Origin of the sequence: Paracoccus ferrooxidans, assembly GCF_029909815.1 — a bacterium.
In the GTDB taxonomy this organism is placed as follows: Bacteria; Pseudomonadota; Alphaproteobacteria; order Rhodobacterales; family Rhodobacteraceae; genus Paracoccus; species Paracoccus versutus.
The window spans coordinates 2,350,955-2,405,641 of record NZ_CP038198.1 but is presented as its reverse complement, the minus strand read 5'-3'; the positions used below and the strand labels follow the sequence as shown (position 1 = coordinate 2,405,641).

Here is a 54,687-nt window from a genome sequence, read left to right as displayed (position 1 = left end):
CCCGCAGCACGGTCGGAAACAGCACGCAGGCGTCCAGGACTGCCTTCATCCGTCCAGCCGGAAGAACAGCGCCTTGAGATAGCCGGTCTCGGCCAATTGCGGCAGCGTGGGATGGTCCGGGCCGGCCTGGCCGGTATGCAGAAGCTGCATCCGCCGCCCGCCGCGGCCGATGCCGCGGGCGCTGGCGTTGCGAAAGGCGTTGAGATCGGCGGCATGGCTGCAGGAACACAGCCCCAGATAGCCGCCCGGCGCGACCAGGGGCGCGGCCAGCTTCGCCACCCGCTCATAGGCGCGCAAGCCCGCCTCCAGCGCCGGTTTCGAGGGCGCGAAGGCCGGCGGGTCGCAGATCACCAGATCGAACTGCGCGCCCTCGGCAGCCAGCGCCTCCATCTGCTCGAAGGCGTCGCCCTGGCGGATGGTCAGCCGCGATTCGGCGCCCATGGCGCGCGCGCCGCCCCGTGCCAGCTCCAGCGCGGCGGCCGAGCCGTCGACGCAGGTGGCATGGGTGGCGCCGGCCGCCAGGGCGGCAAGGCCGAAGCCGCCGACATGCGAGAACACGTCCAGCACCCGCTGGCCCTGGGCCAGCCGCTGCGCAAAGGCATGGTTCGGGCGTTGGTCATAGAACAGGCCGGTCTTCTGCCCCTGCGTCAGGTCGGCCAGGTAGATCGCGCCGTTCATCGGCACCTCGACCGGGCCGTCGACGGCGCCCGACAGGATCTCGGTCCGCTCGTCCAGCCCCTCCAGCGCCCGCGCCCGGCCCTGCCCGTTCAGGATCACCGTCGCGACGCCCGCGACCTCGCGCAGCGCCGCGGCGATCTCCCCGACCATGCGCTCGGCCCAGGCGGCATTGGGCTGGATCACCGCGGCATCGCCGAAACGGTCGATGATGGTGCCGGGCAGCCCGTCGGCCTCGGCATGGACCAACCGGTAAAAGGGCCGGTCGAACAGCCGCGCCCGCAGCGCCAGCGCCCGGTCCAGCCGCGCCGCGATCCAGTCGCGGGTGATCCGCGCCTGCGGGTCGGGGTCCATCACGCGGGCGATGATCCGCGAATCGGGGTTGACCGTGACCAGCCCCAGGGGGCGGCGCTCGGCATCCTCCAGCACGGCGAAGCTGCCCGGCGGGATCGCCCGCGTGCGCCGGTCCGTCACCAGCTCGTCGGCAAAGACCCAGGGAAAGCCGTGGCGGATCGCCTGGGGCTTGGATTTCGGGCGCAGTCGGATGATGGGCAGATCGGCGGTCATGGCGGCCTCGTGCAAAACGGCGCAGGATTGCCACGCCGCGCGGCCGCGGGCAAGAGCCGGCCGGTTGCCTTGTTAACGCTAACGGCTTACATTGGCGCCAAAGGAGATGCCAGCCATGACCCTGCACGCCACCATCGACCGGGTGACCGACCGTATCCGCGAGCGTTCGATCCAAAGCCGCAGCGCCTATCTGGCCAAGATCGCCCGCGCCGCCGAGGAAGGGCCGCGCCGCGCCCACCTGTCCTGCGGCAACCAGGCCCATGCCTATGCCGCCATGCCCGACAAGCAGGACTTCGCCGAAACGCGCAAGCCCAACATCGGCATCGTCACCGCCTATAACGACATGCTTTCGGCCCACCAGCCCTATGAGCGTTATCCCAACCTGATCCGCCAGGCCGCCCATGCCGCGGGTGCCACGGCCCAGGTCGCGGGCGGGGTTCCGGCCATGTGCGACGGGGTGACGCAAGGCCGGCCGGGGATGGAGCTGTCGCTGTTCTCGCGCGATGTGATCGCGCTGGCTTCGGGCGTGGCGCTGACGCATGACACCTTCGACGCGGCGCTTTACCTGGGCGTCTGCGACAAGATCGTGCCGGGGCTGATCATCGCCGCCGCCACCTTCGGCCACATCCCCGCCGTCTTCGTGCCGGCCGGCCCCATGCCCTCGGGCCTGCCCAATGACGAAAAATCCAAGGTCCGCCAGCAATTCGCCACCGGCGAGGTCGGCCGCGAGGCGCTGATGGCGGCCGAGATGGCCAGCTATCACGCGCCGGGCACCTGCACCTTCTACGGCACGGCGAACACCAACCAGATGCTGATGGAGTTCATGGGCCTGCATCTGCCGGGCTCCAGCTTCGTCAATCCGAACACGCCCCTGCGCGATGCGCTGACCAGCGCCGCCGTGCAGCGCGCGGCCTCGATCACCCGGCTGGGCAACGACTACCTGCCTGCGGGCGAGGTGCTGGACGAACGCGCCTTCGTCAACGGCATCGTCGGGCTTATGGCGACCGGCGGCTCGACCAACCTGGTGCTGCACCTGCCGGCGATGGCGCGGGCGGCCGGCGTGATCCTGGACCTCGAGGATTTCCACGACCTGTCCGAGACCGTGCCGCTGATGGCCCGCGTCTATCCCAACGGCCTGGCCGACGTGAACCATTTCCATGCCGCGGGCGGCCTTGGCTTCATGATCGGCCAGCTGCTGGAGGCGGGGCTGCTGCACGAGGACGTGCGCACCATCGCCGGCGGCGGGCTGGGGCAATATGCGCAGGAACCCCGCCTCAAGGACGGCCGGATCGAATGGGTCGGCGGCGCGCGCGAGACGCTGAACGACAAGATCCTGCGCCCGGCCGCCGATCCCTTTGCCGCGACCGGCGGGCTGAAGCAGCTGTCGGGCAACCTGGGCCGCGGCGTCATCAAGGTCTCGGCCGTGGCGCCAGAACGCCATGTCATCGAAGCCCCCGCGCGCGTCTTTGCCGACCAGGAAGAGGTGAAGGCCGCCTTCAAGCGCGGCGAGTTCACCGAGGACGTGGTGGTCGTCGTCCGCTTCCAGGGCCCCCGCGCCAATGGCATGCCCGAGCTGCATTCGCTGACCCCCACCCTTGCCGTGCTGCAAGATCGCGGGCTGCGGGTGGCGCTGGTCACGGATGGCCGCATGTCCGGCGCCTCGGGCAAGGTTCCCGCGGCAATCCACATCTCGCCCGAGGCGGCCGATGGCGGGCCGCTGGCGCGGCTGCGCGACGGCGATCCCGTCCGGCTCGACGCGGTGGCCGGCACGCTGACCTGCCTTGCCCCCGGCTTCGAGGACCGGCCGGCGGCCACGCATGACCCCTCGCATTCGGCCGAAGGGCTGGGGCGCGAGCTTTTCGCCGCCTTCCGCCGCAATGTCGGCCCCGCCACCGAGGGCGCGGCGGTCGTCGTCTGACCGCCCCCCTGCGAGACACCCGCCGCACGGCATCCGTCAATGGTCGCGCCGCGCCGGGGCGCACAGGGCGATGCCGGTCCCCGACCGGCCGCATCGGCCCGGCCGCGACCGCGGCTCGGCCAGGCGGCGCGGCGGCAGGCGAAGGATCTGTGCCATGCCCGCGATCCGCGGCAGGTCCGGGTGCTGCGGCCCCGCCTCGTCCGCCGCTTCGCGCAGGAACAGCACGGTCAGGCAGACCCGGCCCCCCTCGTCGCGAATCGGGCAGATGCGGGCATCGACCCGGAAGCGCCGCCCCGACTTGGCCACCTGCGCCAGGTCGTGCAGCCGCGCCTCGCGCCCGTCCGGCGTCTCGAGCATGCGCCACAGCCGGTCCGGCACCTTGTCCACGGGATCCAGAAGCATCACCACCGGCCGGCCGATCAACTCCTCGCGCCGATAGCCGCACATGCCCAGGTAGCTTTGGTTCACCGCGACGATATGCCCGGCAAGGTCGAGGATCAGCACCGCGCGATGCGAGCCCATCGCCCGCATGGCCCATTCAAGATCGTGGTGAAGCCGCTGGATTTCGGTCATCCGGGAAACCTCCTGCAAGGGATTTCCGGCAGCATTGCGCCAATAGGCTAAGATTCCGTTAGCGCGCGGAAGTTTTCTTCAGCCTTCGGTCGGCGGGCCGAAACGCTCGATCATCCGCTTGCGGATCTGGTCGCGCACGGTGCGGTAAAGCGCCAGCTTGGCCTCGCGCCCCTCGGCCAGGCCGCTGGGGTCCATGATCGGCCAATACTCCACGTCCAGATGCGAAACCCGCGTCAGTTCAAGGGCTTGCCTCTGGCTGGCCGGCGAAAGGGCGATCACTAGGTCAAAGCTGGTCAGGTCGTCGCCCCAGGCCTTCATCTCTTCGAAAGACCGGGCGCGATGGGTCGAAAGCTCGACCCCGATCTCCTTGCAGACGGCGATGGCGAAGCCGTCGATCTCCATGTCGTTCTTGACCCCGGCCGACTGCACATAGGCGGCGCGGCCGTAGAATTTCTTCATCATCCCCTCGGCCATGGGGGAACGGATGGCGTTGTGGTCGCAGCAAAACAGCACCGAATGGGGAATCGGTCCGACCACGAATCACCCCGGAACGAGCGCGCAGATCAGGGTGAACAGGCGCCGCGCCGTGTCTATGTCGACCTCGGCCTTGCCCTCCAGCCGCTCTTGCAGGGTGCGGGCGCCCTCGTTGTGGATGCCGCGCCGGGCCATGTCGATCGCCTCGATCTGCGCCGGCGGCAGACGCTTGACCGCGTCGAAATAGCTGGTGCAGATCTGGAAGTAATCCTTGACCGTCTGCCGGAACGGACCCAGCGACAGGTGGAACTCGGCCACCTTGTCCCCCGCTTCGGTGGCGATGTCGAAGACCAGGCGGCGTTCGCGCACCGCCAGCGCCAGGGCATAGGGGCCTGCGGGAACCTCCTGCCCCTCGCGGCCGGGCAGGATGAAGCTGTTGTCCTCGAGCAGGTCGAAGACCGCGACGCGGCGGTCCTGCTCGATCTCGGGCGTGGGCGGCGGCAGGGCGCTGTCGTCGATGTCGATCCGGCACAGCCGGTTCGTGGACTGGCTCATGACTGCCCCCCGTTCAGAACCGCCAGCCGCGCCGAGACCGAGCGGCCATGCGCCGAAAGCCCCTCGGATTCGGCCAGCCGCACCGCGGCCGGGCCGATCGCCCCCAGCGCCTGGGGCGAGAGCCGGGCGATGGTGCTGCGCTTGAGGAAATCCATCACCGACAGGCCCGACGAGAACCGCGCCGAGCGCGCCGTCGGCAGGACATGGTTGGGACCGCTGACATAATCGCCCACCGCCTCGGGCGTCCAGCCGCCCAGGAAGATCGCCCCGGCATGGCGGGTCTTTTCCGCCAGCGCCTCGGGATCGTCGACGCAAAGCTCCAGATGCTCCGGGGCGAGCCGGTCCGAAAGCGCCGCCGCCTCGTCGAGGTCGCGCGTCACGATCACCGTGCCATAATCGCGCCAGCTGGCGCCCGCCACCTCGGCGCGCGGCAGGGTCGGCAGGATGCGCTCGACCTCGGCCACCACGGCGCGGGCCAGGGATTCGTCGGGGGTGACCAGGATCGACTGGGCATCGGCATCATGCTCGGCCTGGGCCAGCAGGTCCAGCGCCAGCCATTCCGGGTTCTGCGCGCCCTGGGCGATGATCAGCACCTCCGAGGGGCCGGCGATCATGTCGATGCCGACACGGCCGAAGACCTGCCGCTTGGCTGCCGCGACATAGGCATTGCCGGGGCCGGTGATCTTGTCCACCGGCCGGATGGTCCGGGTGCCATAGGCCATGGCGGCGATCGCCTGCGCCCCGCCGATGCGATAGATCTCGTCCACCCCGGCCAGTTCGGCCGCCAGCAGCACCAGCGGGTTCACCACGCCGCCGGGCGTCGGCACGCAGACCACCAGCCGCTCGACCCCCGCCACCCGCGCGGGAATGGCATTCATCAGCACCGACGAGGGATAGCTCGCCTGCCCGCCCGGCACATAGAGCCCCGCGGCCGCGACCGGCGTCCAGCGCCAGCCCAGGGTCGCGCCCTCGGGATCGGTCCAGCTGAGATCGTCGGGCATCTGCCGGGCATGATAGGCGCGGATGCGGCTCGCAGCCATGGCCAGGGCGGCGCGATCCTCGGCCGAGACCTTCGCGGTCTGCGCGGCGATCTCCTCGCGCGAGAAGGCCAGCGTTTCCGGCGTCAGCGCCAGGCGGTCGAAACGCCCGGTCAACTCGACCAGCGCGTCGTCGCCCCGGCTGCGCACATCGGCGATGATCGCCGCCACCGCATCGTTCACATCGGCCGCATCCTCGCGCTTCATCGAAAGAAGCGCGGCGAAGCGTTCGGCGAAATCGGGCTGGGCGGTCGAAAGGTGGATGGGCATGGCTCGAGCCTTCAATGACCCGCCCTTGTTAGCCGCTGCGGGCAAGGGGCTCAAGCGGCTATGGCAGCGCTGAACCTGCCCGTTCAGCGCGGGATGCAAGGCCGGATTCGAGTATTTGTGGAACAGAGAAGCGCTCGTCTTCTTCGTTCCCCAAATACCCATCCGGCCGCGAAACCGGCGTACGCGCACCCTGAAGTGCGCGGCGGATCAAGTGTCGGAATGCTGGGGCGCGCGGCGCGAGGGGGCGACATAGGGCCGCGTCACGTCGCGCAGCTCGACGTTCAGGCATTCCGCGTCGATGGCCAGCGTGCCGTCGCCGGCGAACTCCAGCAGCAGACGGCCGGTGCCATCCTCGCCCGCCTGCCATGTCAGGGCCAGCAGTTCCAGGACCAGATCCTTGTCCTTGCGGTCGATGCCGTCGCTCAGCACCCGCTGCACGTCCGAGATCAGCAGCACCGAGCGCACCCGCTCATAGGGGCGGCCGTCGCGGCGCGCGAGTTCGGCATCCTCCCAGCGAAAGCGGTTCAGGAGCAGCGCCAGCTGGCGGTGGCGGCTGTCATAGGCGATCTCGGTCACCGGCAGGATCGCATCCTGCGTAAGCGTCGAGATCACGGTCAGGTCGTCGGCATCGCCGGCCAGCAGCGCCAGCGGCGCGGGATCGGCATCGGTGAAACGGGCGTCAGCCATCGGCGGGGGTCTCCTTGATGCGTTCGATATCGGCGCCGACGCCGCGCAGCTTGCGCACCACCTTCTCATAGCCGCGATCCAGGTGATAGACGCGGCTGATGATGGTTTCGCCCTCGGCGGCGAGCCCGGCGAGGATCAGGCTGACCGAGGCGCGCAGGTCGGTGGCCATCACCGGGGCACCGCGCAGCTTTTCGACGCCGTGGACGGTGGCGTGGCCGCCGTGAACCTCGATCCGGGCGCCCATGCGCGCCAGTTCCGGCGCATGCATGAAGCGGTTCTCGAAGATCCGCTCCTCCAGGACCGACGTGCCCTCGGCGGTGCAGAGCAGCGCCATCATCTGCGCCTGAAGGTCGGTCGGGAAGCCCGGGAAGGGTTCGGTCACCACGTCGACCGCGCGGATCCGGCCGTTCTTGCGCGCGACCTTCAGCCCGCGCCCGGTTTCGACCACCTCGATGCCGGCCTCGTCCAGCTTTTCGCAGAAGGCGGCGACCAGGTCGATGCGGCCGCCCAGGCATTCGACCTCGCCGCCGCAGATCGCCGGGGCCAGCATGTAGGTGCCCAGCTCGATCCGGTCCGTCACCACCGGATGCGTGGCGCCGCCCAGTGCCTGCACGCCCTCGACGGTGATGGTCGAGGTGCCTTCACCCTCGATCTGCGCGCCCATGCGGCGCAGGCATTCGGCCAGGTCCACGATCTCGGGCTCGCGCGCGGCGTTGTTGAGAACGGTCGTGCCCCGCGCCAGCGTCGCCGCCATCAGCGCGTTCTCGGTCGCCCCGACCGAGACCAGCGGAAAGTCGATCACCGCGCCCCTGAGGCCGCCCGAGGGTGCCTTGGCATGGACATAACCCTCGCGCAGGTCGAGTTCCGCCCCCATCGCCTCGAGCGCGCGCAGGTGCAGGTCCACCGGCCGGGCGCCGATGGCGCAGCCGCCGGGCAGGGACACGACGGCATGGCCGTCGCGCGCCAGCATCGGCCCCAGCACCAGGATCGAGGCGCGCATCTTGCGCACGATGTCGTAATCGGCCCGGTGGCTGGTCAGGTCGTGGCTCGACAGCGCCAGCACCTGCCCGTCCTGGAGGCTGGCGACCTCGGCCCCCAGCGATTGCAGGAGCGCGGTCATGGTGCGGATGTCCGAGAGCCGCGGCGCATTGGTCAGCGTCAGCGGCTGGTCGGTCAGCAGGGTCGCCGGCATCAGCGCCAGGCAGGCGTTCTTGGCGCCGGCGATCGGGATCTCGCCCTTGAGCGGCCCGTTCCCCCTTACAATGATCTGGTCCATCTATTCCTCGTTCGTGGGCGCTTGCCGGCTTGGCGGCATCCCTGGCCCATGCTGCTCGTTCGTCGTTTCCGCCGATGTCCCGGCCCGCGCGCGCCCCTGCGCCTTGCGCCGCGCGAGATTGGCCCGCAGCGCGGCCTTGAGCCGCGCTTCGCGTGTATCGTCCTGGGGATCGCGGGGTGTTCTTGTCATGCCTTTCTGTTAGCGTCCTTGCCGGCTTGCGTCCAGCGGCGGCGCCCTGGCCGCGCGGCGATCGGCAACGATCGGCGAAATACATTTTTCCCGATCTTCCCCCTTGCACGCCCGGCACAGTCGGTCTAAAGCCCCGTCCACGGCGCTGCGGTAGCTCAGTGGTAGAGCACTCCCTTGGTAAGGGAGAGGTCGAGAGTTCAATCCTCTCTCGCAGCACCATTTTATCCTATTGAAATCTAAAAAAGTCCTTGCTTTGCTGGGGTTAGTGCCTCTTTTGGTGCCGGTGTTGGTGCCAGAATGAGGTCTGCGGATGGCTGGGCAGGTGAAGAATTTGAAGATCAAGGGCGGGCGATTCTATGCCCGTGTTTCGGTCCCGACGCATCTTCGCCCCACCCTCGGCAAATCGGAACTGGTCACGGCGCTAGGCGGCGAGCGCCGCGCTGCCATGAGGGCGCTGCCCGCTGCCGTGGCGACCCTACAGCGCCAGATCGCGGCGGCAGAGGCAAAGACGGCGGGCGACCGGCTGGACGACCTGCGCACACCCATCACCACGGCAGATTATGGCAGCGCGGTCTGGAAACGGTATCAGGCAATGCTGGCCGAGGACGAAGCGAAACGGGATCGCCTGCCGAGCGGGGATGCTATCGAGGCAGAGCAAGACAGGCTGATGCAGAGGGCCCAGGCCGGTCAGATCGCGCTTGCTGACCCGCTGGCCGTGCTGGACGCCTCGCTTGACCTGCTGGTGATGAAGGATGCCCAGGTATTCGACCAGAGCGCCCGGCAGGCCAAGCTGGACGCCCTGCGCGCCGACCTGACCGCAAACCAGACGCATCTGGTTGAGCATGAGATAGACGCCTATCTTGATCGCCATAGCCTGACCGCGCCCGAGGGATCGGCGGAACGCGCCACCTTGGCTAGGGCGTGTTGACAAAAGGGATTCACCGGGCGCGGTGATCGTGATTCAAGCTGGTATCTGCAATGGAGACCAGCGTGGCACGAAACCTGATGTCGAACGACGAGTGGGCGTTCTTTGAACGCTTCATCCTGGCTGTCCGTTCTCCGAACGGCCGCAAGCCCACGAACCATCGGCTTGTTCTGGATGGGATTTTCTGGATCGCCCGAACGGGGTCGCCCTGGCGCGACCTGCCGGAAGAGTTCGGCAAATGGTCGTCTGTCTATCGGCAGTTCCGGCGCTGGACGTTGGCGGGGCTGTGGGAACAGATCCTGGAGGCGCTGAACGAGAGCCGGATCGTGCCGGATGCGCTGCAGATGATCGACAGCACCGTGGTTCGCGCTCATCATCAGGCAGCGGGCGCAAAAGGGGGACTCCGCGCCAAGGTTTCGGCCGCTCGCGAGGTGGCTTCACGACCAAGATCCATCTGCGGGTCAATGCGGCAGGCCTGCCCATGAGAACCGAGATCACGGCCGGGCAGACATCGGACTACCTCGGCTTCGATCTGGTCATGGCTGACAACCTGCCCGAGCCAAGCGTTCTGCTCGCAGACCGCGGCTACGACTCCGACAACATCCGCAAGACCATGGAGGTGCGCGACGTGGTGCCGGTCATCCCCATGCGCAAAACCCGGAAGCTACGGGTCGCCGTTGACCGCAGGCTCTACCGCCTGCGCAATCTCGTTGAGCGGTGCTTCAACAAGCTCAAGAATGCCCGTCGCGTCGCCACCCGCTACGACAAGACCGCCGAAAGCTTCCTGGGCTTCATCGACATCACGTCGATCCGCCTCTGGCTCCGCCATTTGTCAACATGACCTAGTTCGATCTGGACTGGATACGACATTCCAGAAACGATTCTTGAGCAACTGGAAGATACCGAACAGCCCCTTGAGGAAATTGAGGAAGCCATAGGCGATCTTGAAAGCATTTTGGCTAGTTTTCGCGTGCTGAAACGCGAATTTCAGATGTTGGCCGATGCGACCATTGATCGAACGCCACCCGAGGAAACCGGCAATGAGGAAGCCGACGCCGAAGCCTATCAGGTGTGGGAAGATAACCCCCGGTTCATTCTGCCCGTGACCGAACAGAAGGAGGCCGCATGATGGGGAACGAAATCAGCGCCCGCGAGAACTTCCACGACAAGCTGACGTGGTGGCACCAGATCAACGACGATGACGAAGGCGCAGAACGCGCCCGCCTCGACCTGATCCAAGCAGGTGGCGGGGTATGGAACGATACCGGCCGAATCCCCGAACCTTTCCGGCATGAGGTGCGGGATGCAATCGGCAACTGGAAGGATGCCGACGAATGGGAAGCGAAAGGCCGCACCTACGCCGTTGCCGTGCGGCAAATCGTGGCGCGGCTGAAAGCGCAGGAGGCCGCCTGATCCACTACGACAACCGAGGCCCCGGCGCACCCGCGACCGGGGCTTTCTCATGGCGTGACGCAACGTCAATTCGGTGCCAGAATTGGTGCCAGAATCGGTGCCGGCACCTCTTATAACTAATTGATTTTATTTTGATAATCGAAAATTCAATCCTCTCTCGCAGCACCATCTCATACCTTCACATCTTGGCCTTCAGACCCTGGGACTTCCTGCATTGCAGCGGCTGGCCGGTGCAGTTGATGCGTGCCGGGGCGCAGTTTGCGGATTAGCCGTGCAAGCCTGCCGACCCTGTCGCAGCTGCCGACGGGCGGCCCGGAAACGCAAGCGGTGCCCACTCGCAGGCCCGTTTCCGAGTTGGTTCCGGGGCAGGAAGCCCCCGGCCCTCTGCCACGGTCTCCTCGACGGAAAAGCGCCGCGATTTCCGGCGTGTCCTGTGGGTTACGCAGCCCCTTGAAGACGGCCGCCTCGCCCTTGCGCGACCTTGTGCGACGAGGTCGCAGGGATGCTGTTCCCGCCCCAGTGCCCTGTCCGTCGCGTCGGCGGCAGGGCGGATGGTCCGGCGAGAAGCTCGGAGGCGTCCGCCCCGCCCTACTGCTTGCGTTCCCAGCGACCGCCGGCCTCGGACCAGTATTCCGCGGCGACATCCTCGGCCTTCAGCGCCCGCCATTGCGTCCGGGCGCGCTCCAGCGCCTCTGCGTCATTGCCGTCGAAGACGATGCAGGCGCGTTCCAGCGCCAGGCATTCGGCACCCGACACCCCGGCCCCGTCCAGCGCGATCAGGCAGCGCGGGTCATTGGCGGCCGCCTGGCCCTCGACGGTCAGCAGCACCGGCTGGCGGGCGTCATGCGGCCCGCCGGCCAGGCCATGCGGCAGGAAGCCCTCGCCCAGCCACAGCCGTTCGTCCAGGGCCACCTGCCGCGCCCGGTCCCTGCCCCGCAGCTCGACCCGCCAGCCCGCCTGCAGGCTCTTGCCGATCAGCATCGGCAAGAGCTGCACCGGGCCCGAGCGGGTCAGGTGATAGAACAGGGCCGAGCCCATCAGCCCCGCCTTTCGAAACGGTTGCGCACCAGCCGGTCCAGCGTCATCACCCCCCAGCCGGATGCGCCCTTGGGCGCAAGCCCGGTCTCGGCGGGCGGCAGCGCCACCCCGGCAATGTCCAGATGCACCCAGGGCAGGCCCTCGCCCACGAAACGCTGCAGGAACTGCGCCGCGGTGATCGAGCCGGCCGCGCGACCGCCGGTGTTCTTGATGTCGGCCAGGCGCGAATCGATCAGCTTGTCATAGGCCGGGCCCAGCGGCAGGCGCCAAGCGCCCTCGCCCTCGGCCTTGGCGGCGTCCAGCACCGCGGTGGCGAAGGCGTCGTCGTTGGAAAACACGCCGGCATTCTCATGCCCCAGCGCGATGATGACGGCGCCGGTCAGCGTCGCCAGATCGACCAGGGCGGCGGGCTTGAAGCGTTGCTGCGCATACCAAAGCACATCGGCCAGCACGAGCCGGCCCTCGGCATCGGTGTTGATCACCTCGATCGTGTCGCCCTTCATCGAGCGGACGATGTCGCCCGGACGCTGGGCGCGCCCGTCGGGCATGTTCTCGACCAGCCCGACCAGGCCCACGACATTGGCCTTGGCCCGGCGCAGCGCCAGCACCCGCATGACGCCGGCGACCACGCCCGCGCCGCCCATGTCCATGGTCATCTCTTCCATGCCGGCGGCGGGCTTGATCGAGATGCCGCCGGTGTCGAAGACCACGCCCTTGCCGACCAGGGCCAGCGGCGCGGCATCGCCGCCGCCGTTCCAGCGCATGACCACGACCTTGGACGGGCTTTCGGAACCCTGCCCCACGGCCAGCAGCGCGCGCATCCCCAGCTTGGCCAGCTCGTCCTCTTCCAGCACCTCGACCTCGAGGCCCAGTTCGCGCATGGCCAGCAGCCGGTCGGCGAAATCGCCGGTGGTCAGGACGTTGGCGGGCTCGTTCACCAGGTCACGGGTGAAGAACACCCCCTCGGCCAGGGCGGCGCCATCGGCCGCGGCGCGGGCCAGCGCCTCGGGGTTCTGGTGCATGAAGATCACCCGGCCGCGCGGCGTGGCGCCCTGGGTCGGCTCGGATGCCGGATCGTCGGTGCCTGCCGCATCGGACAGCCGCGCATCCTGGGGCGCGCCGGTGCGGCTGGTGGTCGCGGCGGGCTCGGCCGGGGCCTCTCCCTCGGCGGCGGCGCCATTGCCGGATTTCTTCGTCTTGTAGGCCGAGAAGTCATAGGCCCGCAGCGCCAGCCCCAGCGCCACCTCGGCCGCGCGCGCATGGTTGCCGGCCAGCATCAGCGTCTCGGCCTTGCCCAGCTTGGCGCCGATGCTGGCGCCCGCCGCCCGCGCCGTCGCCACGTCGGCATCGGCCGGCAACAGCACGAGCTGCAGCGATTCGGCCTTCAACCCGGCGGGAAAGGCCAGTTCCAGCGCCTTGCCGGGCTTGACCGCCTTCCATGCCTCCGAGGCGAAGGCGCGCCCCAGCGCCTCGCGCGTGGCGCGCGGCAGTCCGGCGGGCAACCGCCCCGCCTTGGGCACCAGGATGGCGACGCGGCCGGGCCGCTCGGCCAGCCCCGCGACATCCGTCGCCGTAAAGGAAATTTCGACCGGATGAGTCATGGTCCCGCCCCTCGCGTTGCTCTGTCTTGGCGGAAACTAGTCACGCCCGCGCGGCTTGACCAGAGCCGGGGCTTTCCCAACAGCCGCGCAGCGGCTAATCAGGCGGGGTCCGAGCCCGCGAAAGCCCCCATGCCCCGCATCGACCGCTACATCCTGTCGCAACTGCTGACCCTGTTCGGGTTCTTCGCGCTGGTGCTGGTCTCGGTCTATTGGATCAACCGCGCCGTCTCGCTGTTCGAGCAGCTGATCTCGGACGGGCAGACGGCGCTGGTGGTGCTGGAGTTCACCGCGCTGACCCTGCCGCTGGTGATCTCGGTCGTGCTGCCGATCGCGGCCTTCGCGGCCAGCGCCTATGGCACCAACCGGCTGGCCTCGGAATCCGAGCTGGTGGCGATGCAGGCGACGGGCATGTCGCCCTGGCGGCTGGCGCGGCCGGTGCTGGTCTTTGGCGTGCTGGTCGGGCTGATGGTGGCGCTGCTGGTCCATGCCGTGGTGCCGATGGCGCGCGGACGGCTGGCCGACCGCCAGGCCGAGATCGCGCAGAACGTCACCGCGCAATTCCTGCGCGCCGGCGCCTTCCAGTATCCGGTGCAGGGGGTCACGCTTTACATCCGCGACATCGCGGCGGACGGGCGTCTGGTGGACTTCTTCCTCGAGGACGCCCGCGACCCGGGCAGCCAGACCACCTATACCGCGGCCGAGGCGCTGCTGGTCAGGACCGACGAGGGGCCGCGGCTGGTGATGATGCAGGGCATGGTGCAGGACCTGCGCCACGCCGGCGACCGGCAAAGCCTGTCGGTGACGCGGTTCTCCGAACTGGCCTATGACCTCGGCACGCTGATCGACACGGGCGCCAGCCGCAAGCGCGACCTGCGCGCCTATTCGACGCCGCGGCTGCTGGATCCCGACCCCGAGCTGCTGGCCGCGACCGGCGCCACCCCCGACCGCGCCCTGGCCGAGGCGCATGAGCGGCTGGCCAAGCCCTTCCAGGCGCCGGTGGCGGCGCTGCTGGGCTTTGGCATGCTGCTGCTGGGCGGCTTCAGCCGCTTCGGCGTCTGGCGGCAGGTGATCTGGGCGGTGGTGGCGCTGATCGTGGTGCAGTTCCTCAGCACGGCGGCCGAGAACCAGGTCGCCGGCAATGCCGCGCGCTGGCCGCTGATCTATGTCTCGCCCCTGGTCGGCGCGGCGATCTGCGCCGCGGTGCTGTGGCTTGCCGCCCGGCCGCGGCGGCTGCGCGGCGCCGCCAAGGCGACCGCGGCAAAAGGGGGCGCGGCATGATCCTGTCCACCTATGTCGCGCGGCGCTTCCTGCGCATGCTGGTGATGATCGCGGCGATCTTCGGCGCCATCCTGTTCCTGATCGACGTGGTCGAGCAGATCCGCCGCTTCTCGGACGAGAATATCGGGCTTTCCGGCGCGGCGGGCCTGTCGCTGCTGAACATCACCGCCAGCTTCTATTCCATCCTGCCACTGATCACGGTGCTGGCGGGGAGCGCGCTGTTCCTGGGCCTGTCGCGCAGCTCGGAACTGGTGGCGATCCGCGCCTCGGGGCGTTCGGGCATCCGGGTGCTTTGCGCCCCGGCGATCACGGCGGCACTGGCCGGGATGCTGGCGGTCGCGGTGCTGAACCCGATGGTGGCGGCGACGACCAAGCGCTATGACGACGCGGTCGCGCAGATGCGCAGCGGCGGCGGCCAGACCGTCAGCGTCGGCGACAATGCGGTCTGGCTGCGCCAGGCCCTGCCCGAGCTGGACGCGAACGGGGCCAAGACCGCGGGCCAGGTCGTCATCCGCGCCAGCCGCGCCAGCCCCGATGCCACGACGCTGTATGACGCGACCTTCATGGTGTATTCGCCCGAGACCGGGCCGACCCGCCGTATCGACGCCGCCACCGCGCGGCTGACCCAGGGCGCATGGGAGCTGACCGACACCAAGGAATGGCCGCTGACCCAGCCCAACCCCGAGGCCATGGCCCGCACCGCGCCGCGGCTGGAGCTGCCGACCGACCTGACCGCCGCGCGCATCCGCGACAGCTTCGGCCGGCCCGAGGCGATCCCGGTCTGGCAGTTGCCGACCTTTATCCAGGGGCTGGAGCGGGCGGGCTTTTCCGCCCAGCGCCACAAGGTCTGGTTCCAGATGGAACTGGCCCGGCCGCTGCTGATGGCGGCCATGATCGCCATCGCGGCGGTGTTCACCATGCGCCACATGCGCGGGCGCCGGATGGGGCTTCTGGTGCTGGGCGCCTTCGGCTGCGGCATCGCGCTGTTCTTCCTGCGCAACCTGGCGCAGGTGCTGGGCGACAACGGCGGCATCCCGCCGGCGCTGGCCGGCTGGGCGCCGCCCGTCGTGGCGCTGCTTTTCGCCCTCGGGGCACTCTTGCGGCTGGAGGACGGTTGATGGCGCGCAGGCACAAGGGACGCAAGACTGCGAAAACGGCGCGCGCGGCGCTGCTGGCGGCGCTGCTGCCCGGCATGGCGCTGGGACAAAGCCTGACGCCCGAGGGCCAGACCCTGCCGGTCTATGACCAGCCCGAAGAGGTGCCGCAGGGCCCCGCCGGCCCGGCGCTGGCCCCGACCGAAAGCCCCGATGACAGCGCCCGCTTCGCCGACGGCACCGAGGCGTCGCAGACGCCCCGCGTCGCCGCCCGGCCCGGCGGCCTGCGCATCACCGGCAGCGAGGCCGAGGGCACCGGCAGCCCGGCCACGCTGCTGGCCGACCGGGTCACGCTGGGCGCGGACAACCGGCTGACCGCCTCGGGCGGGGTGGTGATCTGGTATCGCGGCGCGCGGCTGGTTGCCTCGCGCGTGGTCTATGACAACGAAACCGGCTCGGCGGTGATCGAGGGGCCGATCCACCTGACCGAACCGGCCCGCGCCGGCACGCCCCAGGAAACCATCCTGATCGCCGACAGCGCCCAGCTGGACCCGAACATGCAGGACGGCATCCTGCGCGGCGCCCGGCTGGTGCTGGCGCGCGAGATGCAGATGGCCGCGCGCGAGATGCGCCGCAGCGAGAACGGCGCCGTCACCCGGCTGGACAATGTCGTCGCCTCCAGCTGCCAGATCTGCGCCGAGAACCCGATCCCGCTGTGGGAAATCCGCGCCCAGGCCATCACCCATGATGCGCGCACGAACAAGCTGCATTTCGACCGCCCGCAGCTGCGCGCGCTTGGCCTGCCCATCGCCAGCCTGCCCTGGCTGACCGCGCCCGATCCCAGCGTCGAGCGCATGACCGGATTCCTGCGGCCGCAGTTCCGCACCACCTCGGGGCTGGGGTTCGGCATCAAGCTGCCCTATTTCGTCACGCTGGGCGATCATGCGGACATCACGCTGACGCCCTATGTCGCCGTTTCGCGCACCCGCACGCTGGAGCTGCGCTATCGCCAGGCCTTCAGCAACGGCGCGATGGAATGGAACGGCGCCATCTCGCGCGACAGCATCGAGCAGGGTCGCACCCGTGGCTATCTGTTCGGCGGCGCGCGGTTCGAGCTGCCGCGCGGCTACATGCTGGGCTTGCAGATCCAGATGGCCAGCAACCGCGCCTATCTGCTGGATTACGACATCTCCAGCGCCGACCGGCTGTGGAGCGGGCTGACGCTGGACCGCGTGCGCCGCGACCGCATGATGATGGCGCGGATCGGCAATTACGAATCGCTGCGCGAGGACGAGGCCGATGAGTTCACCCCCTCGGTCGTCGCCGATGCGCTGTGGAAGCGGCGCTGGACCCCCGGCCGGATCGGCGGCATCGCCAGCCTGGAATGGTCGCTGCACGCCCACCGCCGCTCGTCCTCGCTGGATCGCGACGGCCGCGACATGGCGCGCGGCTCGGTCGCGCTGGACTGGTATCGCAGCGCGATCCTGCCCGGCGGGCTGGTCGGCACGGTCGAGACCCGGCTGGACGCCGATTTCTACCGCATCAACCAGGACAGCGGTTATGACGACTGGGTGGTGCGGGCCGATCCGGTGCTGGCGGCCGAGCTGCGCTGGCCCTTCGCCCGCCATTCCGGCGGCGTCACCCATATCGTCGAGCCGGTGGCGCAGCTGGTCTGGTCGCCCGAACGCGACGCCGAGGACAAGGTGCCGAACGAGGACAGCCAGCTGATCGAATTCGACGAGGGCAACCTGTTCGCGCTGAACCGCTTTCCGGGCTGGGATGCGCGCGAATCGGGCTGGCGCGCCAACCTGGGCATCGGCTGGACCCGGATCGACCCGGCCGGCTGGTCCATCGGCCTGACCGCCGGGCGCGTCTTTCGCGACGAGGCCGACGCGGCCTTCGAAAGCGGCGCCACCGATCCGGGGTTCTGGGACGGCGGCCCCTTGGGCGGCAAGCGCTCGGACTGGCTGCTGGCGGCGCATTACTCGGGGTCGAACGGGCTTGCCATCGCCAACCGCGCGCTGTTCGACGACGGTTTCTCGATCAGCCGCAACGAGCTGCGGCTGGGCTGGTTCAGGCCGGGACTGCAGGTCTCGGCCGGCTATCTCTGGCTTGATTCGGATGAAGGCGAAAGCCGCGACCAGGATGTGTCGGAACTGACCATGGCCGGGGGCTGGCAGGTCGCGCCCGGCTGGTGGGCCACGACCGAGACGCGGTATGACTTCACCGCCGATCGCGCGCAAAAGGCGCAGCTGGGTCTGGAATACCGCAATGAATGCATAACCGTCGAAATGTCGGTCGAGCGGCGCTTTACCTCATCGGAAGAGGTGCGGCCGGACACCCGGCTGGACCTGGGCATCCGGCTGGGCGGCTTCGGCCAGCAAAAGCCCGGTCCGGGAACGGTGGCGCGCCGCGCCTGCCTGCGCTAATGTCCGGCGAAACCATGCGGCGAGGGAGCTGATGCGGCGAATTCTTCTGGGGGCGGCCATGGCCGCGATGCTGGCAGCAGGCGGGGTGGCCCCGGCCTTTGCGCAGGGCAATCCGTTCCAGCCGCTGGTCTATGTCAACGATTCGGCCGTCACCCGCTATGAGCTGGAACAGCGCATCCGCTTCCTGCAGATCCTGCGCGCGCCCGATGCCGACCGCGCCTCGGCCGAGCAGGCGCTGATCGACGACCGGCTGCGCCTGTTTGCCGCGAACCAGATGGGCATCACCGCCAGCGACGCCCAGATCGACGCCGGCCTGGCCGAGTTCGCCGGCCGCGCCAATCTTGGCGTCGAGGAATTCACCCGCGCCCTGGCCCAGGCCGGGGTCGAACAGCAGACCTTCCGCGATTTCGTCGCCGCCGGCATTGTCTGGCGCGACGTGGTGCGCCAGCGCCTGGTGCCGCAGGTCCAGGTCAGCGACGCCGAGCTGGACCAGGAAATGCAGCGCCTGATCGAGACGCCGCGCATCACCCATGTCGCGCTGTCCGAACTGATCATCCCCGCGCCGCCCGGCCAGGAGGCGCAGGCCATGGGCCTGGCGGAATCGCTGGTGCAGAGCGTGCGCTCGGAGGCGGATTTCGCCGCGGCGGCGCGGCAGCATTCCGCGACGCCCTCGGCCGAGGAAAGCGGGCGGCTGCCCTGGATGCCGCTGGAGAACCTGCCGCCCTCGCTGCGGCCGATCATCCTGTCGATGAAGCCCGGCCAGATCAGCCAGCCCCTGACCGTCGAGGGCGCGGTGGTGCTGTTCTTCCTGCGCGACAGCCGCGGCGCGCTGCGTCCCGGCGCCAGGGAACAGGTGCTGGACTACGTGCGCTTCCGGCTAGCCAGCCTGGCCGAGGCGAACCGGATCGCGGCGCTTTCCGACAGCTGCGCCGATCTTTTCGTCCATGCCCGCGGCCTGCCGCCCGAGCAGATCCAGCGCCAGACCCTGCCGCAAGGCCAGATCCCGGCCGCCGAGGCGCTGCGGCTGGCGGTGCTGGACGACAACGAGACCTCGGTGGTCAGCCAGGGCGGCGCGGCCGAATTGCTGATGCTGTGCAAGCGCCAGTCCGCGCTGCTGGCCTCCGGCGCCGCGGCGGAGGCGCCGGTGGCGGTGACGGCCGAGGGCGAGACGGCCGCCGCGCCCGATCCCGACGCGCTGCCGGACCGCGAAGAGATGCGCAGCCAGATCTTCAGCCGCAAGGTCGGCCAGGCTGCCGACAACTACCTGGCCGAGTTGCGGGCCAATGCAATCATCCGGCGGCCTTGAGCCCGGTTGAGCCACCGGGGGCGCTTCGCCCCCCGGACCCCCAGAGGGTATTTGGGAAACGGAGAAGATGACTGAAGCCCGCCCCATCATCCTGACCTGCGGCGAGCCGGCGGGCGTCGGGCCGGAGCTTGCGCCCAAGGCGCTGGCCTCGGGCGTGCCCTTCGTGTTCCTGGGCGATCCGCAGCATCTGCCCGAGGGCACCGCCTGGGCCGAGGTCGCGGCGCCGGGCGAGCCGGTGGCCGAGGGCGTGCTGGCGGTGCTGCGCCATGACTTCCCGGCGCCGGCGGTGCCGGGCCGGCCCGATCCCGCCAATGCGCCGGCGGTGGTCGAGGTCATCGCCCGCGCGGTCGACCTGGCCATGTCCGGCGCGGCCAGCGGCATCTGCACCCTGCCGATCAACAAGGAGGCGCTGAAGCGCGGCGCCGGCTTCGGCTTTCCCGGCCATACCGAATATCTGGCGCATCTGGCGGGCGACGTGCCGGTGATGATGATGCTGGCCTCGACCCGTGTCGAGCCGCCCTGCCGGGTGGTGCCGGTGACGATCCACATCCCGCTGTCCGAGGTGCCGCTGGCGCTGACGCCCCTGCGGCTGGAGCAGGCGATCCGCATCACCGATGCCGCGATGCGGCGCGATTTCGGCTTGGCGCAGCCGCGGCTGGCCATCGCCGGGCTGAACCCCCATGCCGGCGAGAACGGCGTCATGGGCGACGAGGAAGCACGCTGGATGGTGCCCCTGGTCGAGCGGCTGCGGCGCGAGGGGTTCGACCTGCGCGGGCCGCTGCCGGCCGATACCATGTTCCATCCGGCAGCACGGGCGCGTTACGACGCAGCGCTTTGCGCCTATCACGACCAGGCGCTGATCCCGATCAAGACGCTGGATTTCGCCGGCGGGGTGAACGTGACCCTGGGCCTGCCCTTCGTGCGCACCTCGCCCGATCACGGCACCGCCTTCGACATCGCCGGCCAGGGCATCGCGGATGCGCAAAGCGTCATCGCCGCCCTGCGCATGGCGCATGAGATGGCGGCGCGGCGATGAGCGCCATCGACGGGCTGCCGCCGCTGCGCGAGGTGATCGCGCGCCATGAGTTGCGCGCCAGGAAGCAGCTGGGGCAGAATTTCCTGCTGGACCTGAACCTGACCGCCAAGATCGCCCGCGCCGCCGGCGACCTGACCGGCTGCGACGTGATCGAGGTCGGCCCCGGTCCGGGCGGGCTGACCCGCGGCTTGCTGGCCGAGGGTGCGCGGCATGTGCTGGCGATCGAGAAGGACGCGCGCGCCCTGCCCGCCCTGGCCGAGATCGCCGCCGCCTATCCCGGCCGGCTGGAGGTGATCCATGGCGATGCGCTGGAGGTCGATCCGCTGGCGCATCTGTCGCCGCCGATCCGCATCGTCGCGAACCTGCCCTATAATGTCGGCACCGAATTGCTGATCCGCTGGCTGACGCCGGCGGCCTGGCCGCCTTTCTGGCAGTCGCTGACGCTGATGTTCCAGAAAGAGGTGGCCGAGCGCATCGTGGCGCAGCCGGGCGGCAAGGCTTACGGCCGGCTGGCCGTGCTGGCGCAATGGCGCAGCGAGGCGCGGGTGGTGATGACCCTGCCGCCCGAAGCCTTTGTTCCCGCGCCCAAGGTGCATTCGGCGGTCGTCCATCTGACCGCCCTGCCCGAGCCGCGCTATCCGGCCGATCCGGCGGTGCTGAACCGGGTGGTGGCGGCGGGCTTCAACCAGCGCCGCAAGATGCTGCGCGCCTCGCTGAAGGGGCTGCATCCCGAGATCGAATCGCTGCTGCTCCAGGCCGGCATCGCCCCCACCGCCCGCGCCGAAGAGGTCGGGCTGGAGCAATTCTGCGCGCTGGCGCGGGGCCTGGCCGCCGCGCCGCGCTGAGCATCATTCGCCGGAGGCGCTTTCGGCCTGGGTCTTTGCCGTCCTGGCACCCTGTCCGCGGCCGGTTTTCGCCGGGGGCTTGGCACCTTCCTCGGCCGGTTTCTTGCGGCTGCGCGGCGCGGCCGCCCCGGTGGTGCGGCTGCTGCGCCGGCGCGCCGCAGGGGCGGGCTCGGCGGCCGGTTCCCCGGCTGCCGCGTTCTCGGCGGGGGCCGGTGCGGCCGGGGTCGGTTCGGCAGGGGTTTCGGACCGGACGGCGCTTTCCGGGGTTTCCACCGGGCCAGCGGCATCCTCGTCGGCAGCGATCACCGGCGGCAGCCCGGAATCGGCGGGCGCGGCGGCGGGCTGGACGCGTTCTTCCGCGCGGGGGGCGGGCTGCTGGCGTTCCTCGCGGCGGTCATCGCGACGCTCGTCGCGGCGATCCTCGCGCCGGTCGTGACGGTCCTGGCGTTGGCCGTGATGGCCGTTCTGGCCATTGCCGTTCTCGGACGCAGCCGAGCCATTGCCATCCTGGGCATCGTCGTCGCGGCCCTGGTGCTGGTGGCCCTGGCGCTCGGCCTGCTCGCGCTGCGCCTCGCCCAGCATGCGGGTGTAATGTTCTGCGTGCTGAAGAAAGCTCTGCTCGGCCACCCGGTCGTTGGAAAGCTGGGCGTCGCGGGCGAGCGTCAGGTATTTCTCGATGATCTGCTGGGGCGTGCCGCGCACCTTGCCCTCGGGGCCCGAGGAATCGAAGACGCGGTTGACGATATTGCCCAGCGAACGCTGGCGGTTCGACTTGTTACGCGAACGGGATTTGGATGATCTCATCAGCTTGTTGTCAGTTTATGTCCGGCAAGGGCCGGCTAAGGTTGGGGTCATTCCGAAGGCGGGTGTCAGCGCAGGCGCAGCGTTTGCTCCGGCTCCCGCGTCACCAGTAAAACTGGATTATCTGAGTATGACTGACCCGTGCGTGGGCGGTGCGCCCCCGTCACAATTGCGAATAAACACGCCGCAGCGCCGCTTACAAGCGAAAATTTCGTCAAAAGCCGCGAAAGGCGCGGAAGCTTGCCGGATCAAAGCGGCTTGCGGGCGGCGACGACCCGGTCGCGCCCATCCAGGTCGGGCAGGATCCGGGGCTCGGCCAGCCCGGCTGCGCGCATCAGCGCCGCCACGGCCGCGCCCTGCGTGGGGCCGATCTCGACCATCAGCCGGCCGCCGGGCGACAGATGCGCGGGCGCCCCGGTGGCGATGGCGCGATAGGCGGAAAGCCCGTCCGCCCCGTCGGTCAGGGCCTGCCGCGGCTCCCATTCCCGCACCTCGGGCGCAAGCTGCGCCATCTCGTCCAGCGCGATATAGGGCGGGTTCGAGACGATCAGGTCGAACTGCCCCGTGACCGAGGCGAACCAGTCGGATTCAAGGAAATCCGCGCAAACCCCCACGGTCCTGGCATTTTCCCGCGCCACCTCCAGCGCGGCGGCCGAGATGTCGGTGCCAAGCCCGCGCGCGCCCGGCCGCTCGGCCAGAAGCGAGATCAGGATCGCCCCCGTGCCGGTGCCCAGGTCCAGCACCGAGGCAAAGGGCCCGGCCAGCGCCGCCTCGACCAGGGTCTCGGTTTCCGGGCGGGGATCGAGCGTGTGGCGGGTCACGCGGAACTCGTGCCTCCAGAAGGCGCGGCGGCCCAGGATCTGGCTGACCGGCTGGCGCGCGGCGCGGGCGGCCAGGGTTGCGTCGAAACGTCGCAGAGCCTCGGGCGGCAGCGGCGCAGCCAGCGCGGCGGCCAGGTGGTGGCGCGGCAGGTCGAGGGCATGGGCCAGGAGCAGCCGGGCATCCTCGGCCGCGCCAGGCACGCCGGCCTGGGCGAGTCGTGCGGCGCCTTGCCGCAGGGCCTCGGCCCCGGTCATGGAATCACGCGCCCTGCGCGGCCAGGCGCGCGGCCTGGTCGTGCGCGGTCAGCGCCGCCACGATCTCGCCGATCTCGCCCTGCATGATGCGGTCGAGCGCATAGAGCGTCAGGCCGATGCGGTGATCGGTCATCCGGCCCTGCGGGAAGTTGTAGGTGCGGATGCGTTCCGAGCGGTCGCCCGAGCCGACCTGGCTCTTGCGGTCGGCGGCGCGCTCGGCATCGGCGCGCGACCGCTCCATGTCGTAAAGCCGCGCGCGCAGCACGGCCATGGCATTGGCGCGGTTCTGGTGCTGGGACTTTTCCGAACTGGTCACGACGATGCCGGTCGGCAGGTGGGTGATGCGCACCGCCGAATCGGTGGTGTTGACGTGCTGGCCGCCGGCGCCGCTGGCGCGCATGGTGTCGATGCGGATGTCGCTGGCGGGGATGTCGATATCCACCGCCTCGGCCTCGGGCAGCACGGCGACGGTGGCGGCGCTGGTATGGATGCGGCCGCCCGATTCCGTCTCGGGGACGCGCTGGACGCGGTGGACGCCCGATTCGTATTTCAGCTTGGCGAAGACCCCCTCGCCCTCGATCCGCGCCACCGCCTCGCGCACGCCGCCCAGGTCGGATTCGGCCAGCTCGAGCATCTGGAACTGCCAGCCCTGCGATTCGGCAAAGCGGCGATACATGGCCAGCAGGTCGCCGGCGAAAAGCGCCGCCTCTTCGCCGCCGGTGCCGGGGCGAATCTCCAGGATGGCCGGGCGGGCATCGGCGGCGTCGCGCGGCAACAGCGCGATGCGCAGCGCATGTTCCAGCTCGGGAAGCGCGGCGCGCAGGCGCGACAATTCGTCCTGCGCCAGCTCGCGCATCTCGGGATCGGCCAGCAGGGCCTCGGCCTCGCGGATGCCGTCCTGCGCGGCGCGCCATTCGCCGATCTGCGCGACCACGGGCTTCAGTTCCGCATATTCGCGGCTGATCGCGGCGATTTCCTCGGCCGCCGGCCCGGCGTGCAGCCGCGCTTCGAGATATTCGAAACGCGCGACGATCTGGGCAAGGCGGTCTTCCGGCAGCATTTGATGCAATTAGCTGTTGAGCCGCGGGCCGACAAGGCGGAACCTTGCAGGCATCTGACCCAGATCAAAGCAAGGCCGGCCGTCTTGGTGCAGATTGCTGCAAGACGCGCCCACCAAGCCAAAGGAGGCCCCAAGTGAAACTCGTCCCCTTTCTGACAGCGACGAGTCTTGCCCTGTCCGCTCTGCCGGTCATGGCGCAGACTGAAGCCATCGACAACGGCGCCCTGCGCGAGGAAGCCAAGGGGGTGTTCGAGGCGATTCCCGAAAAGATGACCGCCATCAAGCAGACCGAGGACAATCCCGAAGGCATCCCCCTGACCGCCGAGAAGATCGAACTGGGCAAGGTGCTGTTCTTCGACCCGCGCATGTCCAGCTCCGGGCTGATCTCGTGCCAGACCTGCCACAACGTCGGCCTTGGCGGTGTGGACGGCCTGCCGACCTCCATCGGGCACGGCTGGCAGAAAGGGCCGCGCAACGCCCCCACCATGCTGAACGCGATCTTCAACGCCGCGCAATTCTGGGACGGCCGCGCCGGCGACCTTGCCGAACAGGCCAAGGGTCCGGTCCAGGCCGGGGTCGAGATGAGCAACACCCCCGACCAGGTGGTCAAGACCATCAACTCGATGCCGGAATATGTCGAATCCTTCAAGGCCGCCTTCCCCGACGAAGCGGACCCGGTGACCTTCGACAATTTCGCCATCGCGATCGAGCAGTTCGAGGCCACGCTGGTCACGCCTAACAGCGCCTTCGACCGCTTCCTTGCCGGCGACGATGCCGCGATGACCGACCAGGAAAAGCGCGGGCTGCAAGCCTTCATCGAAACCGGCTGCACCGCCTGCCACTATGGCGTGAACTTCGGCGGGCAGGACTATCATCCCTTCGGCCTGATCGCCAAGCCCGGCGCCGAGGTGCTGCCCGCCGGCGACAGGGGCCGCTACGAGATCAGCCAGACCGTTGACGACGAATATGTCTTCCGCGCCGCGCCGCTGCGCAACGTCGCGCTGACCGCGCCCTATTTCCACTCGGGCGTGGTCTGGGATCTGGCGGAAGCGGTGCAGATCATGTCCTCGGCGCAACTTGGCACCGAGCTGACCGATGAGCAGGCCGACGACATCACCGCCTTCCTGGGCACGCTGACCGGCGATCAGCCGGTGATCGACCACCCGATCCTGCCGGTGCGCACCGACTCCACGCCGCTGCCCACGCCGATGTAAGGCGCGGCAGGCGAGACACGAAAAGGGGCCCTCGCGGGGCCCCTTTTGCTTGCGGTCCGGCCGGCGGATCACTCGGCCTTGACGGCCTCGACGGTGATCTTGATCTCGACCTCGTCCTCGACCGCCGGGGCGAACTTGCCCAGGTTGAACTCGGAACGCTTGATCTCGGCCTCGGCATCGAAGCCGGCCGCCTCCTTGCCGGTCATGGGATGGGCGGCAATCTGGTTCAGGTCGACATCCAGCACCACCTGCTTGGTCACGCCGTTCAGCGTCAGATCACCGGTGACCTTCGCCTCCTTGTCGTCCTCGGGCTCGACCTTGGTCGACTTGAAGGTCGCGACGGCGCCGCTGGCATCGGTGTTGAAGAAATCCGGCCCGAACAGGTGCTTGTCCAGCTCCTCGGAGACGGTGCGCAGCCCGGACAGCGGGATGGTCGCCTCGACGCTGGAATTGGCCGGGTTCTCGGCATCCAGCGTCAGCTTGCCGGTGACGCCGTTGATGATGCCGGTGCTGCTCGAAAAGCCCATGTGGTTGTATTCAAAGACGACCTGGCTGTGCGAGGGGTCGAAGTCATAGACCACGGGCTCGGCCAACGCGGCACTGGCGCCAAGCAGGCCGATCGCGGCGACAGGGGCGAGGATGGATTTCATGCTGAACTCCCGAATGAAAAAGATCATGATGGTTCTGCCAGAAAATGCCCGCGCATCAACAAGGGTTTCCTGACATTTTCGTGTTTCGCCGCAGCGCGGAAACAGTATCGCCGCAGGGACGACTTTCCGGGGTTTCCGGGCATTTATCCTTGCATTCCCCGGCCTGCCCGCTATAAGGCCGCATCCTTCCGCAAATGCGAAACCGGCGCAGCCTCTCGTGGCGGGGCGCGGAAGGGCTGTCCCGCCGTTGAAGTGCGCCCCGATGAAAGGTGCAGACATGCCGCTTTACGAGCATGTGCTGATCGCCCGCCAGGACCTGTCGAACGCGCAGGCCGAGGGGCTGATCGAACATTTCTCGACCGTGATCGCCGACAATGGCGGCAAGGTCGTGGACAACGAATACTGGGGCGTGCGCACGCTTGCCTACAAGATCAACAAGAACCGCAAGGGCCATTACGCCTTCCTGCGCTCGAACGCCCCCTCGGCCGCCGTGCAGGAGATGGAGCGCCTGGCCCGCCTGCATGACGACGTCATGCGCGTGCTGACCGTCCGCGTGGACGAGCACAAGGACGGCCCCTCGGTCCAGATGCAGAAGCGCGACGAGCGCGAGCGCGGGGATCGTGGCGACCGCGGGGATCGCGGCGAGCGTCGCGAGCGTCGCGACCGCGACGACCGGAACTAAGGGAAAGGAACCAGGATCATGGCCAACAAACCCTTCTTCCGCCGCCGGAAAGTCTGCCCCTTCTCGGGCGACAACGCCCCCGCCATCGACTACAAGGACACGCGCCTGCTTCAGCGTTACATCTCGGAACGCGGCAAGATCGTGCCCTCGCGCATTACCGCCGTCTCGGCCAAGAAGCAGCGCGAACTGGCGCGCGCCATCAAGCGCGCCCGCTTCCTCGCCCTGCTGCCCTATGCCGTGAAGTAAGGAGAGACGATCATGCAAGTCATCCTGCTGGAACGCGTGGCCAAGCTGGGCCAGATGGGCGAAGTCGTGAAGGTCAAGGACGGTTTCGCGCGCAACTACCTCTTGCCGCAGGGCAAGGCGCTGCGTGCCTCGGACGCCAATATCCAGGCGTTTGAAGCCCGCAAGGCCGAACTCGCCTCGCGCAACGACGAAACCCGCGCCGAAGCCGAAAAGACCGCCCAGAAGCTCGACGGCCAGACCTTCGTCATCATCCGCTCCGCCTCGGACGCGGGTGCGCTCTATGGCTCGGTCACGCCGCGCGACGCCGCCGATGTCGCTAATGCCGAAGGTTTCGCGATCGAGCGCCGCCAGGTCGTCCTGACCGCCCCGATCAAGGATCTGGGCCTGCACGAGGTCCGCGTGCATCTGCACCCGGAAGTCGACGTCATCATCAAGCTGAACGTCGCCCGCTCGCCCGAAGAGGCCGAGCTGCAAGCCTCGGGCAAGTCGATCCAGGAACTGGCCGCCGAAGAGGAAGCCGCCGCCGAATTCGAGATCGCCGAGCTTTTCGACGACATCGGCTCGGCCGGCCGCGACGAGGACGAAGCCGCGAACTGATCGCGCCTTTGCCGGAACAGGGAAAACGCGCCGCAACCGGCGCGTTTTTTCATGCCCGCATGGCAGCACCCCTTGCTTGCGCCGCGGGTTCGGCGGAACATTCGCCGGGCTGCGGGGTTGAAACGCAAAGCGCCCTTCGCCAGAGGATTTGCCGGCATGCATCACCAGGACGACCAGCCGCCCATCACCCATACCCCGGCCGACGAGACCAGCCAGACCCGCTTCGGTCCCCGCCCGGTCCCCGAGGGGCATCGCCGGCCACCGGGCCCGGTGGAATCGCGCCGCATCCCGCCGCATGGCGATGTCTCGCCCGACGGCAGCCATTCATGGCCGCGTCCCTCGCGCGGGGCAAAATGGCTGGTCTGGGGCGGCACCGGGCTGGTGGCGGCGACCTTGACCGCCGGCACGGTGATCGCGGCGCGGCACCTGATCGACCTGGTCTCGGACGACGACGGCCCCGCCCGCCCGCGCGGCGCAGGCACCCCGCGTCAGGCCCCCAAGGCCCCGCACGAGCCCAGGCCCAAGACGCAACCCGCCCGGCCTGTCCCGCAGGGCCGGCGCCGCCCGCCGCGGCAAAGCCTGCTGCAAGAGGTCGAGGCCAATACCGCCAACCTGACCAGCGGCGTCGAGAACGTGATGCAGGCGCTGACCGCCGCCGTGACCGGCTTCCGCTCGGTCGCGGGCCAGGCCAGCGCCATCGTGCAAGAATTCGGCGATGCTGCGGCGATCATCCGCGACATCATCGACCGCAAGCCCGCGCCGCAACCCCGCAAGCCGCGACGCGAGGCGCATATGCCGGACCTGCGCGACGACCCGCTGCTGCACGACCCGATGGAGGGCCCGGACCCCGGCGGCCCGGCCGATCACGCCCCGCGCCTTCACCGGCTCTGACGCGGAACGGCCCTTGACCAGCCGGTGCCGCCAGCAGCGCGCTGCGGCCCGGCTGTCCGGCTTCTTCGTTGCATAAATACCCATCTGCGCCACCGCGCCCCGCGCCCTGCCCGGGCCAGCGGGGCGCGGCAACGAAAAAGGCCGCCCCCGCAGGACGGCCCTTCTTTTGCGGCAAGACAGCGGATCAGAGCTGATCCAGCGCCTCGATGGCCTTTTCCAGCTCTTCCTTGGTCACGGATTTCTCCGAAACCTTGGCGCCCTCGACGATATGGTCGACGACCTTGTCCTCGAAGAGCGGCGCGCGCAGCTGCTGCTGCGCCTGCGGGTTCTGCTGGATGAACTCGAAGAAGGCGCGCTCCTGGCCCGGATACTGACGCGCCTGGCGCAGCACGGCCTGGGTCATCTCCTGGTCCGAGACGGTGATCTCGGCCTTCTGGCCGATCTCGGCCAAGAGCAGGCCCAGGCGGACGCGGCGCTCGGCAAGCGTCTTGTGCTCGTCCGTCGGCTCGATCTCGCCATGGTTATGGCCATGCTCCTCGGGATGTTCCTCGTGCCAGAGCTGGTGCGCGATCTGATGCGCCTCGGCCTCGACCAGCGAATCGGGCAGGTCGAACTTGACCAGCTCGTCCAGCTTGTCCAGCAGCGCGCGCTTGAGAACCTGGCGCGAGGCGCCCTTGTATTCCGCCTCCAGCCGCTCGCGGATCTGGCCCTTCAGCGCGTCCAGGCTTTCGGCGCCGAATTTCTTGGCCAGCTCGTCGTCGATCTCGGCCGCTTTCGGGGCCTTCACCGCCTTGACGGTGGTCTCGAAGATGGCGTCCTTGCCGGCCAGGGCCGGATGGCCGTAATCCTCGGGGAATTTCACCTCGACCTTGATCTCGTCGCCGGCCTTGGCACCGACCAGCTGTTCTTCGAAGCCGGGGATGAAGCTGCCCGAGCCCAGCACCAGCGGATAATCCTCGGCCGAGCCGCCCTCGAAGGCTTCGTCGTCGACCATGCCCTTGAAGTCGATCACGACCTGGTCGCCGTCCTTGGCCTTGGTGCCCTTCTTGCGGTCCTCGAAGCTCTGGGCGTTCTTGGCCAGGTTCTCCAGCGCCTCGGTCACCTGCTCCTCGCTGGCCTCGACCACCAGCCGCTCCAGCTCGACGCCGGACAGATCGGTTTCCGGGATGGCGGGCAGCGCCTCATAGGCGACGGTGACGACGACGTCGTCGCCCTCTTTCCAGGTCTCGCCGTTGACCATTTCGATCTTGGGCTGAAGGGCGGGACGGTCGCCCGATTTCTCCAGGTGGTCGCGCAGCGCCTTGTCGATGGCCTCCTGCATGGCATCGCCCATGATGCGCTGGCCGAACTGCTTCTTCAGCAGCGCCATCGGCACCTTGCCCTTGCGGAAGCCCTTCATCTCGACCTCGGGCTGGGCCTCTTTCAGCTTCGCATCCACCTGCGCCGCCAGATCGGCCGCAGGCAGGGTGAATTCATAGCCCCGCTTCAGCCCTTCGTTCTGGGTTTCCTTGACCTGCATTTGTCTTCCTTCATCCACGAACCATCGTGCGGGTCCGAGGCATTACAGCCTCGCCGGCGCCGGAACCTGCCGTCCCGCGCCTCCGCCTGTTTCAGCGCGCTAGCTATGGGATTTCGGCCCGCATAGCAAGGAGGAAGGCGGGAATCGCCGCCCTCCCGCCGGGTTTCGCGCGCCGTCGCAAGCCGCGCGCCGCCACGGATCCTGCCAGAAACCGCCCGGCCCCCACCCGCCCCCGACGCGAGAGCGAAAAGCGCCGCCACACCCCTTGGTTGAATTGTGCATTATCGCCTCATCCACCCTGGCCCATGCGCCCGGATCTATTGACGCAAGGGCAACCGGGATGAGCGATCTTCCGCCAGCAGGCCCGTCTTGCAGCCACAAGTTGCAGCCGCCGGAATATCAACGGACTGCCATTATTAGGTCAGCAAACGCAACCTAACTTATGGATATATTCCCTTCCCCGCCCCGGCGGTGCATACAGGCATCGTTGCGTAAGCGGTTGTTTGTTAACCTTGGTAAACGGTTCTTTGGTCATGTGTTCAAAACTGACCGGGCGGGTGCGCATCCTTGTTCCCGCCCGGTTGTGCGCCGGCAAGGGATTGCGGGATTCCCTCTGTCCTGGTTGCGTCATTATTGGGCATGGTTCGGCCCGACTCGCCCCTGGCGATTCCCGCATCTGGATATATCAGACAAAAAGATCGAAACCGGCCCCTCTCGCAGCAGGGTCCGGTCGGCCTTGAATCGACATTGAAACGGCAAAGGCCGCCCCTGCAGGCGGCCTTTTCGCATGGGGTCCGCCGCGGGCTCAGTCGCGCGCGCGCACGACCTGCAACAGCGGCATGACCTCGGACATGTCCGGCCCATGTGCCTGGCCGGTCAGAGCCTTGCGCAGCGGCATGAACAGGCCCTTGCCCTTGCGGCCGGTCGCCTGCTTGACCGCATTGGTGAACTCGCCCCAGGTCGCGTCGGTATAGGGCGGCGGCGGCAGCAGCTTCATCGCCTCGGCGATGAAATCGGCGTCCTCGGGATCGATCTGCGGCTCGGCCCCCTGCGAGAATATCTGCCACCAGCCGGCCAGGTCGTCCAGCCGGGTGATGTTCTGCGAGGCGACGCACCAGAACCGCTCGGCCAGCTCGTCGGGCACGCCAAGCGCGGCGATGCGGTCCCTGACCTCGGCAAGGGGGCGCGACTGGTTCGCCTCGCGCGTCAGCGGCCACAGATCCTCGGCGTCGAACTTGGTGGGCGAGGCGCCGAATTGCGACAAGTCGAACCCTTCGGCCAGTTCGTCCAGCGACATCCGCAGCTCGACCGGCTGCGACGACCCCAGCCGCGCCATCAGCGACAACAGCGCCTCGGGCGCCACGCCGCTTTCGCGCAGGTCGCGGATCGACAGCGTGCCCAGGCGCTTGGACAGTTCCTCGCCCTGCGCGCCGGTCAGCAGGCTGTGGTGGGCAAAGGCCGGCGGCTCGGACCCCAGCGCACGGATGATCTGGATCTGCGTCGCGGTATTGGTCACGTGGTCGGCACCGCGCACGATATGGGTCACGCCCATGTCGGCGTCGTCGACCGAGCTGGCGAAGGTGTAAAGCACCTGCCCGTCGGCGCGGATCAGCACCGGGTCCGAAACGCTGGCCGCGTCGATCGAGATCTCGCCCAGGATGCCGTCGGCCCATTCGATCCGCTCCTGGTCCAGCAGGAAGCGCCAATAGCCGGCGCGGCCCTCGGCACGCAGGCGGTCCTTGTCCTCGGGCGAAAGCTTCAGCCCGGCGCGGTCATAGACCGGGGGCTTGCCCATGTTGAGCTGCTTCTTGCGCTTCAGGTCCAGCTCGGTCGGGGTCTCGAACACCTCGTAGAGCCGGCCGGCGGCGCGCAGCCCCTCGGCCGCCTCGGCATAGCGGTCCAGGCGGTCCGACTGCCGCTCGATCCGATCCCAGGTCAGGCCCAGCCATTCCAGGTCGCGCTGGATGCCGTCGGCATATTCCTGCTTGCTGCGCTCGCGGTCGGTATCGTCCAGGCGCAGGATGAAGGTGCCGCCCGCCTTGCGCGCGATCAGATAGTTCATCAGCGCCGTGCGCAGGTTGCCGACATGGATGTGGCCGGTGGGCGAAGGGGCGAAACGGGTGGTGGTCATGGGAGGTCTCCTGTCGGCTTCGCTCTTTCACAAACGGCGGTTTTTGTCCATATCGGGACCAAAGACAGAGGTAAGCCGATGCTGGACTGGAAGAATGCCGAGGCCCCCGACGCGGCCATGATCGAGGAACTGGCGCGCGAGGCCATCGCCGGCCTGCCGCCGGCATTCGCCGGTCCCGCCGCCCAGGTGGTGCTGCGCATCGAGGATTTCGCCAGCGAGGAATTCCTGGACGAGCTGGAGATCGACGACCCGCTGGAGTTGACCGGGCTTTACGACGGCGTGCCGATGACCGAGAAATCGCCCAGCGACCCGCAGCATTTTCCCGACACGGTCTGGCTGTTCCGCCGCGCCATCCTGGACGAATGGGCCAGTCGCGGGGACGTGACGCTGGGCCAGCTGGTCGCCCATGTCGTGGTGCATGAATTCGCCCATCACTTCGGCTGGTCCGACGACGACATCGCCGCGATCGACCGCTGGTGGGAATGATGGAGCAGGCGCCGATCCTGACCATCACGCTGAACCCGGCGCTGGACGTGACCACGGGCGTGCGGCAGGTGGTGCCCGACATCAAGCTGCGCTGCGAAGCGCCGCGCTTTGATCCGGGCGGCGGCGGCATCAACGTCAGCCGCGCGATCCGCGCCATGGGCGGCGACAGCACGGCGCTGGTCGCGCTTGGCGGCGCCACCGGGCAGCGCATCGCCGAGCTTCTGGCGGAAACCGGCGTCCCGCTGATGACCCTGCCCGCACCGGGCGAGACGCGGCAGTCCCTGACCGTGGACGACCGCACCATCCGCCAGCAATATCGCTTTGTCATGCCCGGCCCGGAATGGTCCGCGGCCGATGTCGAGGCCGCGCTGGAGGCCGCCGCCGACGCCGCCAAGCCCGGCGCGCTGGTGGTGCTGTCCGGCTCGAACCCGCCGGGCGTGCCGGCGGGCTTTGCCGCGCTTCTGGCCGAGCGGCTGCGCGGGACCGGCGCGCGGCTGGTCGTGGACACCTCGGGGCCGGCGCTGGCCGAGGTCGCCGCCGCCACCGACCGCCGGGTCGAGATCCTGCGCATGGACGACGAAGAGGCCGCGGGCCTGGCCGGCCATCCCCTGCCCTATCGCGCCGACACCGCGGGTTTCGCGGCCAGCCTCGTCGCCTCGGGGGCGGCGCATGGGGTGATCGTGGCGCGCGGCCGCGACGGCAATATCATCGCCACCGACCAGGGCATCTGGCATGCCGAGGCCGCGCGGGTGCAGGTGGTCAGCAAGGTCGGCGCCGGCGACAGCTTCCTTGCCGGCTTCACCCTGGGCCATGCTCGCGGCTGGCCGGTCGGCGAGGCGCTGGGGCTGGCGGCGGCCGCCGCCTCGGCCGCGGTGCAGACGCCGGCGACCGAGCTGTGCCGGGGCGAGGATGTCGAGCGGCTGTTCGCCGCCCGCGTGGTGACGCAGATGCGGGGGCCGCGCTAGCCGCGGCCGTCCATGCGCACGAAGTCCAGCACGCTGCCCTGCGCCGGGGCCAGTTCCGACCAGTCGTCGATCTGGAAATCGACGACCAGCGTCGCCGCCGTCGGATAGCGGCGGAAATCCGGGTCCAGCGGCGCGCGCGCCGGCAGCATGCCGGCAAATTCTGCGATGCCGGGATTGTGGCCGATCATCATCACCGTCGGCGCCGAGGCGCTGCGCAGGATCTCCAGCATCTTCTCGGGCGCGGCGTGGTAAAGGCCGGGCTCGTAGCGGATATGCGGCCGCACCTCCAGCGGGGCCATGGCGATGCCGGCCCAGGTCTCGCGCGTGCGCTCGGCGGTCGAGCACAGCACTTCCTCGGGCTCGTAGCCGCGGCTGGCCAGCCAGTCGCCCAGCTCGCGGGCCGAGCGGCGGCCGCGCGCATTCAGCGGCCGATCATGGTCGGGCTGCGCCGGATCGTCCCAGGACGATTTCGCATGGCGGGTCAGGATCAGACGGCAGTGCCCGAGTGGAGTCATCGAATTGCCTTTTCGGCCATGCGGTTAAGATTACGCGACGTCGCCGAGCCTGCCATAGCTTCCGCGGGGCGGGCAAGCCTTCTCTTTGGGGCGCAACGTCGCGCCGCTCACAGGCCGCTGTCGCCCTGGCGCAAGCCGCGCGGCTTGACCCGCGGCTCGGTCGAGCGGATCAGCGAGCCGGCGCCATGTTCGGTGAACAGCTCCAGCAGGCAGGCGTTGGGCACCCGCCCATCCAGAATCACCACGGCCCGCACCCCTTCCTCCAGCGCCTTCAGCGCCGTTTCGGTCTTGGGGATCATGCCGCCGGCGATGGTGCCCTCGGCGATCATCGCCCGCACCTGATCGGGATGCATGGCCGTCACCACCTCGCCCGAGGCGTCCTTGACCCCCGAGACATCGGTCAGCAGCAACAGCCGGTCGGCCTTGAGCGCGCCGGCGATCGCGCCCGCGGCGGTGTCGCCGTTGACGTTGAAGGTCTCGTTATCCTCCATCCCCGTCGCCACCGGGGCGATGACCGGGATCAGCCCGGCGTTGTAGAGGTCGCGGATGATCTGCACGTTCATCTCGACCGGGCGGCCGACGAAGCCCAACTCCGGGTCGTCCGGCTCGCAGACCATCAGGTCGTCGTCCTTGCCGGAGATCCCCACCGCGCGGCCGCCGGCATCGTTGATCGCCTGCACGATGCGCTTGTTGACCAGGCCCGACAGCACCATCTCGACCACCTCGACGGTTTCGCGGGTGGTGACGCGCTTGCCGCGCACGAAGCGGCTTTCGATGCCCAGCCGGCCCAGCAGGTCGTTGATCATCGGCCCGCCGCCGTGGCAGACGACCGGATGGATGCCCACCTGCCGCATCAGCACGATGTCGCGGGCGAACTCGGCCATCGCCTCGTCGTCGCCCATGGCATTGCCGCCGAACTTCACCACCACCACCGCGCCCGAATACCGCTGCATATAGGGCAGCGCTTCCGAAAGAGTGCGGGCGGTGGCGATCCAGTCACGGTTCATGTTCTGCTTTCTCATCAGGGGCCCCTGTTCGTCGCACCCGACCCTAGGACGCGGGCGCCGATCAGTCCAGAGCGGCTATGATGGCGCGCAAGGTGGCGATGCCCTGCCCCTTGTCCGAGCTTGTGATCACAAGCTCGGGATAGGCGGCGGGGTGCTTTTGCAGCGCCTCCTGCACCTGCGCGACCGTCGCCTCCATGGCCTGCGCACCGATCTTGTCGGCCTTGGTCAGCACCACCTGGAAAGGCACGGCCGAGCGGTCGAGCAGCTTCATGATCTCGTGGTCCACGTCCTTCACGCCGTGGCGCGAATCGATCAGCGCGAAGGCGCGGCGCAGGGTCGGCCGGCCGGCCAGGTAGTTCTTCAGCAGCGCCTGCCATTTCGCCACCACCGCGACCGGGGCCTTGGCAAAGCCATAGCCCGGCAGGTCCACCAGATAGGCCTGCTCGCCCAGGGTGAAATAGTTGATCTCTTGCGTGCGGCCCGGCGTGTTCGAGGCGCGGGCCAAGCCGTTGCGGCCGGTCAGCGCGTTGATCAGGCTGGACTTTCCGACATTCGAGCGGCCGGCAAAGCAGACTTCGGGCCGGTCGGCGGGCGGCAGCCCGTCCATGGCGACGACGCCCTTCAGGAAATCGACCGGGCCGGCGAACAGCTTGCGCGCTGCCTCGGCGGTTTCTGCATCGGGCTCGGGGGCGATGGGAAAGGCAACCTTCATGCGCGCACCTCGTCACCCAGGGCAATGTCGCCGCCGGTCACCACCTCGGCATAGATGCCGAAGTCGCGATGGCCGAACTGGGCCTCCAGCGCCTCGGGCATGTCGATGTCGATGCGGCCGGTCGTCGGGTCGGCACTGGTCGCCGGGCAGCGGCCGATGGTCTCGGTCACGCGCAGCTCGACCCCGCCCAGGGTCAGCACATGGCCGATCAGCTCGCGCTCGGCATAGGGCGCCCAGCCCTCGAGCCACAGGTTCCCGCGCCAGCGCTCGATGCCAAGGGGCTGGCCCAGCCGCCCTTCCAGATCGGCAAGGCTCGACAGCGACAGGATCGAGATCCAGGGCTGGCTCACGTCGGTCCAGCCGGTCGGGCCGCGCACCAGCCGCGTCGGCGCCGGCTTGTCCTGGGGCCAGAGCGGGCGCACCCATTCGACCAGCCGCGGCCCCTCGGCCTCGGGGTCGAAGTCCAGGTCGGGCAGGTCGGGATGGGTCAGGCGGATGCGGCCGCCTTCCGCCCCCTCGCCCCAGCCGCCGCAAACGGCCTGCAGCCCGGCCGAGGCCGCGCCGCGCAGGAAGCAGGATTTCGGCAGCCAACGCTGCGGCACCGCGCCGGCGTGACGCTCGCCCCCTTCGGTCAGCAGCGCCCAGAGCCGGTCGCCCGGCAGGCGCCGCGCCGCATCCAGCCGGGTGCGGGGCAGATCCTCGCCGCCGATCGCCTTGATCGGGTGCCGGCGTATCCGGGCGACGCGGGCGGTCATTTGCCGCCCTTGTCCCCGCCCTTGTCCCCAGCCTTGGCCCGCGACGGCAGGCTGGAGCGGATATTGCCGAAGAAGTCGGGCCGGTGGCCGTGCATCGACATGATGGTGTATTGCTGGATGATGGTGATGGTGTTGTTGGTGATCCAGTACAGCACCAGCCCCGAGGCAAAGCCGCCCAGCATGAACATGAACACCCAGGGCATCCAGGCGAAGATCATCTTCTGCGCCGGATCGGTCGGGGCCGGGTTCAGCTTCTGCTGCATCCACATCGAGATGCCCAGCAAAATCGCCAGCACCGGCAGGGTGAAGCTGTGCAGGAAGCTGCCCTGGCCCGGCGCCGCCCAGGGCAACAGGCCGAACAGGTTCCACAGGCTGGACGGGTCGGGCGCGGCAAGGTCGCGGATCCAGCCGATCCAGGGCGCGTGGCGCAGCTCGATGGTGACGAAGATCACCTTGTAGAGCGCAAAGAAGATCGGGATCTGCAGCAGCACCGGCAGGCAGCCCGCGGCGGGGTTCACCTTTTCGCGCTTGTAAAGCTCCATCACCTCTTTCTGGAACTTCATGCGGTCGTCGCCGGTGCGCTGCTTGACGGCCTCCATCTCGGGCTGGAGTTCCTTCATCTTGGCCATCGAGATGTAGGACTTGCGCGCCAGCGGAAAGACCAGCAGCTTCAGCACGAAGGTCAGCGCGATGATCGCCCAGCCCATGTTGCCGATCATGCCGTGCAGCCAGTGCAGCAGGCGGAAGATCGGCTTGGTCAGGAAATAGAACCAGCCCCAGTCGATCGAATCGACGAAACGGTCGATGCCGGGGGCTTCCTGGTAGCCGTTGATGACCTCCCAGACCTTGGCGCCGGCGAACAGATAGCTCGCGCTGGTGGCGGTCGCGCCGGGGGCGACGGTCTGCACCGGCATCCGCGCCTCGGTCTGGTAGATGTCGGCGCCGGGGGCGTATTTCACCACCGCGGTAAAGGACTGGCCGGGCGCAGGCGCCAGCGTGGTCATCCAGTACTTGTCGGTAAAGCCGATCCAGCCGTTTTCCTGCACCTCGATCAGCTGCGCCGGCCCCTCGCCCGGCAGCGGGTCGAGCTTGGCCATGTCCTTGTATTTTTCTTCCAGCAGCTTGCCGTCGGTCATCCCGACCGCGCCCTCGTGCAGGACGAAGAAGTTCTGGGTGTCGGGCTTGCCGTGGCGCGCGAGGATGCCATAGGGCGCCGCCGAGAAGGGGGCGGCCGCAGTATTTTCCAGCGTCTGGGTCACGGTGAACAGGAACTTGTCGTCCAATTCATAGGTGCGGCGGAAGATCTGGCCGGCGCCATTGTCCCAACGCAGCGTGACCGGCTGGCCGGGGGCCAGGGTCGAGCCGGATTCGACCTCCCACACCGTGGCCGGGCCGGGGACCAGGGCGGGATCGGTGCCGGCGGCCGGCATCCAGCCATAGACCGCGTAATAGGGTTTCTGCACCGCGACCTCGGCATTGCCGCCCGGCGCGACCGGGCTGCCTTCGGCCCGCACGGTGGTCTGCGCGGTGGGCGACAGCAGGCGGACAAAGGGCGAGCGGGGATCCAGCGTCTCGTGATATCCGGTCAGTTCCAGGTCGTCGACGCGGCCGCCCGCCAGCGAGATCGTGCCCGCGAGCGAAGGGGATTCGATCCTGACCCGCCCGGCATTGGCGGAAGGGTCGCTGCTCGTTGCCGCGGCTTCCAGTTCCGGCGCCGCGCCCTGCGGCACCGCGCCGGGCGTCGCGGGGGCTCCGGTCTCGGGCTGGGCTGCGCCTTGGGTGCTGGCCGGCACCGTATCCTGCGCGGGCGGCACCGGCTCGGGGGCGAAGAAGATCGACCAGACGAGCATGACGAGGGCGGAAAGCACCATCGCCAGGATGAGGTTGCGGTTGTTGTCTTGCATGCCGGACCAGCCCTTCGTCGTCACCCAGTCTGAGGGTTCGGGCCGCTTCAACAGAAGCGACCGGCAAAGGTCAAGGGAATTTGCCCGAAAACCGGGTCGGTTTCCATCCCGACGCGACGCCCCGCCTGTCCCGACCCCCTATTCGACTCGGCCCGTCCGGTCTGTCCGTCCGGCCCCTGGCTTGCCGGGCCGCCGCCAAGGCGCGTCCTGTCGCCCAGGCGCATGGCGTGCGTAAGGGCGAAGCTTGCCGGCGTGAAGCCGCCCTTCGGCTCCCGGCCAGCGAGGCGCATGCCCCGCGCGGGCGAAGCTTGCCAGTCCCGCACGAGGCGGGGCGGTCAGATGGCGTTCGGCGCATGCCGCCCGCGGGGCCAAGCCTGCCCCCGGCAGCGCGACCGCCCCCGGCCTTCATGCCTTGCGGCGCAGCTCGAAGGGCGCGGGCAGCGCATGGTCGCGGTCCAGCAGGAAATCGTCCACCGCCGAGGCGTCCAGCGGCAGCGCCACCGCCGGTCCCTGCACCGCGTTGAAGCCGATCTGGGCCAGGAAGGCGTTCTCTTCCTGCGTGGCCACCCCGTCGGCGACGGTCGCCAGGCCCAGGTGTTCCGCCAGGGCCAGGATGGCCAGGATCATGCGTTGCTGGTCGGCACGCAGGTCGCAGCCGGCGATGAACTCGCGCCCGATCCGCACCCGGCCGATGCCGAAGCGGCGCAGATCGTCCAAGCCGGCGCTGCCGGTGCCGAACCCGCCCAGGGCCAGCGAACAGCCCGCGGCGGTCAGGCGCTGCAGGCTGGCGGTCACCGGCATGCGGCCGCCGCCGCGGCCGATCGGCTCGCTCACCTCGATTTCCAGCCGCTGCGGGGCCAGGTCGTTGCGGTCCAGTTCCCACAGGATCGTGTCGGCGATGGCGACATCGCCCAGCATGCGGTCGGACAGCGGCAGGGACAGCAGCGGCACCGGCCTGCCCAGGCGATCCCAGCCGCGCAGGCCGGCGAAAGCCTGGCGCAGCAGCTCGGCCACGACCTGCCCCAGCACCGCGTCGTCGAGCCGAGGCGCCACCTCGGCCAGATCGCAGCCCTCGCCATCGTCCATCCTCATCCGCGGCAAGGCCCGCAGCGCCCGGACCTGCCCGGTGTCGCAGCAAAGCTGGGGCTGGAACAGCACCCCCACCCGGTCGAGCGCCGAGATCGCCAGCCCGCCCGGCTCGACCTGCGCCCCCGTCTCGACGAAGCGGATCTGGCCCGCGGCCGAAAACGGGCTCAGCCCCTGCAAGGCCATGCGGCCATGGGCGTAAAGCGCCGCGGCCTCCTGCCGGCCGGTCTCGTCGCTGACGATGGCGGCGTTCATCACCGGACAGATGCGCAGGTCCGGCAGCACGATCCCCTCCGCGCAGATGGCCTGCAGCCGCGCCAGCAGGCCCGGCACCGCCTGCTGGCGGCCGATGGCGAATAGCCCCAGGATCTCGCCACAGCCCTGGCTGCGGCCCTGCGGCAAAAGCCGCAGCTCCGCCACCAGCCGCAGCAAGAGCCTGTCCAGCATCTGCTCCAGCAGGGCGGGGCCGATGCTGGCGCGCAGCATCTCGACATTCTCGACCCGCAGCACCAGCGCGAGCCGGGTTCTGCCCTGCGCCGCACCCCGCCCCCTGACCAGCCTTGCCAGCCCCGAGGCAGCCCCAGCGATTCCGTAAGCCATTGCCTGATCCGAATCTTGTTGCACGGATCGCAACCTAGGCCGACGAAGCTTTTCGTTCCGTTAATGTTCGCGCAGGATCGGCACGTCTTTTTCGCTAAAATCCGACATATCTGGTATCAGCGACGTGAAATCGAACAGCTTGGGGTCCGGCAGATGCGAGGGGCGCACGTTCATCAGCGCGCGGAACATGACCTGGCGTCGGCCAGGCGCCCGCGTTTCCCATTCGTCCAGCAGCTTCTTGACCTGCATGCGCTGCAAGCCCTCCTGGCTGCCGCAAAGGTCGCAGGGAATCACCGGATAGTTCATCGCTCGGGCGAAGCGGTCGCAATCGGCCTCGGCCACGAAGGCCAGCGGGCGCAACACGTTCAGGTCGCCTTCCTCGTTCAGCAGCTTCGGCGGCATCGAGGCCAGCCTGCCGCCATGGAACAGGTTCATGAAGAAGGTTTCCAGGATGTCGTCGCGGTGATGGCCCAGCACCACGGCCTGGCAGCCCTCTTCGCGGGCGATGCGATAGAGATTGCCGCGCCGCAACCGCGAACACAGGCTGCAATAGGTCCGGCCCTCGGGCACCTTTTCCTTCACGATGGAATAGGTGTCCTGGTATTCGATGCGATGCGGCACGCCGCGCTCGGTCAGGAACTGCGGCAGCACCGTCGCCGGAAAGCCCGGCTGGCCCTGGTCGAGGTTGCAGGCCAGCAGTTCGACCGGCAGCAGGCCGCGCCATTTCAGCTCGTGCAGCACGGCCAGCAGCGTATAGCTGTCCTTGCCGCCCGACAGGCAGACCAGCCAGCGGTCGCCGGGGCGGATCATGTCATAGGTCTCGATCGCGGCGCGGGTCTCGCGCACCAGGCGCTTGCGCAGCTTGCGGAACTCGGTCGAGCCGGGCGCGCCGCGAAACAGCGGATGGATCTCCTCCGCCTCATGGTCCTGGGTTTCGCCGGTCTCGTCCCGCATCTGTCGATCCTTGTCGCGCCCTTGCGCCCTGATGAAAGCGCCGCCTCAGTCCTGCGGCGTCGTCTCGCTGCCCGGCACCGGGTCGAAGCCATGCCCGCCCCAGGGATGGCAGCGGCAGACCCGCCGGGCCGCCAGCCAGCCGCCCTTGGCCGCGCCATGCCGTTCGAGCGCCTCGAGCGCATAGGCCGAGCAGGTCGGCTGGAAGCGGCAGCCATGCCCGACCCATGGGCTGGCCACCAGCCGATAGGCCCGCACCGGCAGCGCCAGTAGATGCGCCAGCGGGGTCACGTGCCATCCCCCCGCGCGCAATGCACCCGAGAAAGCGCCGCCGCCAGATCGGCGCGCAGCTCGGCAAAGCCGCGCTCGACCGTGGCGCCGGGGCGACCGACCAGCACGTAGTCCCAGCCCGGCCGCGCCGCGCCCGGCATGACCTCGCGCGCCAGCGCCCGCAGCCGGCGCTTGGCGCGGTTGCGCATCACGGCATTGCCCAGCTTTTTCGAACAGGTGAAGCCGACCCGGATCGCCTGCCCCGCCTCGCCCTCGGGGCGGCGGCGGGCCTGGAGCAGAAAGCCGGCCGTGCCCTGCCGCCGGGCAGAGGCGGCGCGCAGGAAATCCGCCCGCTTGCGCAGGGTTTCCAGCCGCGGCCCCGAAACAGCAGAAGCCGCCCTGTCCGGCATCGCATCTGCGCGGGTCCGGTCAGCGGCGGCGGCTTTGGGGGTGCTGTCCATCACGGCAAGCCCACGCCCTGCGGCGCGCGGGCTTACGCGCTGAGGGTCTTGCGGCCCTTGGCGCGGCGGGCGTTGATCACGCGGCGGCCGCCCTTGGTCGCCATGCGCGCGCGAAAGCCGTGGCGGCGGGCGCGAACCAGGTTCGACGGCTGGTAGGTGCGTTTCGACATCTTTCAACTCCGGGTCGGGGCGGGTCAGGGTATGGGCCATCGGCCCACGCAGGACGCGCCGGTCATTCGAGGCCCGCTGGATAGTCGCCCCCGCAGCCCAAGTCAACCACATTGAAAGGATTTCGCGGCTGCGGCAGGTTCGGGGGAACCGGGACCATGTCACGCAGGTTTGAACTGCACAATGTCAGCCACTATGTGATGCAACGGCGCCGCGACGAGGGGAATAGCAGAACCGACCATGTCCCTGAATAGCTTATCGGGCCGATTCGCGGTGATCACCGGCATTTTCGTGCTTCTGGCCGAATTGCTGATCCTGTTGCCCTCGATCGCGAACTATCGGCTGGATTTCCTGGAATCGCGGCTGGAGCGCGCGCAGATCGCCAGCCTTGCGCTGCTGGCGACCGACGAATCGCTGGCCGCGGACCTCGAATCGGAACTGCTGGAGAACGCCGGCGTCTTCAACGTCGTGCTGCGGCGCAACGACGTGCGCCAGCTGGTGCTGTCCTCGCCGATTCCGGGGCCGATCGCGGCGACCTACGACCTGCGCGAACAGCCGTTCTGGACCTCGATCCGCGACGGGCTGGCGCAGCTGGCCGATCCGCAGAACCGGGTGATCCGGGTCATCGGCGCGCCGGTGAACCAGGCCGGGCAGCTGATCGAGATCACCACCGACACCCAGCGGCTGCGCAACGAGATGATCGACTACGGGCTGCGGCTCCTGCTGATCTCGGCCGCCTTCTCGGTCCTGACCGCGCTGCTTCTGAACCTGGCGGCGCAGCGGCTGCTGCTGGTGCCGATCCGGCGCGTCATCAGCCACATGACCGCCTATGCCAGCGCCCCCGAGGACGCGCGCTCGATCATCACCCCCGACGCGCGCCTGACCGAGTTGAACGAGGCCGAGACCGCGCTTGCCGCCATGCAGCGCACCGTCACCTCGGCGCTGAAGCAGAAGGACCGGCTGGCGCAGCTGGGCCAGGCGGTGGCGCGCATCAGCCACGACCTGCGCAACATCCTGACCACGGCGCAGATATTCGCCGATCGGTTGGAAACCAGCGCCGACCCGGCCGTGCGCCGCGCCGCGCCCAAGCTGGTGAACTCGATCAGCCGGGCGGTGAACCTGTGCGAGACGACGCTGGCCTTCGGCAAGGCCGAGGAGCCGGCGCCCTCGCTGTCGCGCTTCAACCTTTCGGCGCTGGTGGGCGAAGTGACCGAGGGCGAGGCGCTGGCCTCGGACCATCCCGAGGGCGCCGAGCCGATCGAATTCCTGACCGACGTGCCATCGAGCCTGACGATTCGCGCCGACCGCGACCAGCTGTTCCGGGTACTGTCGAACCTGGTGCGCAATGCGCGCCAGGCGATCGAGGCCACGCGCCGGCCCGGCACCATCGAGATCGGCGCCGGCGAGGACGAGCAGGAATGGTGGATCCGCATCGGCGACACCGGCCCCGGCCTGCCGAAGAAGGCGCGCGATTTCCTGTTCCAGCCGTTCTCGGGCGGGTCGCGCAAGGGCGGCACCGGGCTTGGCCTTGCCATCGCCGCCGACCTGGTGCGCAACCACGGCGGCCGGCTGGAGCTTTTGCGCAGCGACGAAGAGGGCACGCAGTTCATCCTGCACCTGCCGCGCGAGCTGGCGGGCCTGGCCTCGCAGGCCGAGGCGACGGTGGGCTAGGCCGCACCCGCGCGTTTTCCAAAAAAGTTTTCGACACGGGTCGTTTTGGCCTTGCGCCCCCCCGACGCTCACTCTAAATCACCGGCTCACAGCGGACCCGTAGCTCAGCTGGATAGAGCACCAGACTACGAATCTGGGGGTCGGGCGTTCGAATCGCTCCGGGTCCGCCATATAACATCCAGACATCATTGTGTTTCTTCATCGCTCTGCTCCTTCTTCTGGGGGCCGGTTTGCAACTGGTTTGCAAAGGCGGTGGCCGGGCTGCTCTCGAATGCCTGAATCGCGGCCCTCGAAAGCGCGGGCGTCATCGCCAAGTATTTCTCAAGAATGCGAGTCGCCGATTGCAGCGTGTGCCCGGTGATCGACGCGATCTGGGGCACCTCGCAGCCGGCCTCGGCCAGCAAGGTGACCGCTGTGCCTCGCAGGTCATTGAAACGCAGGAACTGAGACTTTTCCTGCTGCGTCAACGCTGCATAGTTCTGGGGACGCAGCCCGCAGACGATCATGTGGGCGGACCATGCCTTGCTCAAGGCCTTATCGTTGGCATCAGTAAACCACGGGCGCCCATCCGCGCGGGTCAGGATGTTCCTGCCTAGCCGTGGCATTCCATCCAGCGTCCGCCGCAAGTTCTGCGAGACATGGATCGGGACCAAGGCCTTGGTTTTCCGCTGGCGCAATAGGATGGTCGTGCCAGAATACTGCGACCATTCCAGCCGGATGAGGTCACCGTAGCGTTGCCCGGTATGCAACGCTAGAATCAATGCGACCTGCAACTCCACAGGAGCATCGGCCATAAAGGTGGTGATGTCGTCAGCTGTCCAGATCTTCTCTGATCTGTCGCCGGAATAAAGGCGCTCGAAATCGTGTAATGGATTGCTTCTGATCTTTCCCTTACGCTTAGCCCGGCTGAAGACGGTGGACAAAACAGAAAGTCGATTGTCCGCCTCGCGTGGTCGCGTGCGGGCTATTTCTTCCTGATAGTCCAAGAACACGCCGGATACTCGCGGGCTCGCGAGCGCCCGAAGGGGTAGCGTTCCGAATTTCTCTCCCAGCGCCAGCAACATCCTTTTATACTCTCTCTTCGTGCTCGCGGCCTTACGCTCGAACGCATAACTTTGGAGGTACTCGCGAATGATGGCGTTCACATTTTCCACGTCATGGGGTCGTAATCTTTCAGCCTCCGCAAACGCAGCAAGGAATTTCGGGTCACCAGGCAAGCCTGGAAGGCGCATGCCACTGGCCCGGTGATAATAGTAGATCGCAATAGAACCATCAGCGAGGCGCTTGCGCACCGTATTGATGCCTTTGATCTTGGCCTTAACCACGCTGAGACCTTATCCATGCATCCAATGCTGCATCCGCGTCACGTTGTTTTTCCAGGGTGGTCTCAAGCCTGAAAGTGCCGTTTGCCAGAACTTCACAGGCGGTGACTGGCAAGCCCATTTCCTGCACGATCCTGATCATCTTCTTGGCCATGGGCGTGCTCAACTTGACTGAAGCGGCTCTTGATATCCGGGCATCCGTGGGATGCGTCGAGTGGCTAGTCATCGCCGTGATCCAGCTGTGCCGCAGGCTCGACGGTCTGGGCAGCAAGGTATTCCTCGACAGCCCCAGCAGGCACGAAGTAGAGCCCGCCTATCTTCATGTGACGCAAGGCTTTTTGGCGGATCAGCTTCCTGACACGCGCAATCGGCCAGCCCAGCCGCTCGGCCAGTTCCTTTGGCTTTTCCAGGCGATTCCTGCTCATCACCATCTCACTGTGACTCCTGTTCGCGAAATGCTACGGTTCCGCTCGAAGAAAGTTCGAATCAAGCAGAGCGTTCACATATGTTTACATCAGTTCAAAATTCGCGTCAACTTGCGTTGCGTGTAGGATGACGCGCGAGTCGGGCATCGGCGCGCGGCTTGAGCAAATCAGGCAATCCAGCGGTACATCGCAGGCAGACTTTGCGGCATCGCTTGGGATCAGCCGAACGACGTTGCACAACTATGCCCGCGAGGAGCGCGACTTGCCTGCCGCCGTTTTGGCAAAGCTGCTGGAGCTTTATCGCGCGGACCCGTTATGGGTTCTGGATGGTGAAGCGGGTATCCAGAACCGTGAGGGAGAGATCATGCAAGAATTGGGGTTGATCTTCGAGGCCGTCGAGCGCCGCGTCGTTGAGCGAGACCTGCGGCTCAGCGCCAAGAAACGCTGGATGATCGTCTGCCGGCTCTATTCAGAACGCATCTCGGCCCTACGCCAGACAGGTGAAAAGCCAAGCCTTGAGGCGCTCGGGCTCGACAATCTTCTGGATATGGCGGCATGACAATTCATTCATTTTCCGCACACCGGCTGCCCCCGCGCGCGCAGATCGAAGCGCAGGAGATCGACGCCTTGCTGGACCGCGTTCAGCCTGACGAATGGCTTCCTACAGCCCTTCGCGGCCCGATCCTCCTTGGTCTTCTGGCAACGGCTGGCGCGCTGCTCATATACTGTGCGCTTGTGGTCGTCCCTTTTTCCCACGGGCAGGTGCAAGCGAGCCGAGCGCTTTGGATCATCCTGATTTGGGGCACACTCTGCCTGTACTCCCTCTGGGAAATGCACCGCCTTCGCAGAGCGCGGGCACGGATCGACTGATGCATGGCGCCGCCGCGCCCAATGAGAAAGAGACGAGCAGATGCCGACACTGCGATGGTTAACCCGGGATGATGATGTGCGCGCCGCCGACAGGGTGCCCTATCGCCTGCTGGAAGAGGTGCCGGAGCTGGGATATGGCGACCGTGATACAGGCAACATGCTCATTCAGGGTGACAATCTGGAGGCGCTGAAAGCGCTGCTGCCCTATTACGCGGGACAAGTGAAGTGCATCTATATTGACCCGCCCTATAACACCGGATCAGCCTTCGAGCATTACGACGACAATCTGGAACATTCGCAATGGCTGGCGATGATGTGGCCCCGGCTGGAATTGCTGCGCGAGTTGCTGGCCGAGGATGGCTCGATCTGGGTCAGCATTGATGACCGGGAAGGACATTATCTCAAGGTCATCATGGATGAGGTGTTTGGGCGAGAAAATTTCGTCGCCAATGTTGTTTGGCAGAAAAAATACGCTCCGCAGAATGACGCACGATGGCTTTCTGATAGTCACGATCACATACACGTCTTTGCAAAGAGCAAACTTCGCTGGTCGCCTGGTCGCTTGCCTCGTTCGGTCGCCACGATGTCTGGCTACAAAAACCCGGATAATGATCCGCGCGGACCGTGGATGTCTGACAATTTATCCGTCAGGACATATTCTGAGGCTACAGACTATTCAATTACGACACCCACCGGGAAAGTAATGAATCCACCCAAGGGACGATGCTGGAGCGTTAGCAAGGAACGCTATGCTGAGTTATTGGCCGATAATCGCATCTGGTTCGGCGTGAACGGAACCGCAGGCCCTCGTCGCAAGCGATTCCTGAGTGAGGTGAACTCGGGCATCGTCCCTGTTACTGTTTGGTTAAGGGACGCCGTTGGAGACAACCAAGAGGCAAAGCGGGAAGTTCGAACCGCGGTGGAGGAAAATGTCTTCTCGACTCCTAAACCCGAACGATTGATTGAGCGAGTTATCCAGATAGGAAGCAACCCCGGCGATCTCGTTCTGGACAGCTTCCTCGGCTCCGGCACCACGGCCGCCGTGGCGCAGAAGATGGGGCGAAAATATATCGGCATCGAGATGGGCGACCATGCCGTCAGCCATTGCGTCCCCCGGATGAAGAAGGTGGTCGAGGGCGAACAGGGCGGCATCTCCAAGGCGCAGAACTGGCAGGGCGGCGGGGGTTTCCGCTTTTACCGCCTCGGCCCACCGGTCTTTGCCGAGGATGGCCAAATCCAGCCGGAAATCCGTTTCCCGGTGCTGGCCGCACATATCTGGTTCGCCGAAACCGGCAGCCCGTGGTGCGCGCCGCAGGAACCCTCGCCCTTCCTTGGGCAGCATAGCGGGCGCGGGTTGGCGCTGCTTTACAACGGCATCCTTGGCGACAAGTCGATCTCGGGCGGCAACGTCCTGACCCGCAAGACGCTGGCGACCATCCGGGCAACCTCGGGCGGGTTCGAAGGCCCGATGACCGTGTACGGCGAACGCACTGCCCTGTCGGAAGCTACTCTGAAGGCCGAGGGCATCACCTTCCGCCAGACTCCCTATGACGTGAAGGCGCGCAAATGAAGCTGAAGGATTATCAGAAGGCGTCCCTCGCCACCCTGCGCAGGTTCCTTGAGGAGGCGCGGATCACCGGGCCGAAGGCGGCCTACGAGGCGATCACTGCCGAACCGGCGCTTGCCGCCCGGTTGCGCGGCTATGCGGCGGGCTACAGGCCGATCAAGGCGCTGCCGGACGTGCCCTATGTCTGCCTGCGCCTGCCCACCGGCGGCGGAAAAACAATTCTGGCAGCGCATGCGATCCCCGTTGCCAAGGATGCCTGGGTCGAGAAGGATTTTCCGCTGGTCCTGTGGCTGGTGCCGACGAACACGATCCGGGTCCAGACCGCCGAGGCGCTGAAAAACCCCCGCCACCCCTATCGGCAGGTGCTGGACGAGGCGTTCGAGGGCCGGGTGCGGGTCTTCGACATCGGCGATTTCACGCAGATTACGCCGCATGACCTGCGCGCGAACCTCTGTGTCGTGGTGGGCACGATCCAGACCCTGCGGGTAACGAATACCGACGGCCGCAAAGTTTATGCCCATCACGAGATGCTTGAGCCGCACTTCACCAGCGTCTCACCCAATGCGCCAGGGCTGGAGCGCAATGACGATGGCCCGATGAAGGGCGATATCCGCTTTAGCTTTGCCAATCTGATGCACCTGCACCGCCCGCTGGTCATCATGGACGAGGCGCACAAGGCCGGATCGGACCTGTCGAAAGAGGTTTATGAGCGGATCAACCCCACCGCGCTGATCGAGTTTACCGCCACGCCCAAGGGGTTCAACAACATCCTCTATTCGGTTTCCGCGCAGGAGCTGAAGGACGAGGAAATGATCAAGATGCCGGTCGTGCTGGACGAGGCAGAGACCTGGCAGGGGGCGGTCAACTCGGCCATCCTGAAGCGCGCCGATTTGCAGGAATATGCCGACAGGGACCGCGACGGATACATCCGCCCCATCGTGCTGTTCCAGGCGCAGAGGAAGAACGAGGAGGTCACGGTCGAGGTACTAAAGCAACATCTGATCGAACATGAGGGGATCGACGCGCGCAAGATCGCCGTGGCGACGGGCGCGCAGCGGGAACTGGACGGGATCAACCTTTTCGATCCGTCCTGCCCCATCGAATATGTCATCACCATCGAGGCGCTGAAAGAAGGCTGGGATTGCTCTTTCGCCTATGTCTTCTGTTCGGTGGCGAATATCCGCAGCTCGACTGATGCCGAGCAGTTGCTGGGCCGGGTGCTGCGGATGCCCTATGCCACGCGGCGCAAGGAGCCGAAGTTGAACAAGTCCTATGCGCGACTGGTGTCGAAACGCTTTGCCGAGGCAGCGAATACCCTGCGCGACAAGCTGGTCGAAATGGGGTTTGAGGAAAGCGAGGCCGAAGCGAATATCGAGGCGGAACAGCCGGGGCTGGATGACGGGCTGTTCGGCCATCAATCCCGCCCGCGCCCCGTGCTGGAGGTCAAGATCGAGGCGACGCCGGAAGAAGCCAAGGGAATCGAGCGCGTCGCCCCCGGCAAGATCACCATCACCCCGGACGAATCCGGTAAGGCCACCCTACGTCTGACCGGCTTCCTGAAGCCGCGCGAGAAGGAAGCGCTGTTCGCCAGTGCCCCTGAGCGGTTCCACGGTGTTTTCCGCGAACGCATCGCCGAGTTCGAAGCCAAACACAACCATGAGGTCGCCCCGGCCCATCGCGGAGAGACCTTCGTCATCCCCCGGCTGATGGCGCATGTGCAGGGTGATCTGGTCTTTGGCGACACCGACATCTTCATGGAATACCATGACTGGTCCCTGGCCGATCACCCGGCCCGGCTTGAGAAGGACGAGTTCGACATCATCGAGACGACGAACACCTTCGAGATTGACCTTGACGGCAACCGGCTGCTGATTTCGGCCGGTGACACATCCGAACAGTTGACGCTGGACGTGGAAGTGGACGGCTGGACGCCGAGCAGTCTGGTGCAATGGCTGGACCGGAAAGTGCGTGATCCGTGGATTTCACAGGCCGAACTGCTGGCCTGGCTGGGCGATGTCATCACCTATCTGACCCGCGACCGAGGCCTGCCGCTGGCGCAGCTCATGCGGTGCAAGTTCATCTTGGCGCGGAAGCTGGCGGCCAAGATCCAGGGCTTCCGGCAGACGGAGCGGGACAAGGTCTATCAACTGAACCTGTTCGGCCCCGCGGCGCGGGTGGAGGTATCGTTCAACGACGGCTTCCGCTTCTTCGACGACATGTATGCGGATGTCCCGAAGTATCGCGGCACGAAGTTCAAGTTCACCAAGCACTTCATGGGACCGGACGAGGTGCCTGCCTTCGACGGCAAGGACGGCGGCGAGGAAGAGCAATGCGCCCTCGTCATCGACAGCCTGCCGGGACTGAGATACTGGACCCGCAACGTGATGCGGCACCGCAATTCCTTCTCGCTTCCCACCTCGACCGACAAGTTCTATGCCGATTTCGTTGCCGTGATGGAGGACGGGCGCCTGCTGGTGGTCGAATACAAGGGCAAGGACCGCTCACCCGAGGAAAGCCGCGATAGCCGTGAGAAGGAAGCAATCGGCCAGGCCTGGGCGAAGGCATCGGACGGCAAGGCGGTGTTCGTCATGGCGACGATGGAACGTGGCGATCCGGGTGAGATCAGGGCAGCAATCTTGGCAGCCTTAAGGCGGTAAGCAGCGCTGCGCCGTGTCGAGGCTTGCCAGGCGCGCCTTGCCGCAACGGATACCTTGGAGCCGACTGCGCCAATGCCCAGATTCGAGAGCTTAGCAGCGGACCTTTCCGCAGCCTAGTCAGCGCAGAGCGTTACGACCCGAAGTCGCCGGCAATTAATCCCAGCGCTGATCTCGGACACGTACATGGTCGATTCCGATCTGCACGCTCATTACAGGTTTGCCCGCTGCCTTGCCGCAAAGCCCTCTAGGCGAGATATGGCACCCGGTCAGATTTCTGGCCGGGTGTCTTTCTGCGTCCATTTGTAGGAGGTGTCAACGGCGGTGCAATATCCGGCCACGCGGCGGAGTAAAATCCGGCCACGCGGCGGTGACCGGCGCCATGGCGCGCGCGCTTACCAGATAGCTGGCGCGTGCCATGGCGCATTGGCCCCTTGGGCCAAAACAGCACCATCTGATTTCAGGACTTTTGTTGCTGCTTTCGGGCAGTGCTGTTGGCGAGACGATAACTCTCGCCGTTCATCTCGAGGATGCTGACGTGATGGGTCAGCCTGTCGAGCAGTGCGCCGGTGAGGCGCTCGGAGCCGAAGGTCTCGGTCCATTCATCGAAGGGCAGATTGCTGGTAATCAAGGTCGCGCCGCGCTCGTAACGTTGCGAGATCAGCTCGAACAACAATTCGGCGCCGGTCTTGGACAGCGGCACAAAGCCCAGTTCGTCGATGATCACCGCGCCTCCTCTGCTGGGCGCGCAACCGAGGTGGGGTCCGGCGCATAACGGGGATCGCGCAGCCACTTGAAGATCAGGTTCGCGTTCACCGCGTAGCGCCGCGCCACCTGAGCCACGGAAACGCCCGGCGCCGCCGTCTGGAAACAGATCGAACGCTTCTCCTCATCCGTCCAAAGTCGCTTCGTCCGACGCGCCACGCCATCACCATAGTGTCCACTATCAATGGTGGACACTATCCGCCTCTTTCACCACGCGGCAGGGCGGTCAGGCCGGACGCTTACCAGCCACGCACCATATCAAGCGTTTCGCGCGTGGCGGGCACAATGGCGGGCGCGCTCCAAAATGCATATTTATCAATTAAATCAACGGAATATGGCGGAGGGGATGGGTCTGAAAGACAACCTTTTCCACTGATTTACTTTACAAAGCAATGACTTACGTGCGTTTCCGTCAGCCGTCCGGCTGCCTTACCAATAAAATCCGAAGGACCTGAACCGCGGTTGAGCCTGTGGCGACGTCAGTGCGGGCATCGCGTGCCCGGCCATCGGCGGGACGGAAAGCGTTCGGCTGGGGGCCAGCGCGCGGAGCCTCGCGATCCGGCTTTCTACCGGCGGATGCGTCCGCAGCAGCGAGGGTTCGGGGATGCGTCTGCCGGGCAGGAAGATGTCCTCCCAGAACCGGCCGACGCGGCGCTCGAGCTTGCCGAGCGCGCCGATCAACCCCTCGGGGTCGCCGGTCAGGTCCGCCGCCACCCGGTCTGCATCGTATTCGCGGGTGCGCGACAGCCCGAGCTGGATCAGCGCCATCAGCGTGGGCGCGAAGATCAGGAGCACCACGACCGACCAGGGCACATGGACCATGCCCGCCATCACGAGCGGCAGGTTCACCAGCACAAGCAACTGTCCCATCCAGCTTGCCAGCGACACCAGCCGCGACATCACGTCTGCGAGTCCCATAATCCAGAGGTCGCGATGGGCGATGTGGCCGATCTCGTGCGCGAGGACGCCGGCAAGTTCGCGACCGTCCAGGATCTCGAGCAGCCCGTCGGTGACGCAGATCGTGCTGTCCTCGGGGCTGCCCATGGCAAAGGCGTTCGGCAGCCGGCTCGCCGAAGTTCGACAGCAAAACCGCTAAGCGATTGATTTCTCTGAGGCGGATTTCGCCTTTGTGTGACTACGGGACGGCTCTTAGGCAGGTTTTGGCAGGTTCAGGGTGTTGAACAGCTCCAATTGTTCCGGGGTTGTCGTTGAGAGGCCATCAATTGAGCGTTCGCCGATTTTCGTGCTGTGGCGCTGTATGCGCGCGAGCATGTCGAGCGCGGTTCTGGGGCTTGCGCTGTGCCCCCTGGCTTTCAGGCGCATGCGCATGACGCGGTAGAGAACGAGGGCCAGGAAGCAGATCAGCGCGTGCGCGCGGATGCGCTCGGGCAGCCGATGGTGGACTGGCGCGATCTCGATGTCAGATTTGAGCACGCGGAAGCCCCGCTCGATGTCGGCAAGGCCCTTGTAGCGGGCGACGGCCTCGGCAGGGGGCAGGTCCGGGGCGTTGGTGATCAGCGCGAGCTTGCCGTCGAAGAGTTCCGCCTCAGCAATGGCGTCTTCATCGACGTGCCAGCTGAAGCGATCTGCGTCGAGATCGGCCTTGAGGAAGCGCGTGAGTTCTGCCTCTGCGACGGCTCGGGTGAAGCGGCTGTAGGCCCCGCGGTCGGAAGCACGGCGCCCCTTTGCGGTCTTTCCCGCATCCTGGGCATCAAGCTTGCCGACCATCTTCTCGGCCATGGCCTCCAGCTCGGCGATGCGTGCCCGGCGGCGGCCGGCCTGCTCGGCGGCGCGGAAGGGATCATGGGCAACGATCAGGCGGTGACCAGCAAAACGATCCTCGGTCAGCCCGTTCTCGTCAAAGGCCATGTCTCGGAAGGTCTCGACCAGGTCGCTGTAGCGGCGCGCGGGGACGGCGAGGATGAACTCCAACGTTCGCCCGCCCTGTTCGGCCAGAGATGTCAGGGCGCCAATATTGTCGAGGCTAAGCAGCCCGCGGTCGGCCACCAGGATCACGCGCTCGATCGGGAAGCGCTGCAGGACGGTGGTCAGCATGGCTTGCAGCGTCTTGGTCTCGGCCACGTTGCCCGGATGCACGGTATGCATGAGCGGCAGCCCCTCGGCGGTCTGCACGACGCCAAGCACGAACTGGCGGGCGATCCCACCGGTCTCCTTGTTCATGCCAAAGGCGCGGATGTCGTCCTCGACCTCTCCTTCACCGTGGATGCGCACGGTGGTCAGGTCGTAGAAGACAACCGTCAGATCGCGATCGACCAAGGGCCGGATCTGACGGGCCAGCTCAGCCTCTACGCGATCAACATTGTCCATCAGGGCGTCCATGGCGCGCAGGAGATGGTGATGCTCGACCTTGGCCGGCATCTCGGGCATGGCCACGGTGTCGAGCCAGCGCAGGCACCCCAGCTTGCTGGAAGGGTCGCACAGGCGGTTGAAGACCATCGCCCGCACCAACGCCTCGACATCCAGCTTGCGCTTGCCGGATCGAAGAGCGCGGCCGAGGGCGCGGTCAAAGCCGAGATCCCTCCATAGTTCGTGCAGCGCGAAAACGTCTCCAAATGCTTTGGCAGGTGCGTGAGAGATCTCTGGTGCTTCTGGTTCGTCGCGCCCGGCCACGCGGCAAAGGCCGCGGATCAACGGGTCGAGATGGCCATCCTGCATCCCGTCGATGCGGCCAAGGTTGGCAACAACCCGATGGCGCGGTTGCCCCGCCTCGTTCCGATAGGACTCGACGAGCTGCAGGTAGCGCCGTTCACCGCTTTTGCTGATCCGAACAAACATACCTACAGAATATTGCAGTTGAACCATCCAGGCAAACCAAAACAGCTGTCGACGTGTGACTACAGAACTTTGACCCTTAGATATCACTAACCCATTGAGATGACTCGATCAGACGGACCGACACCCCTCAAACATAGACCAATTTTGTCGAACTTCGGGGCTCTGTCGATCTGTTTTCAACATGGAACGGTCGCGACACCAGCCTCGCGACCGTGCGGCCGATTTCGACCTTCATTCTGGCGGCAACGATCAAAAACGCCCCCTATCTGATGTCTGCAAGAACGCTGGAAAAAAGCCGGATCGTCCTGATCCCCAGCCAGGACGTACGCGCCGTCTTCGATGTAGACGGCAATTTCGCCCGGGCGATAGTGACGGAACTTGCGCAGTGTTATCGCTCGGTCATCAAGGCACAGAAGGATCTCAAGCTTCGGACCTCGCTCGAACGGCTGGCAAACCATCTTCTGCGTCATCAGAAGCGTGCTGGCGGAGGAGGTTCCTTCGAGCTGGATTTCGAAAAGCGCCGTCTCGCCTCGGTCCTGGGCATGACCGCCGAGAATCTCAGCCGGGCCTTCGAGGGCCTTCAGCCATACGGTGTCACTGTCGAGGGACCGCGCATTTACATTGACGATCAGGCCGATCTGGAGAGGTTCGCAAAACCGACCCCCCTCATCGATGATCACTCGA

56 protein-coding genes, 2 tRNA genes and 1 pseudogene (2 of these 59 only partly in view) are annotated in these 54,687 nt (G+C 67.3%); 25 read left to right on the top strand and 34 right to left on the bottom strand.

Annotation, left to right across the window (positions count from 1 at the left end; genetic code table 11):
• Positions 1-49: the 5' end (the start) of a PIN domain-containing protein gene (locus E3U26_RS12120; protein WP_499104946.1), read on the bottom strand. Its footprint begins 536 nt before the window's first position; 49 of the gene's 585 nt are visible here — the first part of the coding sequence; it begins with the start codon at positions 47-49; the stop codon falls past the left edge of the window.
• Positions 46-1,242 carry a class I SAM-dependent rRNA methyltransferase gene (locus E3U26_RS12115; RefSeq protein WP_499104945.1) on the bottom strand — a complete coding sequence of 399 codons (1,197 nt, stop codon included), beginning with the start codon at positions 1,240-1,242 and terminating at the stop codon, positions 46-48. The genes E3U26_RS12120 and E3U26_RS12115 overlap by 4 nt, the downstream gene beginning before the upstream one ends.
• A gap of 115 nt (positions 1,243-1,357) precedes the next feature.
• Between E3U26_RS12115 and edd the strand changes: the two genes are divergently transcribed.
• Positions 1,358-3,160, top strand: coding sequence for an IlvD/Edd family dehydratase (gene edd / locus E3U26_RS12110; protein WP_499104943.1), 1,803 nt, complete (start codon positions 1,358-1,360; stop codon positions 3,158-3,160).
• A gap of 36 nt (positions 3,161-3,196) precedes the next feature.
• Here edd and E3U26_RS12105 read toward each other — a convergent pair whose 3' ends face one another.
• The 7 genes from E3U26_RS12105 to E3U26_RS12075 form a co-directional block, all read right to left on the bottom strand.
• Complete coding sequence (locus tag E3U26_RS12105; RefSeq protein WP_499104941.1) at positions 3,197-3,733, bottom strand: nitrogen regulation protein NR(II); 537 nt, start codon at positions 3,731-3,733, stop codon at positions 3,197-3,199.
• Between the two features lie 78 nt (positions 3,734-3,811).
• Entirely contained in the window at positions 3,812-4,207 is a 396-nt protein-coding gene (locus tag E3U26_RS12100; RefSeq protein WP_240540390.1) for an arsenate-mycothiol transferase ArsC, read from the bottom strand.
• A gap of 66 nt (positions 4,208-4,273) precedes the next feature.
• On the bottom strand, positions 4,274-4,762 hold the full coding sequence (locus E3U26_RS12095) for a UPF0262 family protein (protein WP_114535844.1): 489 nt from the start codon (positions 4,760-4,762) through the stop codon (positions 4,274-4,276).
• The gene (hisD, locus tag E3U26_RS12090) at positions 4,759-6,069 is read right to left on the bottom strand and encodes a histidinol dehydrogenase (RefSeq protein WP_499104939.1); all 1,311 of its coding nucleotides are present in this window, start codon (positions 6,067-6,069) and stop codon (positions 4,759-4,761) included. Before hisD ends, E3U26_RS12095 begins: the two co-directional genes overlap by 4 nt.
• Positions 6,070-6,276: 207 nt before the next feature.
• Complete coding sequence (locus E3U26_RS12085) at positions 6,277-6,756, bottom strand: DUF2948 family protein (protein WP_072461559.1); 480 nt, start codon at positions 6,754-6,756, stop codon at positions 6,277-6,279.
• The gene (murA, locus tag E3U26_RS12080) at positions 6,749-8,032 is read right to left on the bottom strand and encodes a UDP-N-acetylglucosamine 1-carboxyvinyltransferase (RefSeq protein ID WP_036751737.1); all 1,284 of its coding nucleotides are present in this window, start codon (positions 8,030-8,032) and stop codon (positions 6,749-6,751) included. The genes E3U26_RS12085 and murA overlap by 8 nt, the downstream gene beginning before the upstream one ends.
• Positions 8,033-8,221: a hypothetical protein gene (locus E3U26_RS12075; RefSeq protein WP_114535847.1), complete on the bottom strand. Its 189-nt coding sequence runs from the start codon at positions 8,219-8,221 to the stop codon at positions 8,033-8,035.
• 144 nt (positions 8,222-8,365) lie between these two features.
• Between E3U26_RS12075 and E3U26_RS12070 the strand changes: the two genes are divergently transcribed.
• From E3U26_RS12070 to E3U26_RS12050, 5 genes are all read left to right on the top strand, one after another.
• Positions 8,366-8,440 (top strand) — tRNA-Thr (locus tag E3U26_RS12070).
• A gap of 91 nt (positions 8,441-8,531) precedes the next feature.
• The gene (locus E3U26_RS12065) at positions 8,532-9,149 is read left to right on the top strand and encodes a DUF6538 domain-containing protein (protein ID WP_499104938.1); all 618 of its coding nucleotides are present in this window, start codon (positions 8,532-8,534) and stop codon (positions 9,147-9,149) included.
• Positions 9,150-9,199: 50 nt separating this feature from the next.
• Positions 9,200-9,987 (top strand): IS5-like element ISPme2 family transposase gene (locus E3U26_RS12060; RefSeq protein ID WP_088238952.1). Its coding sequence is split into 2 segments (ribosomal slippage): positions 9,200-9,536 and positions 9,536-9,987, totalling 789 coding nucleotides; the frame shifts between segments, so codons are not numbered across the junction.
• 129 nt (positions 9,988-10,116) lie between these two features.
• On the top strand, positions 10,117-10,275 hold the full coding sequence (locus tag E3U26_RS12055) for a hypothetical protein (protein ID WP_499104937.1): 159 nt from the start codon (positions 10,117-10,119) through the stop codon (positions 10,273-10,275).
• Complete coding sequence (locus tag E3U26_RS12050; RefSeq protein WP_276242532.1) at positions 10,272-10,559, top strand: hypothetical protein; 288 nt, start codon at positions 10,272-10,274, stop codon at positions 10,557-10,559. The genes E3U26_RS12055 and E3U26_RS12050 overlap by 4 nt, the downstream gene beginning before the upstream one ends.
• Before the next feature lie 588 nt (positions 10,560-11,147).
• Here E3U26_RS12050 and E3U26_RS12045 read toward each other — a convergent pair.
• On the bottom strand, positions 11,148-11,597 hold the full coding sequence (locus E3U26_RS12045) for a DNA polymerase III subunit chi (protein ID WP_114535848.1): 450 nt from the start codon (positions 11,595-11,597) through the stop codon (positions 11,148-11,150).
• Positions 11,597-13,198: a leucyl aminopeptidase family protein gene (locus E3U26_RS12040; protein WP_499104936.1), complete on the bottom strand. Its 1,602-nt coding sequence runs from the start codon at positions 13,196-13,198 to the stop codon at positions 11,597-11,599. Before E3U26_RS12040 ends, E3U26_RS12045 begins: the two co-directional genes overlap by 1 nt.
• A gap of 129 nt (positions 13,199-13,327) precedes the next feature.
• On the opposite strand from E3U26_RS12040, the gene lptF reads away from it, so the two are divergent.
• The 6 genes from lptF (at position 13,328) to rsmA (ending at position 21,186) form a co-directional block, all read left to right on the top strand.
• On the top strand, positions 13,328-14,476 hold the full coding sequence (gene lptF / locus E3U26_RS12035; RefSeq protein WP_036751744.1) for an LPS export ABC transporter permease LptF: 1,149 nt from the start codon (positions 13,328-13,330) through the stop codon (positions 14,474-14,476).
• Positions 14,473-15,594, top strand: coding sequence for an LptF/LptG permease family protein (gene lptG, locus E3U26_RS12030; RefSeq protein WP_499104934.1), 1,122 nt, complete (start codon positions 14,473-14,475; stop codon positions 15,592-15,594). Before lptF ends, lptG begins: the two co-directional genes overlap by 4 nt.
• Positions 15,594-17,999 carry an LPS-assembly protein LptD gene (locus E3U26_RS12025; RefSeq protein ID WP_499104933.1) on the top strand — a complete coding sequence of 802 codons (2,406 nt, stop codon included), beginning with the start codon at positions 15,594-15,596 and terminating at the stop codon, positions 17,997-17,999. Before lptG ends, E3U26_RS12025 begins: the two co-directional genes overlap by 1 nt.
• Before the next feature lie 31 nt (positions 18,000-18,030).
• Complete coding sequence (locus tag E3U26_RS12020; protein WP_499104932.1) at positions 18,031-19,305, top strand: peptidylprolyl isomerase; 1,275 nt, start codon at positions 18,031-18,033, stop codon at positions 19,303-19,305.
• Positions 19,306-19,372: 67 nt separating this feature from the next.
• A complete protein-coding gene (pdxA, locus tag E3U26_RS12015) occupies positions 19,373-20,341 on the top strand; it encodes a 4-hydroxythreonine-4-phosphate dehydrogenase PdxA (RefSeq protein ID WP_499104931.1) in 969 nt (322 codons plus the stop codon).
• On the top strand, positions 20,338-21,186 hold the full coding sequence (gene rsmA, locus E3U26_RS12010; protein ID WP_499104930.1) for a ribosomal RNA small subunit methyltransferase A: 849 nt from the start codon (positions 20,338-20,340) through the stop codon (positions 21,184-21,186). Before pdxA ends, rsmA begins: the two co-directional genes overlap by 4 nt.
• A 3-nt stretch (positions 21,187-21,189) precedes the next feature.
• On the opposite strand, the gene E3U26_RS12005 is transcribed toward rsmA, so the two are convergent.
• The 3 genes from E3U26_RS12005 to prfA form a co-directional block, all read right to left on the bottom strand.
• A complete protein-coding gene (locus tag E3U26_RS12005; protein WP_499104928.1) occupies positions 21,190-21,990 on the bottom strand; it encodes a DUF4167 domain-containing protein in 801 nt (266 codons plus the stop codon).
• 245 nt (positions 21,991-22,235) lie between these two features.
• Complete coding sequence (gene prmC / locus E3U26_RS12000; protein WP_499104927.1) at positions 22,236-23,063, bottom strand: N5-glutamine methyltransferase family protein; 828 nt, start codon at positions 23,061-23,063, stop codon at positions 22,236-22,238.
• A 4-nt stretch (positions 23,064-23,067) separates the two neighbouring features.
• Positions 23,068-24,123 (bottom strand): peptide chain release factor 1, encoded by a 1,056-nt coding sequence (gene prfA / locus E3U26_RS11995; RefSeq protein WP_036751759.1) that lies wholly within the window; start codon positions 24,121-24,123, stop codon positions 23,068-23,070.
• 191 nt (positions 24,124-24,314) lie between these two features.
• Here prfA and E3U26_RS11990 point away from each other — a divergent pair, with 191 nt between their 5' ends.
• Entirely contained in the window at positions 24,315-25,337 is a 1,023-nt protein-coding gene (locus tag E3U26_RS11990; RefSeq protein ID WP_052095761.1) for a cytochrome-c peroxidase, read from the top strand.
• A 68-nt stretch (positions 25,338-25,405) separates the two neighbouring features.
• Here E3U26_RS11990 and E3U26_RS11985 read toward each other — a convergent pair whose 3' ends face one another.
• Positions 25,406-25,987 (bottom strand): YceI family protein, encoded by a 582-nt coding sequence (locus E3U26_RS11985; RefSeq protein WP_499105799.1) that lies wholly within the window; start codon positions 25,985-25,987, stop codon positions 25,406-25,408.
• Positions 25,988-26,264: 277 nt separating this feature from the next.
• Here E3U26_RS11985 and rpsF point away from each other — a divergent pair, with 277 nt between their 5' ends.
• From rpsF to E3U26_RS11965, 4 genes are all read left to right on the top strand, one after another.
• A complete protein-coding gene (gene rpsF, locus E3U26_RS11980; protein WP_036751761.1) occupies positions 26,265-26,669 on the top strand; it encodes a 30S ribosomal protein S6 in 405 nt (134 codons plus the stop codon).
• 18 nt (positions 26,670-26,687) lie between these two features.
• Positions 26,688-26,915: a 30S ribosomal protein S18 gene (rpsR, locus tag E3U26_RS11975; RefSeq protein WP_011747229.1), complete on the top strand. Its 228-nt coding sequence runs from the start codon at positions 26,688-26,690 to the stop codon at positions 26,913-26,915.
• Between the two features lie 12 nt (positions 26,916-26,927).
• Positions 26,928-27,512 (top strand): 50S ribosomal protein L9, encoded by a 585-nt coding sequence (gene rplI, locus E3U26_RS11970; protein WP_036751763.1) that lies wholly within the window; start codon positions 26,928-26,930, stop codon positions 27,510-27,512.
• A gap of 156 nt (positions 27,513-27,668) precedes the next feature.
• Positions 27,669-28,403, top strand: coding sequence for a hypothetical protein (locus E3U26_RS11965; protein ID WP_499104925.1), 735 nt, complete (start codon positions 27,669-27,671; stop codon positions 28,401-28,403).
• 184 nt (positions 28,404-28,587) lie between these two features.
• On the opposite strand, the gene tig is transcribed toward E3U26_RS11965, so the two are convergent.
• Both tig and gltX read right to left on the bottom strand, forming a co-directional pair.
• Positions 28,588-29,922 carry a trigger factor gene (gene tig / locus E3U26_RS11960; RefSeq protein ID WP_499104924.1) on the bottom strand — a complete coding sequence of 445 codons (1,335 nt, stop codon included), beginning with the start codon at positions 29,920-29,922 and terminating at the stop codon, positions 28,588-28,590.
• Between the two features lie 805 nt (positions 29,923-30,727).
• Complete coding sequence (gene gltX, locus E3U26_RS11955) at positions 30,728-32,053, bottom strand: glutamate--tRNA ligase (protein ID WP_499104922.1); 1,326 nt, start codon at positions 32,051-32,053, stop codon at positions 30,728-30,730.
• A gap of 78 nt (positions 32,054-32,131) precedes the next feature.
• Here gltX and E3U26_RS11950 point away from each other — a divergent pair, with 78 nt between their 5' ends.
• On the top strand, positions 32,132-32,539 hold the full coding sequence (locus E3U26_RS11950; protein ID WP_036751772.1) for a metallopeptidase family protein: 408 nt from the start codon (positions 32,132-32,134) through the stop codon (positions 32,537-32,539).
• Entirely contained in the window at positions 32,539-33,504 is a 966-nt protein-coding gene (locus tag E3U26_RS11945; RefSeq protein WP_036751848.1) for a 1-phosphofructokinase family hexose kinase, read from the top strand. The genes E3U26_RS11950 and E3U26_RS11945 overlap by 1 nt, the downstream gene beginning before the upstream one ends.
• On the opposite strand, the gene E3U26_RS11940 is transcribed toward E3U26_RS11945, so the two are convergent.
• The 10 genes from E3U26_RS11940 to rpmH form a co-directional block, all read right to left on the bottom strand.
• Complete coding sequence (locus E3U26_RS11940) at positions 33,501-34,019, bottom strand: SixA phosphatase family protein (RefSeq protein ID WP_036751774.1); 519 nt, start codon at positions 34,017-34,019, stop codon at positions 33,501-33,503. The genes E3U26_RS11945 and E3U26_RS11940 overlap by 4 nt on opposite strands.
• 107 nt (positions 34,020-34,126) lie before the next feature.
• Complete coding sequence (argB, locus tag E3U26_RS11935) at positions 34,127-35,026, bottom strand: acetylglutamate kinase (RefSeq protein ID WP_036751776.1); 900 nt, start codon at positions 35,024-35,026, stop codon at positions 34,127-34,129.
• Positions 35,027-35,087: 61 nt separating this feature from the next.
• Positions 35,088-35,738 (bottom strand): ribosome biogenesis GTP-binding protein YihA/YsxC, encoded by a 651-nt coding sequence (gene yihA / locus E3U26_RS11930; protein ID WP_036751778.1) that lies wholly within the window; start codon positions 35,736-35,738, stop codon positions 35,088-35,090.
• Positions 35,735-36,493 carry an MOSC domain-containing protein gene (locus tag E3U26_RS11925; RefSeq protein WP_116222897.1) on the bottom strand — a complete coding sequence of 253 codons (759 nt, stop codon included), beginning with the start codon at positions 36,491-36,493 and terminating at the stop codon, positions 35,735-35,737. The genes yihA and E3U26_RS11925 overlap by 4 nt, the downstream gene beginning before the upstream one ends.
• On the bottom strand, positions 36,490-38,397 hold the full coding sequence (gene yidC / locus E3U26_RS11920) for a membrane protein insertase YidC (protein WP_036751850.1): 1,908 nt from the start codon (positions 38,395-38,397) through the stop codon (positions 36,490-36,492). The genes E3U26_RS11925 and yidC overlap by 4 nt, the downstream gene beginning before the upstream one ends.
• Positions 38,398-38,802: 405 nt before the next feature.
• Positions 38,803-40,083, bottom strand: a complete 1,281-nt coding sequence (locus E3U26_RS11915) for an EAL domain-containing protein (RefSeq protein ID WP_499104920.1) — start codon at positions 40,081-40,083, stop codon at positions 38,803-38,805.
• Between the two features lie 60 nt (positions 40,084-40,143).
• Positions 40,144-41,037: a tRNA 2-thiocytidine(32) synthetase TtcA gene (ttcA, locus tag E3U26_RS11910; RefSeq protein WP_072461574.1), complete on the bottom strand. Its 894-nt coding sequence runs from the start codon at positions 41,035-41,037 to the stop codon at positions 40,144-40,146.
• 45 nt (positions 41,038-41,082) lie between these two features.
• Complete coding sequence (yidD, locus tag E3U26_RS11905) at positions 41,083-41,325, bottom strand: membrane protein insertion efficiency factor YidD (protein ID WP_036751782.1); 243 nt, start codon at positions 41,323-41,325, stop codon at positions 41,083-41,085.
• Positions 41,322-41,765, bottom strand: coding sequence for a ribonuclease P protein component (gene rnpA / locus E3U26_RS11900; protein WP_499104919.1), 444 nt, complete (start codon positions 41,763-41,765; stop codon positions 41,322-41,324). Before rnpA ends, yidD begins: the two co-directional genes overlap by 4 nt.
• Before the next feature lie 32 nt (positions 41,766-41,797).
• Positions 41,798-41,935, bottom strand: a complete 138-nt coding sequence (gene rpmH / locus E3U26_RS11895; protein WP_011747211.1) for a 50S ribosomal protein L34 — start codon at positions 41,933-41,935, stop codon at positions 41,798-41,800.
• A 238-nt stretch (positions 41,936-42,173) separates the two neighbouring features.
• Here rpmH and E3U26_RS11890 point away from each other — a divergent pair, with 238 nt between their 5' ends.
• Complete coding sequence (locus E3U26_RS11890) at positions 42,174-43,604, top strand: ATP-binding protein (protein WP_499104917.1); 1,431 nt, start codon at positions 42,174-42,176, stop codon at positions 43,602-43,604.
• A 93-nt stretch (positions 43,605-43,697) separates the two neighbouring features.
• Positions 43,698-43,774 (top strand) — tRNA-Arg (locus E3U26_RS11885).
• A 15-nt stretch (positions 43,775-43,789) separates the two neighbouring features.
• On the opposite strand, the gene E3U26_RS11880 is transcribed toward E3U26_RS11885, so the two are convergent.
• From E3U26_RS11880 to E3U26_RS11870, 3 genes are all read right to left on the bottom strand, one after another.
• A complete protein-coding gene (locus E3U26_RS11880; protein ID WP_156933668.1) occupies positions 43,790-44,929 on the bottom strand; it encodes a tyrosine-type recombinase/integrase in 1,140 nt (379 codons plus the stop codon).
• Complete coding sequence (locus E3U26_RS11875; RefSeq protein ID WP_156933669.1) at positions 44,922-45,080, bottom strand: hypothetical protein; 159 nt, start codon at positions 45,078-45,080, stop codon at positions 44,922-44,924. The genes E3U26_RS11880 and E3U26_RS11875 overlap by 8 nt, the downstream gene beginning before the upstream one ends.
• 64 nt (positions 45,081-45,144) lie before the next feature.
• Positions 45,145-45,351: a helix-turn-helix domain-containing protein gene (locus E3U26_RS11870; protein ID WP_198021835.1), complete on the bottom strand. Its 207-nt coding sequence runs from the start codon at positions 45,349-45,351 to the stop codon at positions 45,145-45,147.
• Positions 45,352-45,478: 127 nt separating this feature from the next.
• Between E3U26_RS11870 and E3U26_RS11865 the strand changes: the two genes are divergently transcribed.
• From E3U26_RS11865 to E3U26_RS11855, 3 genes are all read left to right on the top strand, one after another.
• A complete protein-coding gene (locus E3U26_RS11865; RefSeq protein WP_036698444.1) occupies positions 45,479-45,910 on the top strand; it encodes a helix-turn-helix domain-containing protein in 432 nt (143 codons plus the stop codon).
• 351 nt (positions 45,911-46,261) lie between these two features.
• Positions 46,262-47,791, top strand: a complete 1,530-nt coding sequence (locus E3U26_RS11860; protein ID WP_323032574.1) for a site-specific DNA-methyltransferase — start codon at positions 46,262-46,264, stop codon at positions 47,789-47,791.
• A complete protein-coding gene (locus E3U26_RS11855; protein ID WP_499104914.1) occupies positions 47,788-50,445 on the top strand; it encodes a DEAD/DEAH box helicase in 2,658 nt (885 codons plus the stop codon). Before E3U26_RS11860 ends, E3U26_RS11855 begins: the two co-directional genes overlap by 4 nt.
• A gap of 457 nt (positions 50,446-50,902) precedes the next feature.
• Here E3U26_RS11855 and E3U26_RS11850 read toward each other — a convergent pair.
• The 4 genes and pseudogenes from E3U26_RS11850 to E3U26_RS11835 all read right to left on the bottom strand — a co-directional run.
• A pseudogene (locus E3U26_RS11850) lies at positions 50,903-51,169 on the bottom strand (ATP-binding protein); the annotation flags it as partial.
• Positions 51,166-51,366 carry a transposase gene (locus E3U26_RS11845; protein WP_243786114.1) on the bottom strand — a complete coding sequence of 67 codons (201 nt, stop codon included), beginning with the start codon at positions 51,364-51,366 and terminating at the stop codon, positions 51,166-51,168. The gene E3U26_RS11845 and the pseudogene E3U26_RS11850, both read right to left, overlap by 4 nt.
• A gap of 270 nt (positions 51,367-51,636) precedes the next feature.
• On the bottom strand, positions 51,637-52,251 hold the full coding sequence (locus E3U26_RS11840) for a zinc metalloprotease HtpX (RefSeq protein WP_394349630.1): 615 nt from the start codon (positions 52,249-52,251) through the stop codon (positions 51,637-51,639).
• Between the two features lie 105 nt (positions 52,252-52,356).
• Positions 52,357-54,003: an IS1634-like element ISPfe2 family transposase gene (locus E3U26_RS11835; RefSeq protein WP_416346029.1), complete on the bottom strand. Its 1,647-nt coding sequence runs from the start codon at positions 54,001-54,003 to the stop codon at positions 52,357-52,359.
• A 170-nt stretch (positions 54,004-54,173) separates the two neighbouring features.
• Between E3U26_RS11835 and E3U26_RS11830 the strand changes: the two genes are divergently transcribed.
• Positions 54,174-54,687, top strand: the 5' portion of a protein-coding gene (locus E3U26_RS11830; protein WP_149766890.1) for a helix-turn-helix domain-containing protein. 5 nt of this gene lie beyond the right edge of the window; only the first 514 of its 519 coding nucleotides appear in the window; its start codon is at positions 54,174-54,176; its stop codon lies off the right edge, out of view.

Bases quoted from the DNA above. Each gene is read 5' to 3' on its own strand.
- lptG (WP_499104934.1), top strand. From the start codon at position 14,473: ATGATCCTGTCCACCTATGTCGCGCGGCGCTTCCTGCGCATGCTGGTG.
- E3U26_RS12005 (WP_499104928.1), bottom strand. From the start codon at position 21,990: ATGAGATCATCCAAATCCCGTTCGCGTAACAAGTCGAACCGCCAGCGT.
- E3U26_RS12100 (WP_240540390.1), bottom strand. From the start codon at position 4,207: ATGGCCGAGGGGATGATGAAGAAATTCTACGGCCGCGCCGCCTATGTG.
- E3U26_RS12115 (WP_499104945.1), bottom strand. From the start codon at position 1,242: ATGACCGCCGATCTGCCCATCATCCGACTGCGCCCGAAATCCAAGCCC.
- E3U26_RS11875 (WP_156933669.1), bottom strand. From the start codon at position 45,080: ATGGCCAAGAAGATGATCAGGATCGTGCAGGAAATGGGCTTGCCAGTC.
- E3U26_RS12020 (WP_499104932.1), top strand. From the start codon at position 18,031: ATGCGGCGAATTCTTCTGGGGGCGGCCATGGCCGCGATGCTGGCAGCA.
- hisD (WP_499104939.1), bottom strand. From the start codon at position 6,069: ATGCCCATCCACCTTTCGACCGCCCAGCCCGATTTCGCCGAACGCTTC.
- rpmH (WP_011747211.1), bottom strand. From the start codon at position 41,935: ATGTCGAAACGCACCTACCAGCCGTCGAACCTGGTTCGCGCCCGCCGC.
- E3U26_RS11860 (WP_323032574.1), top strand. From the start codon at position 46,262: ATGCCGACACTGCGATGGTTAACCCGGGATGATGATGTGCGCGCCGCC.
- E3U26_RS11835 (WP_416346029.1), bottom strand. From the start codon at position 54,003: ATGTTTGTTCGGATCAGCAAAAGCGGTGAACGGCGCTACCTGCAGCTC.
- pdxA (WP_499104931.1), top strand. From the start codon at position 19,373: ATGACTGAAGCCCGCCCCATCATCCTGACCTGCGGCGAGCCGGCGGGC.
- E3U26_RS12045 (WP_114535848.1), bottom strand. From the start codon at position 11,597: ATGGGCTCGGCCCTGTTCTATCACCTGACCCGCTCGGGCCCGGTGCAG.
- gltX (WP_499104922.1), bottom strand. From the start codon at position 32,053: ATGACCACCACCCGTTTCGCCCCTTCGCCCACCGGCCACATCCATGTC.
- rpsR (WP_011747229.1), top strand. From the start codon at position 26,688: ATGGCCAACAAACCCTTCTTCCGCCGCCGGAAAGTCTGCCCCTTCTCG.
- E3U26_RS12085 (WP_072461559.1), bottom strand. From the start codon at position 6,756: ATGGCTGACGCCCGTTTCACCGATGCCGATCCCGCGCCGCTGGCGCTG.
- E3U26_RS12105 (WP_499104941.1), bottom strand. From the start codon at position 3,733: ATGACCGAAATCCAGCGGCTTCACCACGATCTTGAATGGGCCATGCGG.
- E3U26_RS12065 (WP_499104938.1), top strand. From the start codon at position 8,532: ATGGCTGGGCAGGTGAAGAATTTGAAGATCAAGGGCGGGCGATTCTAT.
- E3U26_RS11940 (WP_036751774.1), bottom strand. From the start codon at position 34,019: ATGACTCCACTCGGGCACTGCCGTCTGATCCTGACCCGCCATGCGAAA.
- tig (WP_499104924.1), bottom strand. From the start codon at position 29,922: ATGCAGGTCAAGGAAACCCAGAACGAAGGGCTGAAGCGGGGCTATGAA.
- ttcA (WP_072461574.1), bottom strand. From the start codon at position 41,037: ATGCGGGACGAGACCGGCGAAACCCAGGACCATGAGGCGGAGGAGATC.
- E3U26_RS12075 (WP_114535847.1), bottom strand. From the start codon at position 8,221: ATGACAAGAACACCCCGCGATCCCCAGGACGATACACGCGAAGCGCGG.
- E3U26_RS11950 (WP_036751772.1), top strand. From the start codon at position 32,132: ATGCTGGACTGGAAGAATGCCGAGGCCCCCGACGCGGCCATGATCGAG.
- yihA (WP_036751778.1), bottom strand. From the start codon at position 35,738: ATGAAGGTTGCCTTTCCCATCGCCCCCGAGCCCGATGCAGAAACCGCC.
- E3U26_RS12025 (WP_499104933.1), top strand. From the start codon at position 15,594: ATGGCGCGCAGGCACAAGGGACGCAAGACTGCGAAAACGGCGCGCGCG.
- E3U26_RS12040 (WP_499104936.1), bottom strand. From the start codon at position 13,198: ATGACTCATCCGGTCGAAATTTCCTTTACGGCGACGGATGTCGCGGGG.
- E3U26_RS11925 (WP_116222897.1), bottom strand. From the start codon at position 36,493: ATGACCGCCCGCGTCGCCCGGATACGCCGGCACCCGATCAAGGCGATC.
- E3U26_RS11915 (WP_499104920.1), bottom strand. From the start codon at position 40,083: ATGGCTTACGGAATCGCTGGGGCTGCCTCGGGGCTGGCAAGGCTGGTC.
- E3U26_RS11855 (WP_499104914.1), top strand. From the start codon at position 47,788: ATGAAGCTGAAGGATTATCAGAAGGCGTCCCTCGCCACCCTGCGCAGG.
- edd (WP_499104943.1), top strand. From the start codon at position 1,358: ATGACCCTGCACGCCACCATCGACCGGGTGACCGACCGTATCCGCGAG.
- E3U26_RS11870 (WP_198021835.1), bottom strand. From the start codon at position 45,351: ATGAGCAGGAATCGCCTGGAAAAGCCAAAGGAACTGGCCGAGCGGCTG.
- lptF (WP_036751744.1), top strand. From the start codon at position 13,328: ATGCCCCGCATCGACCGCTACATCCTGTCGCAACTGCTGACCCTGTTC.
- rplI (WP_036751763.1), top strand. From the start codon at position 26,928: ATGCAAGTCATCCTGCTGGAACGCGTGGCCAAGCTGGGCCAGATGGGC.
- E3U26_RS11865 (WP_036698444.1), top strand. From the start codon at position 45,479: ATGACGCGCGAGTCGGGCATCGGCGCGCGGCTTGAGCAAATCAGGCAA.
- E3U26_RS11965 (WP_499104925.1), top strand. From the start codon at position 27,669: ATGCATCACCAGGACGACCAGCCGCCCATCACCCATACCCCGGCCGAC.
- prmC (WP_499104927.1), bottom strand. From the start codon at position 23,063: ATGACCGGGGCCGAGGCCCTGCGGCAAGGCGCCGCACGACTCGCCCAG.
- E3U26_RS11985 (WP_499105799.1), bottom strand. From the start codon at position 25,987: ATGAAATCCATCCTCGCCCCTGTCGCCGCGATCGGCCTGCTTGGCGCC.
- rpsF (WP_036751761.1), top strand. From the start codon at position 26,265: ATGCCGCTTTACGAGCATGTGCTGATCGCCCGCCAGGACCTGTCGAAC.
- E3U26_RS11990 (WP_052095761.1), top strand. From the start codon at position 24,315: ATGGCGCAGACTGAAGCCATCGACAACGGCGCCCTGCGCGAGGAAGCC.
- rsmA (WP_499104930.1), top strand. From the start codon at position 20,338: ATGAGCGCCATCGACGGGCTGCCGCCGCTGCGCGAGGTGATCGCGCGC.
- E3U26_RS12095 (WP_114535844.1), bottom strand. From the start codon at position 4,762: ATGAGCCAGTCCACGAACCGGCTGTGCCGGATCGACATCGACGACAGC.
- murA (WP_036751737.1), bottom strand. From the start codon at position 8,032: ATGGACCAGATCATTGTAAGGGGGAACGGGCCGCTCAAGGGCGAGATC.
- rnpA (WP_499104919.1), bottom strand. From the start codon at position 41,765: ATGGACAGCACCCCCAAAGCCGCCGCCGCTGACCGGACCCGCGCAGAT.
- yidC (WP_036751850.1), bottom strand. From the start codon at position 38,397: ATGCAAGACAACAACCGCAACCTCATCCTGGCGATGGTGCTTTCCGCC.
- argB (WP_036751776.1), bottom strand. From the start codon at position 35,026: ATGAACCGTGACTGGATCGCCACCGCCCGCACTCTTTCGGAAGCGCTG.
- E3U26_RS11890 (WP_499104917.1), top strand. From the start codon at position 42,174: ATGTCCCTGAATAGCTTATCGGGCCGATTCGCGGTGATCACCGGCATT.
- E3U26_RS12050 (WP_276242532.1), top strand. From the start codon at position 10,272: ATGATGGGGAACGAAATCAGCGCCCGCGAGAACTTCCACGACAAGCTG.
- E3U26_RS11840 (WP_394349630.1), bottom strand. From the start codon at position 52,251: ATGGGCAGCCCCGAGGACAGCACGATCTGCGTCACCGACGGGCTGCTC.
- prfA (WP_036751759.1), bottom strand. From the start codon at position 24,123: ATGCTGCCGGAAGACCGCCTTGCCCAGATCGTCGCGCGTTTCGAATAT.
- E3U26_RS11945 (WP_036751848.1), top strand. From the start codon at position 32,539: ATGGAGCAGGCGCCGATCCTGACCATCACGCTGAACCCGGCGCTGGAC.